General features: G+C 67.3%; 49 protein-coding genes (1 of these 49 running past the window's edge). 23 read left to right on the top strand and 26 right to left on the bottom strand.

The window, feature by feature from the left end; translation table 11 throughout:
• The 4 genes in view from MLP_RS02220 to MLP_RS25935 are tightly spaced (each overlapping or abutting the next) and all read left to right on the top strand, a layout consistent with a single transcriptional unit that may run on beyond the window.
• Positions 1–311: the 3' end of an aspartate aminotransferase family protein gene (locus MLP_RS02220; protein ID WP_041790946.1), read on the top strand. The gene continues 997 nt to the left of window position 1, outside the view; the window shows 311 of its 1308 coding nt (coding positions 998–1308); its start codon lies beyond the left edge, outside the window; it ends in the stop codon at positions 309–311.
• On the top strand, positions 308–787 hold the full coding sequence (locus MLP_RS02215) for an SRPBCC family protein (protein ID WP_013861368.1): 480 nt from the start codon (positions 308–310) through the stop codon (positions 785–787). Before MLP_RS02220 ends, MLP_RS02215 begins: the two co-directional genes overlap by 4 nt.
• Complete coding sequence (locus MLP_RS02210) at positions 784–1314, top strand: flavin reductase family protein (RefSeq protein WP_013861367.1); 531 nt, start codon at positions 784–786, stop codon at positions 1312–1314. Before MLP_RS02215 ends, MLP_RS02210 begins: the two co-directional genes overlap by 4 nt.
• On the top strand, positions 1307–1864 hold the full coding sequence (locus MLP_RS25935; protein WP_013861366.1) for an HD domain-containing protein: 558 nt from the start codon (positions 1307–1309) through the stop codon (positions 1862–1864). The genes MLP_RS02210 and MLP_RS25935 overlap by 8 nt, the downstream gene beginning before the upstream one ends.
• A 68-nt stretch (positions 1865–1932) precedes the next feature.
• Here the strand turns inward: MLP_RS25935 and MLP_RS02200 are convergent, their stop codons facing one another.
• Positions 1933–2472 (bottom strand): RNA polymerase sigma factor, encoded by a 540-nt coding sequence (locus MLP_RS02200; protein ID WP_013861365.1) that lies wholly within the window; start codon positions 2470–2472, stop codon positions 1933–1935.
• A gap of 133 nt (positions 2473–2605) precedes the next feature.
• On the opposite strand from MLP_RS02200, the gene MLP_RS02195 reads away from it, so the two are divergent.
• Together MLP_RS02195 and MLP_RS29170 are read left to right on the top strand one after the other, a co-directional pair.
• Positions 2606–3031: a hypothetical protein gene (locus MLP_RS02195; RefSeq protein ID WP_070100515.1), complete on the top strand. Its 426-nt coding sequence runs from the start codon at positions 2606–2608 to the stop codon at positions 3029–3031.
• Positions 3032–3034: 3 nt separating this feature from the next.
• On the top strand, positions 3035–3652 hold the full coding sequence (locus MLP_RS29170) for a TetR family transcriptional regulator (protein ID WP_013861363.1): 618 nt from the start codon (positions 3035–3037) through the stop codon (positions 3650–3652).
• A 131-nt stretch (positions 3653–3783) separates the two neighbouring features.
• Here MLP_RS29170 and MLP_RS02185 read toward each other — a convergent pair whose 3' ends face one another.
• A complete protein-coding gene (locus tag MLP_RS02185) occupies positions 3784–4788 on the bottom strand; it encodes a zinc-binding alcohol dehydrogenase family protein (RefSeq protein WP_013861362.1) in 1005 nt (334 codons plus the stop codon).
• A 147-nt stretch (positions 4789–4935) separates the two neighbouring features.
• Between MLP_RS02185 and MLP_RS02180 the strand changes: the two genes are divergently transcribed.
• From MLP_RS02180 to MLP_RS02170, 3 genes are read left to right on the top strand one after another with little or no spacing between them, the layout of a single operon-like run.
• A complete protein-coding gene (locus MLP_RS02180; protein WP_013861361.1) occupies positions 4936–6318 on the top strand; it encodes an MFS transporter in 1383 nt (460 codons plus the stop codon).
• On the top strand, positions 6315–8684 hold the full coding sequence (locus MLP_RS02175; protein ID WP_013861360.1) for a PEP/pyruvate-binding domain-containing protein: 2370 nt from the start codon (positions 6315–6317) through the stop codon (positions 8682–8684). The genes MLP_RS02180 and MLP_RS02175 overlap by 4 nt, the downstream gene beginning before the upstream one ends.
• Positions 8681–9304 carry a TetR/AcrR family transcriptional regulator gene (locus tag MLP_RS02170; protein ID WP_013861359.1) on the top strand — a complete coding sequence of 208 codons (624 nt, stop codon included), beginning with the start codon at positions 8681–8683 and terminating at the stop codon, positions 9302–9304. The genes MLP_RS02175 and MLP_RS02170 overlap by 4 nt, the downstream gene beginning before the upstream one ends.
• Here MLP_RS02170 and treS read toward each other — a convergent pair.
• Positions 9251–11437: a maltose alpha-D-glucosyltransferase gene (gene treS / locus MLP_RS02165; protein WP_041790933.1), complete on the bottom strand. Its 2187-nt coding sequence runs from the start codon at positions 11435–11437 to the stop codon at positions 9251–9253. The genes MLP_RS02170 and treS overlap by 54 nt on opposite strands.
• Positions 11438–11447: 10 nt before the next feature.
• Complete coding sequence (locus MLP_RS02160; protein ID WP_049804429.1) at positions 11448–13157, bottom strand: ATP-binding protein; 1710 nt, start codon at positions 13155–13157, stop codon at positions 11448–11450.
• Between the two features lie 361 nt (positions 13158–13518).
• On the opposite strand from MLP_RS02160, the gene MLP_RS02155 reads away from it, so the two are divergent.
• Both MLP_RS02155 and MLP_RS02150 read left to right on the top strand, forming a co-directional pair.
• The gene (locus MLP_RS02155; RefSeq protein WP_013861356.1) at positions 13519–14391 is read left to right on the top strand and encodes a hypothetical protein; all 873 of its coding nucleotides are present in this window, start codon (positions 13519–13521) and stop codon (positions 14389–14391) included.
• Positions 14382–15506 carry a hypothetical protein gene (locus tag MLP_RS02150; RefSeq protein WP_013861355.1) on the top strand — a complete coding sequence of 375 codons (1125 nt, stop codon included), beginning with the start codon at positions 14382–14384 and terminating at the stop codon, positions 15504–15506. Before MLP_RS02155 ends, MLP_RS02150 begins: the two co-directional genes overlap by 10 nt.
• Before the next feature lie 104 nt (positions 15507–15610).
• Here MLP_RS02150 and MLP_RS02145 read toward each other — a convergent pair whose 3' ends face one another.
• The 5 genes from MLP_RS02145 to MLP_RS02125 form a co-directional block, all read right to left on the bottom strand.
• Entirely contained in the window at positions 15611–16237 is a 627-nt protein-coding gene (locus MLP_RS02145) for a TetR/AcrR family transcriptional regulator (protein WP_013861354.1), read from the bottom strand.
• A gap of 5 nt (positions 16238–16242) precedes the next feature.
• Entirely contained in the window at positions 16243–18720 is a 2478-nt protein-coding gene (locus MLP_RS02140; protein WP_013861353.1) for a GcvT family protein, read from the bottom strand.
• Between the two features lie 79 nt (positions 18721–18799).
• On the bottom strand, positions 18800–19663 hold the full coding sequence (purU, locus tag MLP_RS02135) for a formyltetrahydrofolate deformylase (RefSeq protein WP_013861352.1): 864 nt from the start codon (positions 19661–19663) through the stop codon (positions 18800–18802).
• 36 nt (positions 19664–19699) lie between these two features.
• A complete protein-coding gene (locus MLP_RS02130) occupies positions 19700–20464 on the bottom strand; it encodes a class I SAM-dependent methyltransferase (RefSeq protein WP_013861351.1) in 765 nt (254 codons plus the stop codon).
• Complete coding sequence (locus tag MLP_RS02125; protein ID WP_013861350.1) at positions 20461–21009, bottom strand: mycothiol transferase; 549 nt, start codon at positions 21007–21009, stop codon at positions 20461–20463. The genes MLP_RS02130 and MLP_RS02125 overlap by 4 nt, the downstream gene beginning before the upstream one ends.
• Before the next feature lie 217 nt (positions 21010–21226).
• Here MLP_RS02125 and MLP_RS27205 point away from each other — a divergent pair, with 217 nt between their 5' ends.
• Complete coding sequence (locus MLP_RS27205; protein WP_013861349.1) at positions 21227–21901, top strand: pentapeptide repeat-containing protein; 675 nt, start codon at positions 21227–21229, stop codon at positions 21899–21901.
• 84 nt (positions 21902–21985) lie between these two features.
• Positions 21986–23875, top strand: coding sequence for an acyl-CoA dehydrogenase (locus MLP_RS02115; protein ID WP_041789619.1), 1890 nt, complete (start codon positions 21986–21988; stop codon positions 23873–23875).
• Positions 23876–23970: 95 nt separating this feature from the next.
• On the opposite strand, the gene MLP_RS02110 is transcribed toward MLP_RS02115, so the two are convergent.
• Positions 23971–25902: a sensor histidine kinase gene (locus MLP_RS02110; RefSeq protein WP_013861347.1), complete on the bottom strand. Its 1932-nt coding sequence runs from the start codon at positions 25900–25902 to the stop codon at positions 23971–23973.
• Positions 25899–26588 carry a response regulator transcription factor gene (locus MLP_RS02105; protein WP_013861346.1) on the bottom strand — a complete coding sequence of 230 codons (690 nt, stop codon included), beginning with the start codon at positions 26586–26588 and terminating at the stop codon, positions 25899–25901. Before MLP_RS02105 ends, MLP_RS02110 begins: the two co-directional genes overlap by 4 nt.
• 140 nt (positions 26589–26728) lie before the next feature.
• On the opposite strand from MLP_RS02105, the gene MLP_RS02100 reads away from it, so the two are divergent.
• Positions 26729–27415: a hypothetical protein gene (locus MLP_RS02100; RefSeq protein WP_013861345.1), complete on the top strand. Its 687-nt coding sequence runs from the start codon at positions 26729–26731 to the stop codon at positions 27413–27415.
• A gap of 42 nt (positions 27416–27457) precedes the next feature.
• On the opposite strand, the gene MLP_RS02095 is transcribed toward MLP_RS02100, so the two are convergent.
• The 8 genes from MLP_RS02095 to pdhA form a co-directional block, all read right to left on the bottom strand.
• A complete protein-coding gene (locus tag MLP_RS02095) occupies positions 27458–27889 on the bottom strand; it encodes a type II toxin-antitoxin system VapC family toxin (RefSeq protein ID WP_041789618.1) in 432 nt (143 codons plus the stop codon).
• Positions 27882–28115: a FitA-like ribbon-helix-helix domain-containing protein gene (locus tag MLP_RS02090; RefSeq protein ID WP_013861343.1), complete on the bottom strand. Its 234-nt coding sequence runs from the start codon at positions 28113–28115 to the stop codon at positions 27882–27884. The genes MLP_RS02095 and MLP_RS02090 overlap by 8 nt, the downstream gene beginning before the upstream one ends.
• A gap of 146 nt (positions 28116–28261) precedes the next feature.
• Positions 28262–29275, bottom strand: coding sequence for a Gfo/Idh/MocA family protein (locus MLP_RS02085; RefSeq protein ID WP_013861342.1), 1014 nt, complete (start codon positions 29273–29275; stop codon positions 28262–28264).
• Positions 29272–30258, bottom strand: coding sequence for a Gfo/Idh/MocA family protein (locus tag MLP_RS02080; RefSeq protein WP_013861341.1), 987 nt, complete (start codon positions 30256–30258; stop codon positions 29272–29274). The genes MLP_RS02085 and MLP_RS02080 overlap by 4 nt, the downstream gene beginning before the upstream one ends.
• 138 nt (positions 30259–30396) lie before the next feature.
• Positions 30397–30567 (bottom strand): hypothetical protein, encoded by a 171-nt coding sequence (locus MLP_RS27795; protein ID WP_013861340.1) that lies wholly within the window; start codon positions 30565–30567, stop codon positions 30397–30399.
• 184 nt (positions 30568–30751) lie between these two features.
• Positions 30752–32188, bottom strand: a complete 1437-nt coding sequence (locus MLP_RS02075) for a dihydrolipoamide acetyltransferase family protein (protein WP_013861339.1) — start codon at positions 32186–32188, stop codon at positions 30752–30754.
• Positions 32189–32205: 17 nt separating this feature from the next.
• Positions 32206–33198, bottom strand: a complete 993-nt coding sequence (locus MLP_RS02070) for an alpha-ketoacid dehydrogenase subunit beta (RefSeq protein WP_013861338.1) — start codon at positions 33196–33198, stop codon at positions 32206–32208.
• Positions 33198–34322 (bottom strand): pyruvate dehydrogenase (acetyl-transferring) E1 component subunit alpha, encoded by a 1125-nt coding sequence (pdhA, locus tag MLP_RS02065; protein WP_013861337.1) that lies wholly within the window; start codon positions 34320–34322, stop codon positions 33198–33200. Before pdhA ends, MLP_RS02070 begins: the two co-directional genes overlap by 1 nt.
• A 307-nt stretch (positions 34323–34629) precedes the next feature.
• Between pdhA and MLP_RS02060 the strand changes: the two genes are divergently transcribed.
• Entirely contained in the window at positions 34630–35511 is an 882-nt protein-coding gene (locus MLP_RS02060; RefSeq protein WP_013861336.1) for a serine protein kinase RIO, read from the top strand.
• A gap of 64 nt (positions 35512–35575) precedes the next feature.
• On the opposite strand, the gene MLP_RS02055 is transcribed toward MLP_RS02060, so the two are convergent.
• From MLP_RS02055 to MLP_RS02040, 4 genes are all read right to left on the bottom strand, one after another.
• Positions 35576–38140, bottom strand: a complete 2565-nt coding sequence (locus tag MLP_RS02055; RefSeq protein WP_013861335.1) for a LuxR C-terminal-related transcriptional regulator — start codon at positions 38138–38140, stop codon at positions 35576–35578.
• A gap of 294 nt (positions 38141–38434) precedes the next feature.
• A complete protein-coding gene (locus MLP_RS02050; RefSeq protein WP_013861333.1) occupies positions 38435–39610 on the bottom strand; it encodes an AI-2E family transporter in 1176 nt (391 codons plus the stop codon).
• A gap of 11 nt (positions 39611–39621) precedes the next feature.
• A complete protein-coding gene (locus MLP_RS02045; RefSeq protein ID WP_013861332.1) occupies positions 39622–41523 on the bottom strand; it encodes an alkyl/aryl-sulfatase in 1902 nt (633 codons plus the stop codon).
• A gap of 70 nt (positions 41524–41593) precedes the next feature.
• Positions 41594–42265, bottom strand: coding sequence for a GAP family protein (locus MLP_RS02040; RefSeq protein ID WP_013861331.1), 672 nt, complete (start codon positions 42263–42265; stop codon positions 41594–41596).
• A gap of 221 nt (positions 42266–42486) precedes the next feature.
• On the opposite strand from MLP_RS02040, the gene MLP_RS02035 reads away from it, so the two are divergent.
• Together MLP_RS02035 and MLP_RS02030 are read left to right on the top strand one after the other, a co-directional pair.
• Entirely contained in the window at positions 42487–44175 is a 1689-nt protein-coding gene (locus MLP_RS02035; RefSeq protein ID WP_013861330.1) for a SulP family inorganic anion transporter, read from the top strand.
• A 325-nt stretch (positions 44176–44500) separates the two neighbouring features.
• Complete coding sequence (locus tag MLP_RS02030) at positions 44501–46027, top strand: HNH endonuclease signature motif containing protein (RefSeq protein ID WP_156820992.1); 1527 nt, start codon at positions 44501–44503, stop codon at positions 46025–46027.
• A 152-nt stretch (positions 46028–46179) separates the two neighbouring features.
• On the opposite strand, the gene MLP_RS02025 is transcribed toward MLP_RS02030, so the two are convergent.
• Complete coding sequence (locus MLP_RS02025; protein ID WP_013861327.1) at positions 46180–48249, bottom strand: GMC oxidoreductase; 2070 nt, start codon at positions 48247–48249, stop codon at positions 46180–46182.
• A 121-nt stretch (positions 48250–48370) separates the two neighbouring features.
• Here MLP_RS02025 and MLP_RS02020 point away from each other — a divergent pair, with 121 nt between their 5' ends.
• The 6 genes from MLP_RS02020 (at position 48371) to MLP_RS01995 (ending at position 53680) form a co-directional block, all read left to right on the top strand.
• The gene (locus MLP_RS02020; protein ID WP_013861326.1) at positions 48371–49231 is read left to right on the top strand and encodes an LssY C-terminal domain-containing protein; all 861 of its coding nucleotides are present in this window, start codon (positions 48371–48373) and stop codon (positions 49229–49231) included.
• Positions 49228–49758, top strand: a complete 531-nt coding sequence (locus tag MLP_RS02015; protein ID WP_013861325.1) for a hypothetical protein — start codon at positions 49228–49230, stop codon at positions 49756–49758. Before MLP_RS02020 ends, MLP_RS02015 begins: the two co-directional genes overlap by 4 nt.
• Positions 49759–49807: 49 nt before the next feature.
• Positions 49808–50305: a beta-class carbonic anhydrase gene (locus tag MLP_RS02010; RefSeq protein WP_013861324.1), complete on the top strand. Its 498-nt coding sequence runs from the start codon at positions 49808–49810 to the stop codon at positions 50303–50305.
• A gap of 111 nt (positions 50306–50416) precedes the next feature.
• Positions 50417–51520 carry a glycoside hydrolase family 172 protein gene (locus tag MLP_RS02005; protein WP_013861323.1) on the top strand — a complete coding sequence of 368 codons (1104 nt, stop codon included), beginning with the start codon at positions 50417–50419 and terminating at the stop codon, positions 51518–51520.
• A 46-nt stretch (positions 51521–51566) separates the two neighbouring features.
• Positions 51567–52685, top strand: a complete 1119-nt coding sequence (locus tag MLP_RS02000) for a flavin-containing monooxygenase (RefSeq protein ID WP_013861322.1) — start codon at positions 51567–51569, stop codon at positions 52683–52685.
• Positions 52686–52807: 122 nt separating this feature from the next.
• A complete protein-coding gene (locus tag MLP_RS01995; RefSeq protein WP_013861321.1) occupies positions 52808–53680 on the top strand; it encodes a DNA-3-methyladenine glycosylase family protein in 873 nt (290 codons plus the stop codon).
• A 160-nt stretch (positions 53681–53840) separates the two neighbouring features.
• Here the strand turns inward: MLP_RS01995 and MLP_RS01990 are convergent, their stop codons facing one another.
• Both MLP_RS01990 and MLP_RS01985 read right to left on the bottom strand, forming a co-directional pair.
• Positions 53841–54989, bottom strand: coding sequence for an iron-containing alcohol dehydrogenase (locus MLP_RS01990; RefSeq protein ID WP_013861320.1), 1149 nt, complete (start codon positions 54987–54989; stop codon positions 53841–53843).
• Positions 54986–57574 (bottom strand): ATP-binding protein, encoded by a 2589-nt coding sequence (locus tag MLP_RS01985; protein ID WP_013861319.1) that lies wholly within the window; start codon positions 57572–57574, stop codon positions 54986–54988. The genes MLP_RS01990 and MLP_RS01985 overlap by 4 nt, the downstream gene beginning before the upstream one ends.
• Positions 57575–57671 lie beyond the last annotated feature (97 nt).

Below are 57671 nucleotides of genomic sequence, written 5' to 3'. Positions count from 1 at the left end.
TCGATCGGCTCGGCGAGTTGGTGATCGAGGTGCGCGGTCGCGGGCTGCTGATCGGCGTCGAGCTGGCCCAGCCCGGCGTCGTCGGCGAACTGGTGTTGGAGCTGCTGCACGAGGGAGTCGTGGTCAGCACATCCTTGAACGAGCACCGGGTGCTGCGCTTCACCCCGCCCGCGATCATGACCCCGGCCGAGGAGGCGTACGCGGTCGCGGCCGTCGACCGGGCGGCCCGGACCGTGGCGACACGGTTGCGGCCATCCACCAGCGCACCAGCAGAACCACCACAACTGGCAACCACAGGGGGACGTTCATGAGCATCAAGGTCCGTGTCGAGGGCTGGAGCCCGGTCGAGCCGATCGAGGCATTTCGCCGGCTGGCCGACTACGAGCGGTATCCGGAGCAGACGCCGAGCGTGCGCAGCGTGCAGACCGAACGCCGCGGCGAGGACTTGGTCTCGATCTGGCGCGTCGACTTCCGCGGTGGGATCCTGTGCTGGACGGAACGAGACTTCATCGACGAGGCGGCACTGCGGCTGGACTTCGAGCAGATCGATGGCGACCTCGAGCTGTTCGCCGGCGGCTGGCAGGTGCTCGGCGAGGTCGGTCCCGAGGATGTCGAGGGGTCGCTGATGATCTTCACCGCCGAGCTGGACCTCGGCATCCCGTCGTTGGCGCCGCTCGTCGATCCGATCGCGGAGTCGGCGCTGCGGGCCAACATGACCGCAGTGCTGACCGGGCTGTTCGACGACGTGGTCATCGCCGAACCATCGCTCTCCCGGGCACGGTCGTGACCAGCCCGGTGGCCGAAGACCCGTCGGCTGCCGAAGAGGCCCTGCTGGACTGCCGTCACCTCTATCGCGCGCTCGCCGCCTCGGTCACCGTGATCACCGCGCAGGGCGACAGCGGCCCCCAGGGTATGACGGCGAGCTCGGTCACGGCGGTGTCCCTGACGCCACCGCTGATGGCCGTCACCTTGGCCCCTCACTCACAGACGCTGGCCGCACTGCGAACGAGCGGCCGGTTCGTGATCAACGTGCTGGGCGAGGATCAGCAGGCACTGTCCGCGCGGTTCGCCGGCCCGCGTCCCGGCTGGGCCCGATTCGCCGGGATCACGATCCGGGACGGCGAGCTGCCGAAGCTGGTCGATGCCCTCGCCTCAGCGGTCTGCACGGTGGAATGGGAACGCGCCTGCGGTGACCGGGTGCTGGTGCTCGGCCGGGTGCAGGAGACCGAGGTGCAGGAAGGTTCGCCGCTGCTCTGGCACGGGTCTGGTTATCACGGTCTGCGTCCTGCTGCCGGGTGCAGCTCCCGTGGCTGAGGGTCGCGGCAGTGAACTGGGCGACGCGCTGCTCGACCCGGTACCGGTCGGCGACCGGCCGATCGCTCGAGCAGCTCTGACCCAGCTCGATCAGGCACCTGCGGAGATCCGTACGCACAGTCGGCGGATGGTCCTGCTCGCTCGCGGTCTAGCCGGCGATCGGCCGGTCGACCAGGCGCTGCTGGTGGCGGCCTGCGCCCTGCACGACCTCGGGCTGCTGGCCGATGCGTCGCATCGCTGGTCACGGCTGGGCTTTCCGGACCGGTCCGCTGCGCTGCTGGCCGAACTCGGCGACGAGTACGAGATCGGGAGGGACCGCGCCGATCCCTGGTGCTGGGCCGTCGCCCGTCATCTGCGTCCGCGCGGCGGCGCCGACGAGACCCTGGAGGCAGGACTGCTCCGGCGAGCCGCCTGGCTGGACGCCGTCGGAATAGGCAGTCGCACGGACCGTACGGTCGCGCGTGGTCTGCGCTTCCCTCACTCCGCACCCGAATCGCTTCGGCTGTTGCTGCGGGTCGGCGGCGGATGCCTGCGTGATCTCGTCCGCTAGACGGCTCAAGGGGTGCCGGCAGGGCAACTCAGGTGTCGATAGGGGCAACTCAGGTGTCGGCGGAGGGCTCAGGCGGCCTCGGCGAGGACCAGCATCTTCGCCCGGCCGCGGGTGAAGGCGCTCTCCGCCGCCTTGAGACTGATCTGCAGTCGCTCTGCGGTCTCGCGCACGCTGTAGCCCTCGGCCCGAGCACGCAGCACGTCTCGCTCGCGAGGAGACAGATCCGCCAGCTGGGCATGCAGTTGAGCACCGAGGACGCGATCGCAGACGCCTTCCTCGAACTCGTCATGACCGGCGACCCACAGTCGCGGGGCGGTCCGCCGATCTCGGGCGCGCGCTCGATGCCGGTCGGCGCACAGGCGGACCACCACCGTGGTGAGGAAGGCGCCCACTCGCTCCGACTCCAGGCCCGCGAATCCGAGCGCCCGGATCAGCGAGTCGTGCACGCAGTCCTCCGCCTCGTGCCCATCGGAGAGCTTGCCCCGCGCGATCCGGATCAGCCGATCACGGTGCGGCACCAGCAATGCCCAGCGCTCCGGACTATGCGGCCGGGTCACGGTGACGGCGATCGTGGTGGGGCCCGCCAGCCGCGGCAACTCCTGGTTCATCGCACTCCCTGCTCATTCAGATTCACACTGTATGTCAGATACGGATAGCATCTGAGTGCCAATCAGGAGGGCAGGGATCCGTCGACAGATACATCCGACGGATGTCCAAGTGGCGGAAGGATCGAAGATGATCATGAGCAGGAGTGCTGCGCTGATCGGGCTGAGCGAACCGCGTACGGCCGTCGTCGCCGCTGTGCTGTTGATCGTCGGCGCGCTCAACCTGATCCCCGGTGCCGGGCTCCTCGGGCCGGAGCGGCTGGCCGACCTGTACGGCGTCACCGGGTCGGACGAGAGCGTGCTCGTCCTGCTTCGTCATCGCGCCCTGCTGCTGGCGATGCTCGGGCTGTTCTTGGTGCTGGCTGCCTTCCGAGCCGACTGGCGCAGGCCGGCGCTGATCGCCGGACTGCTGAGTAACGTGGTGTTCGTGTTGTTGACCAAGGCCGAGCCCACGACTGCCGAGATCGCTCGGGTCGCGACGATCGACCTGGTCGCGTTGCCGCTGCTCATCGTCGGGCTGGTGCTGAGCCCTCGGCGCCGTCGAGACCGGGAGCCCCGATAGTCGATGCAGACCCCGCTGACGCCGGGCCTGACCCGCCGCGACCAGTACGCGCTGCAGACTCGCCGCGACCTGTTGCAGTCCGCGGCCGTCTGCTTCAGCACTCAGGGCTACCTGGCGACCTCACTCACCGACATCGGGCGCGAGGCCATGGTGACCCGCGGAGCGGTCTATCACCACTTCGAGAACAAGCAGGCGCTCTTCGAGGAGGTCATGCTCGACCAGCTCACCACCTGCGTGGCGGAGCTCCGCAGCGCGACCACCGGTGACGATCCGGTCGAGCGTGCGGCGACGGCGCTGACGACGTTCCTCCAGCTCTGCACTGCCGAGCCGTTTCGCAGCATCGTGATGGAGCAGGGCCCGATCGCCCTCGGCTGGCAGCGGTGGCGTGAGCTGGACCAGGCGAACACTCTGCAGGTGATCAAGGAGCACCTGCAGGCCCTGGCGGAGGCCGGGGTGATCGCCGTCGAGGTCACCGACATGCTGACCCAACTGCTGTACGCCTGCCTGCACGAGGCCGCCGACCTGGTTGCCCACGCGCCCTTGGAGCAGCGTGCCGAGACCCAACAGGAGGCCGTCGGCCTCGTGCTGCGGTTCCTGGCCGGGTTGGGCAGGCCCGAGTAATTCTCTCCATTCCACGCATCGTCATCGACAAGGAGCAGTCACATCCGAAATCGCCGAATTGACCTGCAACCGCTCCTTCTCGAGGTGGGCTGCTCCTTCTCGGCGACGGTCAGACTGTGCGGACGCGCCAACTAAGCCGGCCAGCCCACCAAGACGGTCTTGCCGATGGCGGTGCCGCTTTGCTGGAGCTCATGCGCCGCCCGAACGGTGTCCGCAGTGATCGGGCCAGCGGAGCGCTGGCGGGTGGTGCGCAGGACGCCTGCGTCGACGAGCACCGCCACCTCGGTGAGCAGGTCGTGCTGGGCGGTGATGTCGGCGGTGTCGAAGGTTGACCTGGTGAACATCGACTCCCAGTGCACCGACACCGACTTCCCCTTGAACGGCACGATGTCGAGGACGCCCGGGTCGTCGATCACCCCGATCCTGCCCTGCGGAGCGATGACGTCCACGTAGGTGGCCAGATGCCGCTTGGTCTGCGTGAGGGTGGCGATGTAGTCGACCGATGCGAAACCGGCAGCGGCGAGACTGGCCGCCAGGTCGTGGTGGTTCACCACGTGGTCGGCACCCATCGCCGTCACCCAATCCCGCGTCTCGGGCCGGGAGGCGGTGCCGATCACGGTAAGACCGGTGAGCTTTGCGGCCAACTGCACCAGGATCGAGCCGACACCGCCGGCGGCACCGACCACGAGCAGGGTCTGGCCCTCGCCGCCATCGCGTGGCACGCCGAGCCGGTCGAACAACAGTTCCCAGGCGGTGATCGTGGTCAGCGGCAACGCGGCGGCATCGCCGTCGTCGAGGCTGTCCGGCGCGCGAGCGACGATACGTTCGTCGACGACGTGCAGTTCGCTGTCGCAGCCTTGACGGGTGACGGCACCCGCGTACCAGACCCGATCACCCGGCTGGAACATCGTGACCTGCGACCCGACCGCCCGCACGATGCCGACCGCGTCCCAGCCGAGGACTCGTACGCCACCCGGCGGCGGGTTCTCTCGCACCCTGATCTTGGTGTCGACCGGATTGACCGACACGGCATGGACCTCAACCAGCAGATCCCGCGGACCCGGCGTGGGCTCCTCGATGGTCACATCGGTGAGCACCTCGGGGCCACCAGTCTTCGTGTATCCGACTGCGCGCATGGGTTGATCAAATCACCCAGAACAGGCCACCGTCCGGAGAGGGCTCCGGTACGGGTGAGGATTCCGAACATCGGATGCCCTCCCTTGACCGCCTACCGAGCAGACTCGATGATAGAGTACGTATCGTTCTCTATTAAGGACGTCGCCATGGCCTCAGCCCCTGTACGCAGGACACGGTCGGTCCGGGCCCAACTGCCGGGCCTGCTGCTCGCGATGTTCCTGGGTGCCGTCGACATGACCGCCCTCACCCCTGCGCTACCCGCCGTGGCGGATGACCTGGGCGGCCTGGATCGGATCCCGCTCGTCGTCACGGCGTACCTCCTGGCCGCCACCATGACGATGCCGATCCAGGGCAAACTGGGAGATCGATTCGGCCGCAAGCCGGCCCTGCTCGGCGCCATCACCCTGTTCGTCGTCGGGGCGATCGCCTGCGGATTCGCTCATTCGATGGTTCAACTCGCCGGTTTCCGTGCCGTGCAAGGGCTGGGTGGAGGCGGGCTCTCGGTCGGCGTTCAAGCGATCATCGGCGAAATCATCAGCCCCCGCGAGCGCGGCCGCTATCTGGGCTACATCGGTGCGGTGTACGTGGTCGCAGCCGTCGGCGGGCCACTGCTCGGTGGGCTCGTCATCGAGCTCTGGGGTTGGCGGGCGATCTTCGCCTGCTACGTCCCGCTCGGGCTGATGGCTGTGGTCACCGTCGGTCTCACGCTCCGATTGCCACGTCCGAAGAACCACCTCCGCATCGACTACGCGGGCGCGCTCGGCCTGGCTGTTGCCGTCGCCGGTCTGGTCCTGATCGGCGCGACACGACAACTGGTCTTCACCGCGCCGGCCGTCATCGGTCTGATCATCTGGTTGCTCGCCGCCCGCAGAGCAGCCGACCCCGTCCTGCCGCTGCGGCTGTTCCGACAGCGCGGCTTCACCATCCCCGTGGCGGTGAGCTTCCTGATCGGCTTTGCACTGTTCGGAGTGATCGGCTATCTGCCGACCTACCTTCAGGTCATTACCGGAGCCGGCGCCGCGAAGGCCGGCTTGCTGTTGACCGCGCTGCTGGCGGGCGTGCTGATCGGTACGGTCGGATCCGGACGCCTGATCACCCGCACCGGCCACTACAAGCTGTATCCGGTCGTTGGGACCGCGCTCGCAGCGCTCGGGATGGCCGCGCTTGCTCTGGTCCTCGCCCGAGGCTCCGTCCCAGCACTGCCGATCGTGCTGGTGATGATCGGCGTCGGCATCGGACTGGTGATGCAGGTGATGGTGCTTGTCGCCCAGAATGCCACCGACCACGCCGATCTGGGCGTCGCTACCTCGTCGGTGACCTTCCTGCGCCAGATCGGCGCCTCGCTCGGGGTGGCTGTGGTCGGCACCGCGGTGATTCCGACTGGCGCGGCAACGGCCGCGACCCTGGCCACTCGCATGCCGATCATGCTGGGCTCCATGGCACCAGTGCTGGCACTGGCCTTCGTTCTCACCCTCGCCCTCCCCGTCTTGCCGCTCCGCGAGACCGCGTACGTGAAGGAGACGCCATGACCACCCCGAGGTCTGCCCGACCCAGTCACTGCTGGGTGTTGCCGCTGTCGAAGGTCGGTGCCGCCGACCTTCCGCTGGTCGGCGGCAAGGCCGCCAACTTGGGCGAGCTGATCAAAGCCGCCATCGATGTCCCCGACGGGTTCGTGATCACCACCGATGCATACGGCGCCGCGTTGGAGGATGCCAGGCTGTCTGTGCCAGATGCCGCCGAGAACGACCCGGAGGAATTCCGCAACCGGGTGGCAGGCATCGACCTGCCACCCGGATTGGCAGAGCAGATCGCGACCGCGTACGCACGACTGGGGAGTGGCCCGGTGGCCGTTCGATCGAGCGCGACCGCGGAGGATCTGCCGGGGGCGACGTTCGCCGGGCAACAGGACAGCGAACTGGACGTGGTCGGCCTGCCCCAGGTCATCGACGCCACCCGCCGATGCTGGGCATCGCTGTGGTCCGAGCGCGCCGTCGCCTACCGGCGACGGCGCCGGATTGCGCCGGCTGAAGTGCGGATCGCCGTCGTCATGCAGGTGATGGTGCCCGCCGAGGTCGCGGGCGTGATGTTCACCGCCAACCCGGTGACCGGAGCTCGGGACCAGATCTCGATCGACGCCGGCCGCGGTCTCGGCGACGCGGTGGTCTCGGGCTCCGTCACACCGGACCACTATCTGCTGGATCTGGCCGGCCAGCTGTTGGAGGCCAGCACCGACTCCACCGGCCGGCTGCTGTCCGATGACCGCCTCCGGAAGCTGGCCTCCGTCGCTCGGGACGTGACCCGGCACTTCGGCGGTTCGCAGGACATCGAGTGGGCCATCGTGGGCGATCGTGTGTCGATCGTCCAGACGCGATCGATGACCGCCCTACCGCCCCCGCCAGTCCGGTTGGGCAGACTCCAGCGCAAGCTTGCCGCGGTGGTCCTGGAGATGCTGCCGGTCCGGCCGTACCCGATCGACATGACGACCTGGATTCCGCACGGACCGGTCGGCTGGATGGCCAGGCTCACCCGCTTCGTCGGTGTCCAGGATCTCTTCGACCGCCTGCTGATCGAGGAGGAGGGCGTGGTGACCCGCTTCGTCCCCCCGTCTCCACAGCTCACGCTCGGCATCCTGCGTGCCCCCTACCGATTGCTGCGGCGTGCGGCGCACTATGACCCGGCTCGGTGGCGGGAAGATCCGCGGTACGCCGAGTTCCGGGCCGCCGTTGACGACCTCGCCCGACGCGACCCGACGGTGCTGGACTGGCCGGAACTCGTCCGGCTGCCCCACGCGGCGATGAGTCGGATCGATCCCGTCTTCGAGCTCCGGATCGACTACCTGCCGGGCGCAGCCCTCGCGGTCGCCCGGCTCTACCTCGCGCTCATCGTGCTGCGCCACCGCAGCCTCCTCGGTCCGCTGATCGTTGGAGCCGACACGCTGACCGCCCAGGCCAATCGGGGGCTCGAGATGCTGGCCGCGCGGGTTCGTGACGATCCTGATCTGCGCGACGCACTGACCGGCGGACTGGACGGATTGGGCGAGTTTCCCGAGTTCGCGACCGCATTCGAGGACTACCTCAGCACGTACGGGCATCGGGAGACGGTGAGCCCCATCCTCGCGAGTCAGCCCACCTGGGCCGAGTGTCCGGAGATGGTCCTGCAGCTGGTGATCGCACAGGCCGCCGCAACCGCGCCGGCGCAGCCGACCAGATCCGAAGGGGAACGCCTGAGTGGCCGGGTCGGGCAGTGGGCTGCGGCCGCGCGAGCCGGGATGGGATTCCGGGAAGACAGCCACGCCGAGTTCATTCGGCCCCTGCCGATCCTCCGAGCAGCGCTGTTGGAGATCGGCCGTCGACTGGTCGGCGCGGGGGTGCTCGACGAGCCCGAGGACGTCTACCACCTGCGCTTGGCCGAGCTGGAGTCGATTCCCAACCTGAACGCGCTCGATCAGGATGCCCGGACAACGCTGCGCGACCTGATGCGGGCCCGCGCCGCCAAACGCGAGGAGATGACCGGCGTACCGCTGATCGATCCTGGCCTGGTCTCCGGGAAGCCATCAACGGAGGGGGCCCTGGTGCGCGGCACACCCGCTGGCGGCGGACGCGCCAGCGGACCGGTGCGTGTCATCCGCGGACCCGAAGAGTTCACGAGCCTGCTGCCAGGTGAGATCTTGGTCTGCCCCTACACAAATCCCGCGTGGACGCCGTTGTTCAGTCGCGCCGCAGCCGTCGTGGTGGATACCGGTGGGCCCGGATCGCACGCGGCGATCGTGGCCCGTGAGTACGGGCTACCGACGATCATGGGCACTGTGACCGGAACACGACAGCTCAGTGACGGCCAGCGAGTGGTGGTCGATGGTGGCGCCGGCCTCGTGCTGGACCAGGAGCCGCTGCGATGATCGACCACCGAAGCGGGCCGCGGCGACGGGGAATCGTCTTGGAAGAGGCGATCCGCGAGGCCGCCTTGGCAGAGCTGACCGAGGTCGGCTACGGGAACCTGAGCATGGAGCGCGTCGCGCAGCGAGCACGGGCCAGCAAGGCCTCTGTGTACAGCCGCTGGCCGAGCCGTGCCGAGTTGGTCGCCGACTTGGCCCATGCCCTGATGCCAGACGCCAGCGATGCGCCCGACACCGGCGACCTCCGCGGCGACCTGATCAGCCTGTTCCGGGCGATCGCCGAGGTCCTGGCCGGGCCCGCCGGCGAGGCTCTCCGCGGTCTGCTGGCGGAAGTGCTGCCCGATCCAGCTCGCACCTTGGAGATCCGGAGCCGCTCACAGCACAGCGCACGACGGGCGCTGGAGACGGTCGTGCAGCGTGCGGTGGACCGCGGCGAGGTCGACGCCAACGCCGTGACGCCTCGTCGGCTGGACGCCGGGCCGGCCATGCTGCGCCAACAATTCCTCTTCGCCGGCGCGCCGATCCCCGACGACATCATCGTCGGCATCGTCGACGAGGTGGCGCTGCCGCTACTCATCGGGCTCGCCGACCAGCAGCGTGAGCCCTTCGTGCGGGTCGAGTGAGATGGCGAAGCTGTACAGGTCATCGACCTCGCCCACCTGAATGCCGCTGACCATGTCCACCACAACGGACCCGGGCGGCAGATGCTTGGACCGTACCGTGCCCGAGATGGGCTCGGCAGAGAAGTTGAGCACCGTGATCTGCTTGCCGATGTCGAGCTGATGCACCATCACCAGCATCGAACGATGCGACACCCGAGGCACGTCCAGCTGGGTCCCGGTCGCCAGCCCGAACTGGCTGCGGACCCGCAGGATCGCGGCCAGTTTCGAGGCGAAGGAGTCGGGATCGGCCAGCTGGTCGGGCAGCGTGCCATACAGACTCCGACCGCGAGGCATCTTCGAGGTCGACTCGGTCGCATCGGGGCGATAGTCCATCAGGTCGTACGCCGACCGGTGGATCCAGCGGGTGTCGCCGGAGGCGACGAGCGCGGCGACCTGCTTGCGGTCGAGGGTCAAGGCACCGACCAGATCCCATCCGGACAAGGCGAAGACGCCCGGCTGCCAGGCATTGAACATGGCCAGCAGCAGGTGCGCGTTCTTGATCGACTCGACCTGGTCGACCGACAGATCGTCGATCTCGGTGATGCCCAGCGACGCAGCGATGATCGTCGCCGTGGTGGACGCGATGCCGTTCTGAGTGAAGGTCGCGTTGTACGGCCCGGCCTCCCCCGTCAGCCGCTCGATCAGCTCACTGCGGATGAGCTCGGCCAGCGCCGAACCGGTGATCTCCTCCCCCCGGAAGGTGAACAGCTCGGCTGAGTGCACCGCGGCGAAGTGCACCAGCTCATAGGTCATCTCGTCGTGGTTCTGCAGCGCATGCACCAGCGAAACGGGCTCCACCCCGAGGCCGGCCGCCAGGTGCATGGTCAACCGCAGGAACTCGGTGTCCCCCGTGGCCAGCGAGTGGTGATAGGCGGGCCGGGTGACGAAGTCGTACGACAGATCGGCCCCACGCGCAGATCCGCGAGCGATGTCGTCGATGGACAGGTTGAGCTCCTGGAAGGTAAAACCACCCACCTTGCGGACCATGCTGGCGATCAGCTGGTTGGCCGCTTCCGACAGCGGATGGCCCTCGGACCAGGCCGGCGAGTCGTCGGTGTTGCGCTCCACGCCGAGGAAACCGTTGGCATCCAACCGCAGTGCCCCGCTGCCGAGGTCCCCGAGCGAGTGCAGCGCATCGCCGATCACCAGCCGCATCCCGGCAAAGGATGGATCGAGCCAGTTGATGGACGGCTGGCCCTCCTTGAAGTAGTGCAGATAGACCCAGCGCCGCTCGACGCCATCCGGCCCGAGGACCGGAGCCGTGGCGCTCCAGTTGGTGTCCTTGATGCCGGGGTCGTAGAAGATCACCCGTTGCAGCCGACCGATGATGTAGCCGGCCTGCTGCAGCCGCCGCTCGGCGTCGGCGTCGAGGTTGACCGAGTCTCGACCGCGTGGCACGCGCGGCAACAGTTTCCAGTCGTCCTCGGGGATCTCGACCATGTGGAAGATGCCCGGATAATCGCCGACCTTCATCTCCGCCAACCGGAAGTCGGCGCCCTTGCCGGTGTGACCAGGGACGATGTCATCGATCACCGTGCCGTCGTGCACCGTGGCGACCTCGCACATCGCTCGGAACTCGTCCTCGGTGCCGAACAGGTCGTCGATCTGGGTGCTGATCCGGTCGAAGTGGCCGTCGACGCTGGGGGTCGCGTTCCAGCCGTCCAGCCCACCGGCCTTCTTCACCGGTCCGGTGTGCAGACCATCGATCCCGATGGCCTGGAAGGCACTCCACAGCTCGGGGTCACCGAGCGTGCCGAGAAAGGAAGTGCCCGGCTTGGTGATCATGGAAATCGGGTACGCGGTGAACCACACCGAGGTCTTCTCGATCGCGGCCCGTGGGTCCGGGTTGGCGAACGGGTTCTGCCACATGCTGCCCTGGCCGGCGAATTTGCGCGCGAACTCGGTCGCGTCGGCGAGCATCGACTGGTCGGTCAGCCAGGAGACGTAGTGCTCGTTGTCACCGACCGGCTTGCCGATCTGCTCCTTGGGCCGACGCGTGAACAGCCGGAGCCGAGCACGAGGACGCAGCCGGCGTGGTCGGGCCGGATAGAACTGCTCGTCGTAGCTAATCTCACTCGGCTCATGGTCGGTCACCTGGCCAACGCTAGCCGCGGGTTCGACGGTAGGTCGTGCCAGGTCGACCTTGTCCACCATCGACGGCGACGCGTCCGGACTCCACCAACGCCCCTAACGCGTACCGAACCTGACGGAGCGACAAGCCAGTCTCATCGGACAGCGCGACTGCCGTCCGTGGACCGCTTTCGAGCGCGACCCAGACGTCCGGTGCGTTGCGACTCAACTCGGCCAATGGTTGCGAGGTGTCAAAGAGCGAGTCTTGTTCACCCGACTGCGGGTCTCCTCCACTCGGGCTCTTGATGACAACCCGCGGCACCTGTTCGAGATCATCCACGCGGCCCTCTGCAAGAGCCCCGTACGAGGTCTGTCCTCGCTCACCACTAGCCACCGCGAGGCCACGCGTAACCAGATCCTGAAGGCTCGCACGCGCCTCCCGCGAGTCGATCGGAGCGAACTCCTCGCGCACTCGGCTGTTGGTCCACTGCTCGCCATGTCTCATCCCGACCAGGATCCGCCGTTGTACGTCAGTCAGATCTCCGTCAGGATCCACGCTGCCGAGCCACCTCACGTCGGGGGGAGGCAGAAGGGAATGTCGCGGCAACAGAACCGTGAATCTGACGCCCGCGTCTATGAAGGTCGGAGGTCGCATATTCGCGGCTCGAAGCTCGCGCTGCACTTCGCGGATTCCTCCGCCTTCGCCCTCGATGACCCGCGACCCACTGGGGGTACGAGTCAGCTTGCAGATGTCGTACAGGAACTCGTTGACCGCCGATTTGCCGCCGGGCTTGCCCAACTGCTCGCGACTGACCCCGTAGAGACCACCGGGATTCGTGATGATGAGAGTTTCGCCAGTCAGTCTGATCTCTACCCGTTTGCCCTGGGTATGTGCTCCCAAGTCCCGGTGCACGAGCGCATTGGCGATGAGCTCACGCACGGCGACCATCGGGATCTCGGCAACGTCACGCCCGTGCCCGTCCAGATCGAATCGGACCGTAGTCTGAGTGTTTCGGAGCACCCATTCCATCGCAGAATCAAGCAGTGCCGGCAAGGGCCCGTCAAGGTGCACGAGGTCCCGCGTACGCTCACCGTCCCGCGAGTCCAACTGAACAGCAGCCGTGATCGACAGACTTGGCTCAAACTCCTGCGGATAGCTACCCAATGCGTAGAGCCCGGCCAGAGTCAATCGAGTTCCATCCGGCGCGAGCACCCCTTTGCGCCGCAGGACCTCAGCATCCGGCTGATCGGCCAGCCGGCGCGAAGTGGCCCGAGCCTGGGTGAGGAAAGGACCCAAAAGATCGGATTCAAGGTCCGCGAGCGACGTCGCATCCACGACCACGGCATCATGGCGTGGACGCTCCCGCATCGCGAGAATCTGCTGAATCTCCTGCTCGCTCATCACGTAGTCACCATCGGCTTGGCGCAGGTACGCGCGACCCTGGTGACGGCAAGGACGGTGATTGGAGGGGATCGGGTAGACCGTGGCGATCACTAAAGTGACATCGTCGACGTCAGCTTCCTCAAAGGAGACCTGAACCGGTGGCACCACGGCAGTTCGGGCCTGGGCAGCGATGCCGGCCTCGATCAGGGATGGATCGGCTACGCCGACGACCGCAAAATCATGGTGTTCGTCCAAGCCCACGAGAACCGTCCCGCCATTAGGCATGTTGCCGAAAGCGCACAGCGTCGGCCCGAGTTGGGGACAGCCCCCAGACCCGAGCTTGACCTCAACCTCGGTCATGTCGCCGCCATGTTGACGGAGAGCCAAAATCAGATCTTGTAGTTCGTCGCCAGACCAAGCCATAGCTGCATGCTACACCGAAGTTACAGTGATACTGTAACTTTTTGTAGATTATCGTTCGAACCGCCGAGATTTACCCGTGCAGCCACCCACCTTCACCCGCCTGAAGTACAAAAGACAGCCGCCGCCCAGTCGAGATTGTCACATAAAGTGACACTTCTGTACCGTTCGGTGACACTTTGCGTACCGTGAGTAGACGCGAGCCGCCAGTTCGCTACCAGCTTCATCGGTATTCATCCAGTCCCGGCGAACCACTCCCCCGCCGGGCCGAGCGCCGCTACGCTCGGCGGCGGGAGGGATCATGGCTCGCGAGCAGAACCCGCCGGACCAGAAACCGTCCGAGCCGCCCGCATCGGCGTCGACATCACCGAGGGCCGCACGGTCGCTGGCACGCCGGCCGATCGTCTGGCTCACCGGCATCGTGGTCGCTGCTCTGGGAGCAACGCTCACCAATGCGCTGGTGCCGACCTTCAACCGCCTCCTCGACCCGATCGTCCAGCATGGTCCAGCGGTCGAGGTGCTCGATGCCAGCGCGTTCCACTCGGACGAAGTCGGAGATTCTGTCGTCTTCCCTGCCAGCACGTCGTTCGGCAAGGACGATCTGGCCACGCTGAACGACCAATCCGATCCGACGGCCTGGTTGGAGGCGAGAGGTGGGGTCCCGGTCGGCACCGTACTCGCCCAATTCGTCCTGGCCGGCAACCGCAAGGACCCGGTACGCATCATCGACATGGTTCCAGCGGCCACCTGCACCACGCCGTTGGCCGGCGCCTTGTTCAAGGACCCGCCCGCGGGAAGCGATGACTCGGTGCGGATCGACTTCGATCTCGACGGTGGCGGCGCCGGGACCTACCGCGGCTCTGACGGTTGGCCGACCGCGTTCTTCCCCGCCCGCACGATCTCGTTGGCTCAGGGTGAGCAGCAAGTTCTCATCGCGACCGCGTCGACAGCGCGCCAGTCCTGCGAGGTGCGGTTCCGGCTGACCGTCCTCGCCGACGGTGAACGTGAAGAGATCGAAATCCCGGCCCACGACCAGCCCGGCTATCGGGTGAGCGCCAAGCTGCCGGAGAAGGCCTACGACGCGGTCTACCTCGGCGGCGTGGTGTGCCCTGACGGATTCGTCAAAGCGAGCAAGGAGTACGTCGCCGGCCACGACCCCCAGCCATGCCGCTGAGGATGTGGCAGCTGCGGGCAACCGCCGTCCTGCTGGGCCTGACCATGGCGCTCTCGGCATGCTCGGCCCCTCCCGACACCCCGGAGAAGCTCGAGGGATGGCAGCAGCTCGCGCTGCCGGGCAGCATGGCGCCTACGACGGTGATCCATGACGGCGATGGTGCTCTGCTCATCGGCGGATCCCGGGTCACGAACGGGGCCAGGTCGCCGATGCTGGTGAGAATGCCGACCGATGGGAGCGATGCGGCCACCTCGGTGGTGCGGCTGACACCCACCACGTCGTACGGGGAGATCGCCGAGCTGACGTCGATCAGCACCGACGACGGGGCGATCACCGCCCTCGGCGCTGCCCGCGGCGGCGCTCACGCGAACATTCGCTGGACGGTCTGGACCGGCACCGCCGCTGGGTTGGTCGACCGGGAGCAGACGTTTTGGACCTTCGGCGGCTGGGATGTCGGCACGCTGCTCGGTGTCGTGGTCGACGCGCAAGGACCGCTGGTGGTCGGCACCTGGCAGGGCGCCCATGGGCTCGACGGCGCGGTGTGGCGCGCAGACGGCACCCGGTGGATACGCCAACCAAGTCCACCAGTGCTGCGGAACACGGCAACTCGCCAGGTCTCGCCGCGCTTCGTCGACCAGCAGGATGACGGGTCGGTGAGCGTCAGCGGATCGCTCCTCGACCTGACAAACGGCGTACACCAGTCGGCGGCCACCTGGCGCGAGGTCGACGGGACCTGGTCGCTGTCTCCACTGCCGGACCCTGGGCAGCGAAGTGAGGCGTGGTCGACGGCCTGCGCACAGACCTGCTGGTCGGCCGGGATCCGCGACGGGCGCCTGGCGGTGTGGTCCGCGGATGGACTCGCCGAGCTCCCCGACCTCCCCGCCGAGGACACCGATGCCGCCAAGGTGCTGCTGAGCGCCGACCGGGTGGTGGTCGTCGCCAGTCCAGAAGGGGCAGGGCGGCTCCTCGTTGGACACGACGGGACCTGGCGGTTCTACACCGCGCCCGACGGCGCGGTGCAGTCGGCCGCGCTCATCGGATCTCGGCTCTATCTGGTCGTCGGCAAGGAGGCAGCTCGAAAGCTGTGGGTACACGACCTGCCGGCCTCCCGATAGGAGCGTGCGTCAAACTCGCCCCGATTAGGCCGAATCGGCCCGGGCAGGCCGCTACATCGCCCGATCGGGGCCACTTTTCCGCACGTATGCAGCCAACACCGGCATCACCCAGGCATCCCCAGCAGCCGCTGCGCTGTCTCCCGCAGCACTCTGGTCCGTTCGGCCTGGCTGGTGTCGCCGTTGTCCTCGGTGACGGTGGCAAGCATCAGACCGTCGATCAGGCTGATGAGCAGCAGGACGAGATCGTCGGTTGGCACGACCGGTGCCAACTCGCCAGTCGCCAGGCCCTCCTCGATGGCCGCCTGGATCGCCTCCCGCCACGCCTGCTGAGTCAGCTGTACGTCAGACCGGAGCTCTGGATGACGGGTCGAGGCGGCGCAGGTCTCCAGCCAGATCACGCAGCGATGCGGATCGCTGATCGCCCCTTCCAGCAGACCGGTGATCTTCTCGCCCGCGTTGGCTGCACCGGTGGCCAGCCTGACCCACTGCTGGGCTCGGCGCCGGCTCGCCGTGCGCATCGTCTCGAAGAGCAGTTCGTCTCGGGTGTTGAAGTAGTGCTGGATGAGTCCGATCGAGACCCTGGCCTGCTGGGCCACGTCCCGCAGTCGCATGGCATCGAATCCGTGCACGGCGAGCAGTTGCTCAGCGGCGGCCATGATCGCGGCCCGGCGCTCCTCGACGAGATCGTCACGAGGACCGCCTGCACCAGCACCAACACTCGGGCTCACCATAGGCCTCAGCTCTTGAGCCGGATGTTCGTCGGGTCGTAGAACGGCGTCGCGGACACCTCGGCCGTGTACTCGATCCCACCGCAGTCGACAGTGAACTCACCGTCCGCCAGCACCTCGGCGCGGACGAAACCAATCCCGCAGGCCCGCCCGAGCGTGTAGCCGTAGCTGCCGCTGGTGAGTCGGCCGACGATCTCGCCATCCAGCAGAATCGACTCGTCGTGGACGAAAAGTCCCTCGGGATCGCGCAACGCGACATACACCGCACGACGCTCCCGGGGCTGCTCGGCCCGCTTCTCCAGCGCATCGCGGCCGATGAAGCGGTCCGGCTTCTTGGTCGACACCGCGAAGCCCAGACCTGCCTCGTACGGGTCGTCCGCCGGGCCGATGTCATGCCCGAGGTGGCGATATCCCTTCTCACTGCGCAGCGAGTCGAGTGCCAGGTAGCCGGCCCGGCGCACGCCGAGATCGGCGCCGGCCGCCAGCAATGCGTCGTAGACGTTCACCGCCTGGTCGGCCGGCGGATACAGCTCATAGCCGAGTTCGCCGACGAAGCCGATCCGCAACGCCCAGGCATACCCGTCGGCGATCTCGACCTCGCGCGCATGGGTGTAGGGCTGGGCCTCGTTCGACCAGTCGGCGGGTGAGATCCGACTCATCAGCTCACGGCTGCGCGGGCCCATCACCCCGATCGTGGCGTAGCCCGCGGTGGCGTCGAACACTCCGACGGCTCGGCCCTGGCTCAGTCGGCGCAGCATGCCCAGCGTCTTGTGCTGGGCGGCCGCTGCCGTGATCACCCAGAACCGGTGCTCGTCGAGTCGCACCACGGTGCCGTCGAGCTCGATTCCCCCAGCGGAGTTGAGCACCAGGGTGTAGCGAACCCGGCCGATCGCCAGATCGATGTTGGCGGTGCAAGACTGCTGCAACACGGCGAGCGCGTCGGGACCGGCAACCTCGATCTTGGTGAAACTGCTCAGGTCGAACAGTCCGACACTTTCGCGAACCGCCCGGTGCTCCTCGCCGACCACGTCGAACCAGTTCTGCCGGCCGTAGCTGTACTCATAGCGCGGTTCGGCGCCGGCCGGCGCGAACCAGTTCGCCCGCTCCCAGCCGGTGGTCTCGCCGAAGCAGGCATTCCCCTGCGCCACCCGATCGTGCAGCGGACTGCGCCGTACGTTGCGGGCGGTCACCGGCTGCAGGTGTGGCCAGTGCATGGCATAGAGCCGGCCGAGCCCCTCGACTGTGCGGGCATGCAGATAGCGTCGATTGCTCTGCTGCCGGGCGAAGCGCTGCACGTCGACCGATGAGACGTCGAACGTCGGGGCGCCGGTGATGATCCACTCGGCAACGGCCCGGCCGGCGCCTGGGCCGAAGATGATGCCCTGGGAGTTGAACCCGGCCGCGATGTAGAGATTGGCGACCTCGGCGGTCTCGCCCAGGCAGAAGTTGGCGTCCGGGGTGAACGACTCCGGCGCGTTCAGGAACCGCTCGTACGTGCTGTCCCGCAGGACCGGTACGCGCTGTTCCGCCAGCTTGCGCACCGGAGCAAAATGGTCCCACGCCGGTGGGAATCGAGCGAAGCCGCCGGGATCGATCTGGCCCACCGACCGGGAGATCCCCTCCGGCTCGAAGGCCCCGACCAGCAGCCGTCCGCTCTCCGGCCGGATGTAGAAATAGCCGTCCAGATCCCGCAGCACCGGCAAGCTCGGCACGGCCCCATCGATCGGCGCCGTGCGGACATGCACATGCTCGGCGGCATAGAGCGGCACACTCGCGCCGGCCAGCGCGGCCAGGTCGCGGGTCCACAACCCGGCAGCCAACAAAACGCGTTCGCACTCAACATCGCCGAGACTCGTGTGGACCCCGACGACAGCGCCGTCGAGTTGCCGGAAGCCGGTCACCTCGACGTCCTCGCGGATCGTCACACCCTGCTCGTACGCGAGCTTCGCCAGCGCCACCGCGGCCAGTCCCGGGTTGAGATAGCCGTCCATCGGATGGAGCAGACCGCCGAGCAGCCGCTCATTCGAGGCCAACGGCCAGCACTGGACCACCTCCGCCGGGCTCAGGAACTCGACCGGCACCCCCTTCTGCCGGGCGAGCGCCGCCGTGTAGCGGATCTCGTCCATCCGCCCCGGTGTACGCGCGAGCAGCAGCGACCCTGATTGAGTGAAGGAGACATCGATTCCGCTGTTGGCCTGCAGCCGTTCATAGGTCTGGACGCCGTACCCAGCCAGGTCGGTCAGCACCGGCGTGGCCCACAGTGCGGCGGTCAGCCCGGCGGCATGCCAGGTCGTCCCACTGCCGAGAATGTGACGGTCGAGCAGCAGGACGTCGCTGTCGCCCGCGGCAGCGAGGTGATAGGCCGCGCTGGCCCCGATGATGCCGCCGCCAATGATCACCGTCCGCGCCCGGGTCGGCAGGATCCGGTCCTGGGCATCGGCCGCGAAGGAGGTGGCGGAGAGGTTGGTGTCGACGAGACGGTCCATGAGCTTCTTTCAGTAGCGACACTGCGGCCGGTGATATTCGCCGCTAAACGGCTCTGACAAGGTGCGACGCTGGCCGCGATCAGCGGAAGATGACCGTGCGACTACCGTTGAGCAGGACCCGCCGTTCGGCGTGCCACTGGACCGCGCGCGCCAGGGCGATGCACTCCGCGTCCCGACCGGCCACCACGAGCTCATCGGCCGACAGCGCATGGCTGACCCGGTGGACCTCCTGCTCGATGATCGGGCCCTCGTCCAAGTCAGCGGTGACGTAGTGGGCAGTCGCGCCAACCAGCTTGACGCCCCGCTCGTACGCCTGGTGGTAGGGCTTCGCGCCCTTGAAGCCAGGCAGGAACGAGTGGTGGATGTTGATCGCCCGGCCGGCAAGCTGCCGGCAGAGATCATCGGACAGGATCTGCATATAGCGGGCCAGCACGACCAGCTCGACGCCGTTCTCCTCGATCAGGCTCAGCAGCCGAGCCTCAGCCTCCGGCTTGGTGGCCCGGGTGATCGGGAGATGGACGAAGGGAATGCCGTACGTCTTGGCCAGCGGCTCCAGATCGGTGTGGTTGGACACGATCAGGGGGATGTCGATGTGCAGTTGCCCCGAGTGCCAACGAAACAGCAGATCATTCAGGCAGTGCCCGAACCGGGACACCATCAGCATGACTCGGGGCCGATGATCGACGCTGGTCAGCGACCACTCCATCGCCAGGCGTTCGGCAACTGCGGTGAAGCTCTCCCGCAAACCGCCGAGGTCGGCAAGCTCGGCGAACCGCATGTGCACCCGCATGAAGAAGCGACCACTGGCGCGATCGCCGAACTGCTGGCTGTCCACGATGTCGCCGCCGCGCTCCATGATGTAGCCCGTGACGGCGTGCACGATCCCCGGACGGTCGGGGCAGCTCAACGACAGGATGACCTCTTCGACCACATCTGGCGACATAGGGGCGACAATAATAGCTTATTATTGTCGCGTCAATCAGGCTGGTCGGCGCCCCACGAACCAGGTCCGAGGATGGTCGTTCCCGGTGGGCAACTCGTTGTGGGCGCTGGCCTTGAACCCAGCCTCGGTCAGCAGCCGCAGCCAGGTGTCGCGCGGAAAGAGCCCGAGCCGATGGGTCTCGTGGGCGGTCTCCACCACACCATCGGCATCGCGCAGCACGAACGTGTAGGTGGTGATCGTCCAGGAGTCGCTCGGATCCGGATCCCAGGACCACTCCAGGTAGCGGACAGCCCGGCCATCGGCAGCATCGGAGCCGCCGTGCGCGGTGCGTTGCTCGAAGCTCTCCGCCACGTCATCGGGCACCAGGACCGCGATGCCACCTGGCCGGACATGCGCGTACGCGGTCTCGATCGCCGCCCGCAGGTCGTCCTCGGTGGTCATGTAGTCGATCGCGTCATGGATCAGCACCGCGTCGAACTGCTCGTCGAGCCGTACTGTCCGCATGTCGCCTTGATGATGAGTGGCCGTCGGGTTGAGTGCCCGGGATACCGCCAGCATCGGCTCGGACAAGTCGACCAGGGTGAGGCCGAACCGATCAGCCAGGTGACTCGCCAGGTGGCCCCCACCGCTGCCGAGTTCGAGCACGGTCCGCGTCTGACCACCGGCCGACAACAGGTCAGCGGCGAACCCGGCCTCTTCCGCGTACTCCCCCGGCGGGGAGATGAGCGGCCACCAGGGCGCGAGATCGCCGTAGAACCGATGCTCGACCCGGCTCGCCAGGTCTTGGGTCGGATTGGTCATCGTTGTGCTGCCTCCGGATCGGTCCATGCCTTGTTACGCCGGTCGGCGAGTCCTCGGACGTACTCGGCCTGACCCACGTGCCGGGCGCAGTCGTCCAGCACGCTGACCAACCGTACGGCTGCGGTGACCGGTGGGTCCCACCGATGGTCGACGATCCGTTGCAGCTCAGCCTCGGTGAGCGCTCCCAGATAGTCGAGAACGGCCAGGTGCACGGCCGCATGGTAGCGATCGAGCAGATCGGCGGACACCCGAACAGCCGCGACCTGCTCCGCGGTGTGCCCATAGCCGGTGTCGTCGGGTTCCAGCGGCAGCCCAGCCTCATCGCGGAACTGCGGCCAGCTCTGCGGTGCACCCGCGAGATCGCTGATGTGGTCGTCCTCCACCCTGATCAGGTGCCAGAGCAGCCAGGCGATCGAGTTGGCCCCCTCATCAGGCCGCCACCAGGCGGTCTCGTCGGTCAAGCCGGTCGTCAGATCCGCCACGCTCTCTCGGATCCGGCCGAAACCGTCGACCAGCAGGGCCCGGGCAGCTTCGATGTCACTCACATATCGGACGCTACTCCCCGCCCCGCCAGGTGGTTCCGCCAAGCCCCGGCACGACTTCGCACCATTTGCTGCGACTGCGCACCGGGTACGCGTGGTGCGCAGTTGCAGCAGTTGGTGCGGAGTCGGAATCGGGCAGGCACGAAATGGTGCGGAGTTGATGCAGCTGGTGCGGAGTCGGGATCCGCCGCGGCCACATCGAACGTCTACCCTCGGTCGGGTGCCGAACCCCCTCGAGCCGGTTCAGCCGGTCCCACCGAAGATCGCGACCCGGAAGCAGGTCGCACGAACGCCATGGGACGGCGAACGACTGTTGGACGGCGACAGTCATGCCACGGTGAGCTACGAGCAGGTCGAGCTGACCGATCTGGACCTTCGCCACTCCACGTTCTCCGAGTGCGGCTTCACCGGTGTCGACCTGACCGGCAGCGATCTCACCGGTGCCCACCTGGTGGAGACGGAGCTGACCGAGATCGAGGCGGCCCATCTCAAAGCTCCGCGCAGTCTGTGGCGACACAACACGTTGACCCGATCGAGGCTGGGCGCGGTGGAGGCGTACGAGGCGACGCTCGACCAGCTGGTCGTCTCCGACAGCAAGATCTCCTATCTGAACGGCCGCGGCAGCATCTGGTCAGACGTGCTGATGCAGCGTTGCGTGATCGACGAGCTCGATCTGCTGGGCGCAAAGCTCACCCGGGTGCGCTTCGAGGACTGCCAGATCCGCTCACTCGGCCTGGATCGGGCCAGTTGCCGGTCCGTCGATCTGAGGAGCGCCGAATTGCGGGAGGTGACCGGACTAGCTGGGCTGGCCGGCTGCACGATCACCCCGGAGCAGCTGTACGACCTATCCGGCGCCCTCGCCGCCCATCTGGGCATCCACGTCGCCCAGCATTGAGTTTGCGGCGATCGCTTGAGGAAGTTACCGACCAGTAGCATACTGGAAGTTACTGGGGAGTAACTTGGCATCTGGAGGTCCGTGATGAGCCACTACAAGTCGAATTTGCGCGACATCTTCTTCAACCTGTTCGAGGTCCTGGGCCGCGACGAGGTGCTGGGACAGGGTCCGTACGAGGACATGGACCACGAGACCGCGGTGGCGATCCTGACCGAGATCGAGCATCTGGCGTCGACGAAGCTCGCTGCCTCCTACGTCGACGGGGACCGCAATCCGCCGGTTTACGACCCGGCGACCAAGTCCGTCGTCTTGCCCGAGTCGTTCAAGCAGTCATTCGCGGAGCTGATGAAGGCCGGCTTCTACAGCCTCGAGCTGCCGGCCGAGCTGGGTGGACAGCCCACTCCTCCGTCTTTGCAGTGGGCGGCCAACGAGTTGAACCTGGGCGCCAACCCGGCGCTGTTCATGTACTCCGCGGGTCCGAAGTTCGCGACCGTGCTCTGGTACAACGGCACCGAGCGCGACAGGCGGATCGCCGAGATCATGGTCGAGCGCCAGTGGGGCGCGACGATGGTGCTCACCGAGCCGGAGGCGGGCTCCGACGTCGGCGCCGGAGTGACCCGGGCCATCCCGCAACCCGACGGCTCCTGGCACATCGAAGGCGTCAAGCGGTTCATCACCTCGGGCGAGCAGGACATGACCGAGAACATCATCCATCTGGTGCTGGCCCGGCCGGTCGGCGTCGAGGGGGTGGGCGGGCCCGGCACGAAGGGACTGTCGCTGTTCATCGTGCCCAAGTACGACTTCGACCTGCAGACCGGGGAGTTGACCGGGGAACGCAACGGGGTCTATGCCACCAATGTGGAGAAGAAGATGGGCATCAAGGTGTCCACCACCTGTGAGCTCACCTTCGGCGACGGCGCACCGGCGAAGGGCTGGCTGCTGGGCGAGGTGCACAACGGCATCGCGCAGATGTTCCAGGTGATCGAGCACGCTCGGATGCTGGTCGGCACCAAGGCCATCGCTACCCTGTCCACCGGCTATCTGAATGCTCTGGAGTACGCCAAGACCCGCGTCCAGGGCGCCGATCTGGCCGCGGGCGGTGACCGAACCGCGCCGCGAGTGACCATCACCCATCATCCCGATGTCCGCCGTTCATTGATGACGCAGAAGGCGTACGCGGAAGGGCTGCGGGCGCTGGTGCTCTACACCGCGAGCGTGCAGGACCGCACCTGGTCGGCCCGGCTTTCCGGCGGCACCGATGAGGCGGCCGAGCGGCTGAACGATCTGCTGCTGCCGATCGTCAAGGGCTACGGCTCGGAGCGGTCCTGGGTGACGCTGGGCACCGAGTCGCTGCAGACGTTCGGCGGCTCCGGGTTCCTGCAGGACTATCCGCTGGAGCAATATGTCCGCGACGCCAAGATCGACACCCTGTATGAGGGCACCACCGCGATCCAGGGTCAGGACCTGTTCTTCCGCAAGATCGTCAAGGACCAGGGTCAGGCGCTGACCGACCTGTCGATGCAGATCGGCGCCTGGCTCTCACCGCAGGCCGACACTGTGGGTTCGCGTGCCTCCGACGAGGACGGGCAGCTGAAGGAGGAGCGGGATCTGCTGGAGCAAGGCTTGGAGCACGTCGGCGAGATCGTCTCGACCATGATCGACACGTTGGAGTCGGCGCATCCCAAGGCACCTGAGGGCGATGTCCGCAACATCTACAAGGTCGGGCTCAACACCACCCGGCTGTTGATGGCGATGGGCGATGTCATCTGCGCCTGGCTGCTGCTGCGCGGCGCCGAGGTCGCACTGGAGCGGCTGAACGGCGAGTTGCCCCCTGCGGACAAGGCGTTCTACGAGGGCAAGGTCGCCTCGGCCCGCTGGTTCGCCCGTACCGTGCTGCCCCGACTGGCCGCCGAAGCACAGATCGCCGAGCACACCGATCTGGCCATCATGGATCTGCCGGAAGAGTCGTTCTGACAGACGCGATCCCGGGTCTTCCCCTTCGCCCAACAGTCCGTCACAGACCATGCAATTCCGTCTCCCAGAGAGGGAATTGCATGGTCTGGGGATAATTATGTGGACTCGCACGGAATCCAGGCGCTGACCCGCCAGCCATCGTCGCCGGCGACGATCTCGGCACGGCCCCCCAGTTCCTCGGCGCGTTCCAGCACGGACCGCAGCCCGACGCCGGGCGTCCAGCCCTCCGACGGAGCGCCGTCGTCTTGGACCACCACGAGCAGGTGGCTGTCCTCGACCGTCAGCCAGACACCGACCTCGGTGCCCGTCGAGTGGCGTTGGGCGTTGGTGATCGCCTCGCACACAATGCGGTACGCCGCCAACTCGACCGCGGGACCGACCGATCCCAGCGCTGGATCCGCGGAGACCTGCACCGGCAGCCGGCCGGCCCTGGCCGCCTGCTCCTCGATGGCCCCAAGCAGGCCGAGCTCCTCCAGAGCCAGCGGTCGCAGCCCGTAGACCACCCGCCGTACGTCGCCCAGGGCCTCGCGAATCCCGATCCTGGTCTCGCTCAGCAGAGCCGCCGCACCCGCCGGGTCGTTCTCGAGCCGGTTGGCTGCGGCATCGGCCCGGAACGCCGCATTGGTCAGCGTCGGCCCGAGCCCGTCGTGCAGGTCTCGGTGCAACAGCGAGCGCTCGCTCTCCCTGGCCTGCACCACCTGAGCCCGCGAACGGCGCAATGCCTCGGCCAACGCCCGTTCCCGCAGCAGCAAGGCCAGCGGCCCGGCCAACACGGCAATCGCGGCGGCGTCCTTGGGATGCAGCCGGGTCTCCCCGGTGCGCAGGCTCACTTCCAGCGACCCGAGGTCTTCGCCGCGGCTGGTCAGTGGGATCAGCTCGCGACTGCCGACCTCCGGTGCCGTACCGGTCTCGGCGACGACATCGCCGGCAAGATCACGGATGGTCAAGGCCGGGAACCGGAGACTCCCCCGCGCCGTCTCCAACACCTCGGTGAGGTCGTCGGCATCCCCGAGCCGCTCCCCGATGAGCACGGCCGCGGCCTGCGGCTCGGCCCGTCTCCCGTAGAACGCGCGGGTGACGACCCGCTGCAAGCCGACCCGGACCGGGTTGAGGGCCAGGGCCACCACGATGGCCGAGGCCACCGGACCCCAGCGGGACAGATCGACCGGCAACAGCACCGCGGTCAGCGCGACGAGACCGACATAGCCGGCCAGGACGATCGCGATCAACGTTCCGTAAAGGACCGCCCGTGACACCACGAGTCGGATGTCGAGCAGCTGGTAGCGCAGGATCGCGATGGTGATGGCGACCGGGATACAGACGAAACTCAGCAACAGGAGCTCGGGCCCTCGTCCGGTGAAGGCCCGCTGGATGTTCAGGACCAAGATCACCAAGACGGCCAGCACCAGCCAGAGGATCTGCCCTCGCACCTGCTCGGTGCCGCCTCGGTAGCGCTGCACCAGCGACACGACGGCGGCCACCGTGACCGTCAGATCGGCCAGTTGGATGACCGTGTTGACGGCGTACGAGTCGGGCGCGGCATACCAGCCGACCACACCGATGAGCAGCGCCCCGAGGGTTGCCCAGACCAGCCACCACCAGCGCGGCGACGGCAGCCGACCGTCGGGAAAGAGCAGCAACAGGAGGGCAAACGGCGGTCCGAGTCCCAGCTTCCACGCGATGCCCATGAGTTGCAGGCAGGTGCCCACCAGCCACGGCGGCCAGCCCACCGCTGATCCCCAGATGTAGCCGCCGAGTCCGATCCCGGCGAGCAGATGCCCGATGGCCCCGACGGCGAGCACCAGCACCAGTGCATTGCGCGGCCGGTGCCAGCCGATCAGCACCGCCGGCACCAGGTAGCCGACACCGATGAATGGGTTGGTGACCGCGTACGCGTTCAGCGGCTCGCCGGCCGACCAGGCCAGCCAGGTCAAGCCGAGGCAGCAGACCAGCAGCAGCCCACCGACCACGGCAATGATCAGGGCGACCCGGTGACTGGATGTCCTGCGACTGGGTGTCTCGCTCATCGCAGCGGACCATCGTTCGACCGCAACGTCGACGGTTCGACGCGGCCCAGACCTGCATCCCGCGCTCGGACGATCGCCTCGGCGCGGGTCGCGACACCGAGTTTGGTGAAGATCGCGGAGATGTGGTTGCCGACCGTCTTGGGTGCCAGATGCAGCTTCGCGGCGATGGTGGCATTCCCCAGCCCTTGAGCGATCAGGTCGAGCACCTCGTGCTCGCGCGGAGTCAGACCGGGCAGATTGGCGGTTGGCTCAGCACCCGCCCGACCCAACACCCGTTCGGCGACCTGCCGGCCAAGGATCGCCTCACCGGCGGCCACGGCCCGCAGCGCTCGCTCGATCTCGGCACCTTCAGCCCCCTTCAACAGATAGCCGCGCGCCCCGGCCGCGAGTGCTCGGCTGACCAGCGCATCCTCGTCGAACATGGTGAGGACCAGCACTGCGACCTGAGGTACGGCAGTACGGATCTGCCGAGTGGCCTCCACGCCGTCGAGATCAGGCATCCGCAGGTCCATCACCACGACCTCGGGACGGTGGGCGACCGCCAGCCGGACGGCCTCCCGACCGGTGCCGGCCTGGCCGATCACCCGGACACCCTCCAAGGTGTCCAGCAGGGCGATCAGCCCGCCTCGGACCATCGGATGGTCGTCGGCGACGAGCACCCGGATCGGTCCTGCGCCGATGGCCATGCGGTCATTATCAGGGTGTGCGCGACCCGACGCCTGGGGGCGAGACCCCAGATTCGGGTGGGATTCCTCCCGCCTGGTTTGGGCAGCCGGAGGCGGTTTACCTCATGCGGGGTGGGGCCGTCTCATCGAACACTCGAACCATGACAACCTCACCACTTACCACCCATACCGCCACGGCCTCAGCCGGCGGCGTCGACCCAGGTCCGGCCGACCGAGTCGGACGGCCAGCCGCCCTGCGATGGCTCACCGCCATCCTGATGCCGATCGGGCCGGCCTGCGTCGCTGTCATCCGCCTGGTGTATCCGCCGGATGCGGCGACGGCGCTGGCGAACCCGGCCATCATGGAAGCCGTGCTGTGGCTCGGCTTCGTCGCCACCTTTACCCTGATCCCCGGGGCGTACGCAGCCCTCGGCCTGCTCCGTCGGCCGACGCCACGGCTGTATCTGTGGACGGGCGGGTTCCTGCTGCCCGGCTATCTGGCGATGGTGACGCTCGGCTTCTTCGACATGCTGTGGGCAGCGGCACCCGCCGCCGGAATGACCGTGTCCCAAGTCGAGGCCCTGAGCGCAGCCACCGAAACCGTCGGACCAGGCCCGATCACCCTGCTCATCTTCGTCATCGGCCACATCGTCGGCACCACCCTCCTCGGCGTCGCCACCCTGAAGGGGAAGCTGGTGCCGACCGTGGTCGCGATCGCCTTGATCGTCTCCCAACCACTGCACCTGGTCTCGGTCATCGTCGGCCTGCCAGTCCTCGACCTCTTCGCCTGGGGCATGACCGCCCTCGGCATGGCCTTCCTCGCCGCCCGCCTCGTACGAAACGTGTGAGATTTGGTGCGAGGTCGCACCATCGCTCTCACTCACAAGAGATCAGAACAGTTCCTCGACCTCAATGAACTCCGCGAATCGCTCAAAGTGACACCGGTTCGCGGTGATCAGGGTCGTCGCGCCATGCTCTACGGCAACCGCGACCAGATTGGCATCGTGGACCTGCTTTCCGGTGGCCTTGCCGTCGCTCACGAATGACGTGAGCAACTGACGCGACCCGGGAGTCTCATCCATGAACTCCATCGTGCTGGTGATCTCGGCCCAATCAGCCACCGCGCGATCACCGGGAGCGCCATAGCCGTTGGCAGACGTCGGACGAGTAAGGGCTGAAAGGAACTCACGCAGGTTCTGTCCCGTCACCGAGAGCGCACGCGGATCCGACTCGATCAGACTCCGCGCCAGCAGATGCCCCTGCCTCGACGAATCGATCGCTGCGATCAAGACATTGCTGTCCAGCAGAACGCGGTCAGTCATCTGCGTCCTCATCAGGGTAGAAGTCAGCGCGATCGAAGGGCTCTACAACGCCGCTGCGATAGGTCGGCCAGTTGATCTTGCGGCGCCTCCTGGCGAGAGGGGCAAGCGCCGCCTCATCGAGCACGATCCGCAACTCTGCTTCTAACGAATGTCCCCGAGCCGCAGCGCGCTGCTTGAGCCTCGCGACCGTCTCCTCGGGCACATTGCGGATGTGGACTGCTGTCATGTGATGAATGCTAGCACCAGTGCTTGCATTCATGGCCGGCTGCACCTTTGGCCATCGAGAAGGAGCAATTACACCCAAATCGGCCCGTTTCACCTGTAACTGCGCCTTTTCGATGGAAAAGACCCAAGTCAGCGACGCGCGCCGCCTCAATGGCAGGCGGACTCGATCGCGTCCAGGACGTCGAGGGTGGCTATCGAGTCGGCCAGGGGGCGCAGTGGGGAACCCATCTCGCCGGCGGTGATGCGGCGGGCGACCTCGGCGGCCTGGAAGTGCAGACCCTCGTGGGCGATCGGCTCCTCGTCGTAGCGCAGCGAACCCAGGCCCAGCGCCGAGGTCAAGGTGAAGCCGCCGGGTTGGTAGAACGGTCCGTCGACCACCAGCGACGCTTCGGTGCCGGCGATCACGGCGGTGGTCGGGGTGTTGCCACGCAACGTCGTGTGCAGCACGGACTGAGTGCCGCCGGTGTGGGTCAGCAGCGCGCCTACCTGGCCGAGCACCCCGCTCGGCGCCGACTGGCCACGCGCCGCCACATCGGTGACCGGACCGAGCGCTCCCAGCGCAAAGGTGACCAGATAGGTCGCCAGGTCGAGCAGCGGCCCGCCGGCCAACTCCGGCCGCATGATCCGGTGATCGTCGGCGAACCACTCACCGAAGTCGGCAACCACGCTCAGCGGTCCCCCGAGCGCCTTATCTGCCAGCAGCTGCCGCAGAACGTCGTATTTGGGCAGGAATGCCGTCCACATCGCCTCCATGCAGAACACCCCGGCCTCTTCGGCTGCGGCGGCGATCTGCCGGGCCTCGACCGCCGTGGTACCGAGCGGCTTCTCGATCAGAGTGTGCTTGCCGGCCTCGAGTGACAGCAGCGCGTTCGGCAGATGCGCATTGTGCGGGGTCGCGATGTAGACCACGTCGACGTCGGCAGCACCCACCACCGCTTCGTACGACCCGTACGCGGCCGTGATCCCGTGCCGGTCGGCGAAGGCCTGGGCCGAGGACTGGGTACGCGATCCCACCGCGACCACCTGCTGACTGGAGTGCTTGCGCAGCGAGGCGACGAACCGGTCGGCGATCCAGCCGGTGCCGAGCACGCCCCAGCGCAGCGTCGGCGCAGCCTTCGGGTCAAGGGTCCGAGCCCGCGGCAACGAGGTCGGGAAGCTCATCGGGCCACCGTCACCCAGCGACCACTCTCGTGCATGGAAGTGAGCACCGCGTCCGCGACCCGGCTGGCGGCCAGTCCATCGACAGCAGTAGCCAATGGCGTTGGCGCGCCAGCAGCGACCGCGCTCACCCAGGCTCCGAGTTCCAACCGGTACGCGGCAGCGAATCGCGGCCGCCAGTCCAACGGATAGCTGGTCGATCGCTTCAGGCCGAGGTCGACCGCAACCAACGCCGGATCAGTGAGTGAGAGGGTTCCCTTCTCCCCGAGCACCTCGCAGCGCAGGTCATAGCCGTACTCGGCGTTGGCATACATGTCGACCGAGGTGAGCACCCCATCGGCGGTCCGCAGCAGGGTGAGCGACGGATCGGCCACCCCGGCCGGCACCTTGCTGCTGGCCCGACCCGCCAGCCAGGCGGCCTCCACCACGGGCGAGCCGAGCAGCCATGGGATCGAGTCCAACTCGTGGATCACCGAGTTGGTGATCATCGACTCCGAGGTCGTGCCGGGATAGCTGACCACGTTGCGGCTGGCCCCAGTGATCCGTAGCACCGGGCCGATGACACCGGCATCGATCGCCGCCTTCAGCTCGGTGTGTCCCGGATCGAACCGCCGCATGAAACCCAACGACAACAAGTTTCCGCCGGCCGCGGCCTCCGCGGCGACGATCTCCTCGCACTCGGCCAGCGTCGGCGCCAGCGGCTTCTCGCACAAAGTCGGCTTGCCTGCGGCGATTGCCGACATCGCGTACTCGTAGTGGGTGGAGTCGTGCGACGCGATGATGATCGCGTCCACATCGGGATCAGCGATCAGCGCGTGCCCGTTCTCGGCCACTCGGGCTCCCGACTCAGCGGCGACCGCTTCAGCGGTGGCTTGGTCGTAGTCCGCGACCACCGTGACTGCAGCGCCGGCCACGAAACGTTGCAGATTGCGGATGTGATCGGCACCCATGTTGCCCGTGCCGATGACTCCGATACGTACGACCACGCTCGCCCTCCTCAGGTCCGAGGGCTCATGCTAACTCTTGTCCAAATGTCCAAACAATGAGGCGGCCCCGACCGGCACCCGCAAGGGGGCCAGTCGGGGCCGTCGGTCAGCTAACAGTCAGCTCCGATTCAGTTCTGATCAGTAGGTGAAGGTCTGCACGCGGAGCATGCCGCGCAGCGCCTTGGTGTTGTCGTCCACCTGACCGCGTACCGGCTTTACGCCGTGACGGGAGTTGGTGCGCCGCGTCCGGCCGTCCCGGAACAACGACTTCGCCGATTGGAACGGCGGAGTGGCGATCGATTCCATCATGTTTATCTCCTCCATAGAGATGTCGTATGGAGGCGCCATTGCCTGACAGCCACTTCTACTGGGCTGTCGATAACTAGTCTAGAACGTTGCAGATATCTGGCAATAGTTTCGACGGTGTGCTTCATCACGGGTTTCCGACGCCCACCAGCACGATTGGTCCGACCCACCAGCCGAACTGGTCTGCTCAGGACAAGACCAGTGCCATGCCTGGGTCGGCCAGGATCGCCGCAACGTCGGCCAGGAAGGTCGAGCCCTGCTGGCCATCGGCGAGGCGGTGGTCGAAGGACAGTCCGATCGTGGTCACCCAACGCGGTTCGATCCGCTCGTCGTCGCCGGAACCGACCACCCACGGCTTGCGGACGATCTGACCGACGGCCAGGATCCCGGCCTCGCCCGGGTTGAGGATCGGCAGGCCACCATCGACCCCGAACACGCCGATGTTGGTGATCGTGAAGCTGCCGCGGGCCATCTCCTCGGGCGTGGTCTTGCCAGATCGAGCCGAACTGATCAAGGCCGCGAACGCCTGCGCCAACTCCAGCAAGCTCAGCCGATCGGCGTTCTTGATGTTGGGCACGATCAGCCCGCGCGGCGTGGCGGCGGCGATCCCCAGGTTCACCCCGGCCTTGAGGACAATCTCCTGGGCAACCTCGTCCCACGATGAGTTGAGCGCGGGATTGCGCTTCAGCGCGATCAGCACCGCCTTGGCGACGATCAGCAGCGGCGAGACCTTGACCTCGGCGAAGTCACGACGGGCCCGGATGGCCTGCACCAGGTCCATGGTGGCGGTGACATCGGTCTCCACCCAGACCGTGACATGCGGTGCGGTGAACGCCGACTGCACCATCGCGGCCGCCATCGCCTTGCGGACACCCTTGATCGGAATCCGCTGGTCCTCGGCGGCCGCGGAGACCGGCGGTGCCGCGAACGATGGCCCAGCAACGACCTCGGCGGCCGGAGCAGCAGCCGCCGCCTCGACGTCGGCGCGAGTGATCACGCCGCCCGAACCGGTTCCGGCGACGGCGGCCAGATCGATGCCCAGGTCGCGGGCCAGCTTGCGTACCGGCGGTTTGGCGAGCACCGGACCGGTCGACGGCGGAGACGTCTCGGCGGCAGCCGGACCTGGCTGCGGCAGCGGACCACCGTGCGACTGCGCGGCCGTCGACTGCAGCGGCTCCCGCTCATCCGCACGCCTGGAGACCGGCGCGCTGACTGCGAACGTGCTGTTGACCTGCTCGTGTGTCTCGGCTTCCGGGCCACCGGCAGCACCCTTGCGCGGTCGGCGCCTGCTGTCGGTCTGCTTCGGCCCGTAGCCGACCAGGTTCGCGACCCGGTCACCATCCGCTGCCTCCGCCGGAGCAGCCGGAGCGCTGGGCGCCGCCACGCCGTCGTCGATGGCGATGATCGGTACGCCGACGTCGACCGTGTCGCCTTCGCTCACCAGCAGACCGGTGACTGTGCCCTCGTACGGACTCGGCAGCTCGACCAGCGACTTGCTGGTCTCGATCTCCACCAGGATGTCGTTGATCTTGACCTGGTCACCGACGGCGACCCGCCAGGTGACGATGTCGGCCTCGACCAGCCCTTCGCCCGGATCGGGCAGCCGGAACTCCTTGATCGCCATGCCTCTCCCTCCGAGCCTCAGTAAGCCAGGGACCGGTCGACGGCGTCGAGCACCCGGTCCAGATCTGGCAGATAGTCTTCCTCGACCCTGCTCGGTGGATACGGGATGTCGAACCCGCCGACCCGCAGCACCGGCGCCTCCAACGAATAGAAGCACTGCTCGGTGACCCGAGCCGCGACCTCGGCTCCCAGCCCGAGGTTGACCGGCGCCTCGTGCACGACCACGGCATGTCCGGTCTTGCGTACCGACGCGACGATCGTGGCGGTGTCGATCGGCGACAGCGTGCGCAGGTCGATCACCTCGAGCGAGCGTCCCTCGCTCGCCGCAGCCCCGGCGGCATCGAGACAGGTCTTCACCATCGGGCCCCAGCAGAGCAGCGTGGCATCCTCGCCCGACCGGACGACTCGCGCACTGTGCAAAGGGATCGGCGGGATGGAAACGTCCAGTTCCGCCTTCTCGTGATAGCGACGCTTGGGCTCGAAGAAGATCACTGGATCGTCGGAGGCAATGGCCTGCTGAATCATCCAGTACGCATCCACCGGATTCGAGCAGATCACCACTTTGAGCCCGGGGGTATGTGCGAAATAGGTCTCCGGCGACTCGCTGTGATGCTCGACCGCGCCGATTCCACCGCCGGACGGAATGCGGATCACTATCGGCATCTTCAGCCGACCGGCCGACCGATTGTGCATCTTCGCGACCTGACTGACGATCTGGTCGAAGGCCGGATAGACGAAACCGTCGAACTGGATCTCACACACTGGCCGATAGCCGCGCAGCGCCAGACCGACCGCGGTGCCGATGATGCCGGACTCGGCCAATGGCGAGTCGATGACCCGATGCTCCCCGAAATCCTTCTGCAGCCCTTCGGTCACCCGGAAGACCCCGCCCAGCTTGCCGATGTCCTCGCCGGCCAGCAACACCTTCGGATCGGCCTCCAGCGCCCGCCGCAGCCCAGCGTTGAGCGCCCTGGCCAGGGTGATCTTGCTGGTCTTGCCCTCGGCCGCCATCACTGCCTCCCCGTCGCGACATCGTCGTCACTGTTCTCGAAGCTCGCCAGGTAGTCGGCATACCAGCGCTGCTGCTCGGCCACGTACGGGGTCTGCTCGACATACACGTTGTCGAACAGCTGCACCAGATCCGGGTCCGGCAGCGTCAACAAGCCGGTACGGATCCGCTTGGCCAACTCGTCGGCTTCGGCCTCCACGTCGGCGAAGAAAGCATCGTCGGCGGCGCCAGTACGGGTCAGGTGGGCGCGGACCCGAGCGATCGGATCCTTCAGCCGCCAGTGCTCCAGCTCATCGGCGAGCCGATACTTCGACGGATCATCGGAGGTTGTGTGGGCACCCATCCGATAGGTGTAGGCCTCGATGAAGGTCGGGCCGTTGCCGGACCGGGCTCGCTCCAACGCCCGACTGGTGACCGCGTGCACGGCGAGCACGTCATTGCCGTCGACCCGCACCCCCGGAAAGCCGAATCCCGACGCTCGGCGATAGAGCGGAATGCGGGATTGCCGCTCGATCGGCTCGGAAATGGCCCACTGGTTGTTCTGACAGAAGAACACGATCGGCGCGTTGTAGGAGGAGGCGAAGATGAACGCCTCGTTGACGTCGCCCTGGCTGGTCGCACCATCGCCGAAATAGCCGATCACTGCAGCATCGCGATCGGGATCTCCGGTGCCGACCTGGCCATCGCGTTCGATGCCCATCGCATATCCGGTCGCATGCAACGCCTGCGCGCCGATCACGATCGTGTAGAGATGGAAGCGGGTCGCCAGGGAGTCCCAGCCACCCAGGTCGACACCACGGAACAGACCGAGCAGCTTCAACGGGTCGACGCCCAGTGTCCAGGCCACACCATGTTCCCGGTAGGTCGGGAACACGTAGTCCTGGCCGTTCATCGCACGTCCGGAGCCGATCTGAGCGCCTTCCTGCCCCAGACAGGAAGCCCACAGACCGAGCTCGCCTTGCCGTTGCAGTGCGGTCGCCTCCGCGTCCAGTCTGCGGGTCATCACCATGTCGCGGTAGAAACCCTTGATCTGCTCGTCGTCTCCGGTGAAGGCATAGTCCGGATGATCGACCCGGACCCCCTCAGGAGTCAGCAGCTGAACGAGTTCGGGGTCCTCATTGCCCACGCATCCGTCCTCTCATCGTGGGACGCAGGAGTTGCGTCCACCCATGTCTGGCGGTCGGCGCCGCCGCCTCCATTCGCGGGATCGCCGCCTTTGTGGAGTCATGCCGAGCGAAGTGAGTTCAACGTACCGCCACCCTTGTGGTGAACGGAAAACAACTTGCATGTCCTAGTTGTGTTTCTGCACAGTTGTGATTCACCTGGTCGGATGAGCCGACCCCCAGGGAGCAGAGGAGGCGTTGAGGTGTCCACCACTGTCCGGGCGTGCCACGCGCCCTCGTCCACCCTCTCCTTGGGAGTCATCACCACTCATGTCTGCACTCTTTCCTTCGACGTCGGACGACGTCGCCGCTAGTTTCACCCCGCCACCCACCGCCGCTAGTTTCACCCCGCCACCCGTCCCCTTCGTACCCGTCGCTGACGAACTGCCAGCGGGGCAGCGCTGGTCGACCTGGGATGCCATCGGCATCTCCGCGGGACCCGAACCGTGGCCCGATTGGGTGATCACCGCCGATGCGGCCATCGACACCGAGCTCGGCATCCTCAAGACCGGCAAGGAAGCCGATGTCGCGCTGGTCGAACGGGCCACCGACGACCAATCGGTGATCATGGCCGCCAAGCGTTATCGGTCGACCGACCATCGGCTGTTCCACCGCGACAGCGGCTACACCGAGGGCCGCAAGATCCGCAACAGCCGTGACCGGCGAGCCGTCGCCAAAGGCAGCCACTGGGGCCGTCAGGTCGAGGCCGGTCACTGGGCGCAGGCCGAGTTCTCCTACCTGTGTGATCTCTGGTCGGCCGGACTGCCGGTGCCCTATCCCGTGCAGTTGGACGGGACCGAGATCTTGATGGAGTTCATCACCGACGCCGAAGGAGCGGGCGCGCCTCGGCTGGCCCAATGCCGACCGTCGCGCAACCTGCTCGAGGTCTACTTCGATCAGCTACGGGCCGCCATGTGCACGATGGCCTCAATGAGACTGGCTCACGGCGACCTGTCCGCGTTCAACGTGCTGGCCACCGGGGACCGGGTGGTGATCATCGATCTGCCGCAAGCCGTCGACCTCATCGGCAATCCTCAGGGCATGGACTTCTTGGCCCGCGACTGCCGCAACATCGCGACCTGGTTCACCTCGCGCGGTCTGGAGGTCGACAGCGAGGCGCTGTTGGGAGAGGTCGCCGCGTACGCCTGGTAGTCGGATCTCGGCACTGCGTTCGCCCGACGCACCTGACGCGCCGGCCGGCAAACGATCCCAGCCGTTACAGCAGGCCGAGGGCCCGAGCTCGAGCCACGGCCTCGCGGCCATCGTTGGCGCCGAGCTTGCGATGGATCGACCGCTGATGGGTCTTGACGGTGTTGATCGAGACATAGAGCGTCTGGGCGATCTCCTGGCCAGTCATCGTCGTCGCCAGGTAGCGCAGGATGTTCAGCTCGCGGGCCGTCAGCGGCACGAAGATGGCATTGGGCTTCATGCTGGCTCGCGGGCCCTGTTCGGCCGTCCGGTCGAGGAGATCGGCGGCAAAGCTCGGCTCGCGGGTGCCCAGTTCCAGCCGAGTGCCGAGGAGCCCCGCAACCATGGACCGACGAGCCAGGAAGGGCTGCCTGAGCAGCTGGGGGGCAGCCACGACCAGCGCCTCCTCCAGTTCCTCCAGCGCAGCCTCGGTCGAGTCGTTCGAAAGGGCACGCCGAGCTGCCGCGAGATGCTTGTCCACCCGTGCCCGGACCGTGTCCCCACCCGGGAGCAGTGTGCTGATCGGTACGGTGATCGCAGCGGCGACCTCCCTGGCAGTCTGATGATTGCCCGCTTGGCTGAGCAACTCGGCCTCCAGGAGTTGCGACTGAGCGACCAGCACGGTCGGCAGTCGGGCCGCACAGTTCCGCTGGCGGGCGTCCCGGATCGTGGCGACCGCCTGGAAGATGTCACCTCTGGCTGCCGCCACGCGGGAGGCCAGCAGGTCGGCAGGGAACTCGGTGTGCGGCTCACCCGCCGATCGGCGGGCGATCTTGAGCCACGTCTCGGCGGAGTCAGGATCGTCGCGGTCGATGGCGACCCCCGCAAGGGCCAGATAGGCGCTCCTGGCCTGGATGGCTTGGGAGACTCCCATCCTGACGAAGCCGTCCAGCGCCAATCGGCCGATCGTGTCGGCCTCGTTCAGCTCGCCACGCAACCAGTGCAGGTACGCCAGATGCGCCTGGGCGTTGAGGGTCGGCAGCGCGACCACGCGAAGCGGGCCCGTCCGAGAGGCATCGGTGAGGTGTTCCAGGGCGCCGGCGTAGTCACCGGTCCACAGCTCGGCGGTTCCCTCGTTGTTGATCAACAAGGTCGGGACGGCCAGCCAATCGACCAGACCCAGGGCGGCGAGGAAGCCCGGCTCCCGTGGTATCCGGCGACAGCTGGCCAGCAAGGCCTCGAGGTCTCCCGTCCAACGCGACTTGCCGAGTGTGATGAGCTCGAGCAGGAACTCACAACGGCGCCGCTGCACCTTGGTGAGCCCGCCGAACCTGGCCCGCGCGGCCTCGAGGAGTTCGTCGATGTCCGCGAGCTCACCGCGCATGACGAGTGCTGCCGCCAACCCGACGGACAGTCCGGCGTGGGTGAGGATCTCCTCCCGCGGCACCTGCGCGAGCAGCGTCTTGAACTCGCCAGGAGGGCGCCGAACGGTCCAGCTCACCACGTGAGTTCCCGCCAGGTCAGCCGCAAGCTCCCAGTCCTGAGCGGCCAAGGCGTGGACGATCGCCAGCCGGGGCTCACCCTGCTCCTCGAACCATCGGGCGGCCCGACCATGCAACGTCCGCCGTTGGGACTCGTCGGTGGCTCGAGAACGGAGAAAGTCGAGCAGCAACGGATGCAGCCGATACCAACCGAGACGGTCGCCGATCTGGTGGGTGAACGCGTTGCGTCTGGCCAGCTCGGCGAGTCGAGCCCCGCTGTCGGCACCGCAGCCGAGGGCGATAGCCAACTCTGGAGAGATCTCATCGACGACGCCGATCCGACCGAGGAAGTCCTGCCACTCGGCGCCGAGCCGCTCGAAGACCTCCCGCAGCAGATAGTCGGCGATATATCGGTTGCGACCGGAGATGGTTGCCAGGTACGCGTCCGGGTCATCCGTTGCCGTGGCGCCGATCGCAGCCAGCCGGAGCCCGGCTGCCCACCCTTGCGTGGTGACCACCACCTGGTGGATCCGCTCGGCGCTCACCGCAAGCCCGAGGGAACTGAACAGCTCCGCCGCCTCAACGTCGTCGAAGGCGAGATCCTCGGCGCGGAGGTCACACAGCAGCCCATCCAGCCTCATCCGGTGCAGCGGCCAGAGTGGATCGTGACGAGTGATCGCCACCAGCCGTAAGCGGGCGGCGGCAGCGGCGATCAACTCGACCAACTGCTCATGCACCCCGATCCCGGTGACCGTGTGCAGCTCGTCCACCACCAGATAGGTGTCATGGTCCTGCTGCGTGAGCCAGCTGCCCAGCCTGGCGGGCAGATCCTGCGGGGCCGTGAAGGCGAGCGCCTCCAAGGAGTCCAGCTCGGCATCCGGGACGGCGACCGTCGTCCGGATCGCCGAAACCAGAGCAGCCCAGGTCTGACCGGGGCTGGATCGGGTGAAAGAGAGGTTCACCCAGGCCGCGTACGGGAACGCGCGCTCGCGCCACCACGACGCCACCAGCAGCGACTTGCCGTAGCCCGCCGGTCCACACACCAGCAGACCAGGCGTCGTCTGCACCCGATCCAAGGCAGCGAACAAGCGCGTCCGTCGCACGATGTTCCGTACGACCGGTGCCGACACCTGGCGGGCGGCATCGTCTGATCGCGCCGAATCTGCTGCCACCCGGTTCCCTCTGTCTCGACCAGCCGGTGTCCTCGAAGACCACATCTCACCCGACCGGGATGACGACATGGTGCCAGTTGGGCATGACGCTATCCGAAGACAGATCCACCGCCGGGAGGTGACCACGTGCCTGACACGTATGAGTTCAGGATCAGTGGCCAACTGAGCCACGACCTGCTGGCGAGCTTCGAACCGCAGATGAGCTCGTGCGAGGCGGACGAGACGGTGTTCGTTCGCCTCATCGAGGACAGCGGTGAGCTGTTCGGCGTCATCGCTCGTTGTGAACTCCTCGGGCTACGGCTGGTCGGCCTGCGGCAGCTCTCCGCCGGAGTCTCGGCCGGCCTCGGTCAAGGTGGCACGCGCAGCCCGGACCCGGCGTGAGATCGCAATGCCCAAGGCGAGAGCCGGTGCAGACAACACGGCACCTAGCAGGCCGGCGACAGCGACGCCGAACACGCTCGACGCGATGCTCGGCAGCGGCCGTAGCGCAAGCCGTCCGCTGGCCACCACATTGCCGACCAGAGTGCGAATGACCACCTCGACCAGCAGAATCACCACGAACATGATCGCGGCATCGGTCGGCCCACCACCGCCGAGGGCGATCAGCACCGCGAACAGTCCGGCGATCAAGCTCCCCAGATAGGGCACGTAGCAGCCGAGGAAGAACACCACGGCAACGCCGAGCACGAACGGCAGATCGAGCAGCAGCATGGTCACCGCTATCAGCGCCGCGTCCGTGGCCCCGAGAATGGTCAGTACACCGATCGCGCGGCGCACCACGGTCGTCGCGTCATCGAGGATCTGCGAACCCAGCTCGGGCGCCACTCCCAGATGACCGGCACACCAGCTCCGCAACGGATCCCACTCGACGAGCACGTAGTAGAGCATGAAGACGGCCAGGAAGGCGCCGACCGCCAGCGTCATCGTCGTCGACACGAACGCCGTCGCCCAGCTCGCGGCACCCGTCAGCAGCGGCGAGGCGCTGCCGATCACGGCATCGACCCAGGCAGCACTCGAGGCCTCGTCACCACGGTCCAACCAGACAGCTGCGGTGGTCACGCCACGGATGACCGTGGCACGGATCGCCTCACCCTCCGCAGCCAGTCCACGCAGCAGCACGACGGCGCCGGCCACGAGGATGCCGCCCAAGGCCACGATCAGCACCAGAGCCCCGAGCCGCCGTGGGACTCGCCGTGCTTCGAGCCCGTCGAGCACCGGCACCAGACAGGTGCCGGCGAACACGGCGAACAGCGACGGGATCACCAACCCGCTCAGCGCCGATGCGAACGAATATCCGATGAACGCGAACGTGGCGATCCCGACCAGAGCCCAGCTGGTCCTTCCCCAGCGCTGGATCCGTCGCAGGACCAGAGCACGTGTCGGATGCCGCTGCGCGTAGTCGGCGCGCGCTCCCGGGCCTACTACCGACGGTGGGCCCTCCGGGATCGACGACTCTGGCGGCTCGGTCACTTCCTTGCCGGCTATTCCTTCTCGGCTGTGACGATGGCGAAGTCCGGGTCGGGAGCGTCCAGCACCGCCGTCAGCCGCTGCAGCACCGAGGCGTCACCGCTGAGCTGGATGCCGGCTTCAGCCAGCACCTCCGGTGTCACCGCGCCCAGCGCCAGGGTCGGCAGCGCGGCCCGGGAGGCGGTGATGATCAAGTCGGCAGCGTCAGACTGGTCGGCAGTCGTGTAGGTGAGGACACCGTTCCGGAGCGCGACCCGATAACGCTCCGGGGCATCGGTCAGCTCGATGTCGAAGGTCAGCTGCTCATCCCAGGCGCGGGGGCCGTCGACCTGGGTGGCCAGCGCATCCAGCAGCATCGGAGGGCTGAGTTGGGCGACCATATCCGGCGACGACGAGGCGACCGGCGTACCGAACGAGCCGTCCCGCAGTTCCGTGGCGCCGGACAGATAGAAGTTCCGCCAGGTCCCGTTCTCCGCGCCGTAGCCCAGCTGCTCATAGGTGTCGGCGAGCAGCGCCCGGGCCGCGGCGTGCGAGGGGTCGGCGAACACCACGTGATTGACCACCTCGGCCACCCAGCGCAGATCGCCCGCCTCGTACGACGCCCGGGCCCTTTCTACGACGGCGTCGGCACCGCCCATGAACTCGACGTAGCGGCGCGCCGCCTCGACCGGTGGATGCTGCCACAGATGAGCGGGGTTGCCGTCGAACCAGCCCATGTAGCGCTGATAGATCGCCTTCACGTTGTGGCTGACCGACCCGTAGTAGCCGTGCGTGCTCCACGCCTGCTCCAGGGCCGGCGGCAGCTGGATCGCCTCCGCGATCTCGGGGCCGACCATGCCCTTGTTGAGCATCCGCAGGGTTTGATCGTGGATGTAGCCGTAGAGATCGCGCTGCACCGCCAGGAACTCAACCACTCGGTCGGCGCCCCAGGTCGGCCAGTGGTGTGAGGCAAACGCGACCTCGGCCTCGCCGCCGAAGAGGCCGATGGCCTCGGTCAAGTAGTTCGACCAGGCATGCGGATCCCGGACGACCGCACCGCGGAGGGTCAAGATGTTGTGCAGGGTGTGGGTGGCGTTCTCCGCCAGGCACAGTGCCTTGTAGTCGGGGAAGTAGAAGTGCATCTCGGCCGGCGCCTCGGTGCCCGGAGCCATCTGGAACACGATCCGGACGCCGTCGACGACCTCTTCCTGGCCGGTGCGGGCGATGTCCACGGTCGGTGGGATGAGGGTGGCCAGTCCGGTCGAGGTGGTCTGCCCGAGCCCCGCACCGACCTGTCCCTGCGGTCCGCGGGCGAGTGCGGCCCCGTACATGTAGCCCGCCCGACGCGCCATCGCGACGCCGGCGTAGATGTTCTCGGCCACGGCGTGCTCGACGAACCCCTCCGGAGCCAGCACCGGCACCCGGCCGGAGGCGACGTCCTCGTCGGTGATCATGCCCCGGACCCCGCCGAAGTGGTCGACGTGCGAATGGGTGTAGATCATGCCGGTGACCGGGCGGTCACCGCGGTGCTTGCGATAGAGCGCAAGCGCGGCGGCGCCGGTCTCCATGGTCAGCAACGGGTCGATGACGATCACCCCGGTGTCGCCCTCGACGAAGGTGGTGTTCGACAGGTCGATGCCACGGACCTGATAGATCCCCTCGACGACCTCGTACAGACCATGCTTGGCGGCCAGGGTGGACTGCCGCCACAGGCTCGGGTTGACACTGTCCGGCGCCTCGCCGGCGAGGAAGTCGTAGGTGTCGCTGTCCCACACCACCCGGCCATCGTCGGCGTGAACCGCCCCGGGCATGAGCTTGTCGATGAACCCCCGATCGGCGTCCTCGAAGTCTTGGGTGTCGGAGAACGGCATCGTCTCGCGCAAGGCATGTTGCTGTTCGACGATGAACGAGGCGGGGGGCTTCGGTGTAGTGGCCATGGCCCTTAGTCTGTCGTCCGTCGCAGCACGCTTCCTCATCCTGGGGGTGTGAACATGCTGGTTACGAGCCTCAGAAGCTGCCGATGCCCTTGCCGATCATCATGACGCCGATGACCAGCAGCAGCACCGCCATCACGGTGGCGTTGTTGCTCGTCAGCCAGCATCGCAACTCTTCCAGCGGGCCGGACATCGCCTCCGCCGCGGCCAGATAGCCGATCACCGGCACCGCGACGGAAGCGGCAGCGATCGCCGTGAAGAGCGCCACGGTGACCACCGTCGAGCCGAAGGGCAGCCCGGCCGAGCCGATGGTCACGCCGGCACTGGCCCCCATCAGCAGGTTCTTCGGGTTCACGGCCGAGAGCAGCAGTCCCAAGCCGAGCCCTTTGGCAGCGGTCAATTGGTCGATCGCCGACATCCAGGCCGGCATGCTGGGCTCGGCCCCATCCCGCGGTCGTCCCCGCCATTGTTTGATCGCCAGCACCAGCATCAGGGCTCCGAGCAGCAGCTTGATCGCCCCGGAGATGGGTTGCGGCTGATCGGGATCGGCTGGTGTGATCACCGAGGCCAGCAGGATGAACACTGCCAGGACGATCAGGATGCCGAGGATCCAGCCCACGAGGAACCCGACGCTGGTGCCTTTCGCCTTGGGTGAGAGCAGCAGCAAGATCGCCGCGATGATCGGGATCGGGCTGATCGTGATGCCCAGCGCCAACGGCAGGATGTCGCCGATCACTTCTCCCACCGTCGCACCTCGCCTTCCACACCGTCAGCCCAGCATTGATCAACGCAGCATTGGTCGCGGCGTTGATGCCGCCAGCCAACCCGCGTCGATGCGGTGCGTCATCACCCCTTCTGGATGATCCCGGAAGGATCGCTGCCCGCGAGACTGGGCACGTCGTGCGGGCTGTCATTCGTGCGATCTGTCACTCGAGCGGTCTGTCATCCGAACGGAAGAGCCCCACGTTGCCCACTCCACATCGCGCCGGCCGGCAATCGAGGTTCGGCCGGCCGACGGGCAAGGATGTCGTCTCCGGCTTTGTCACCGGGCTGTTCAGCATTCCGGAGGGCATGGCGTACGCGAGCATCGGCGGGTTCAACCCGGTGCTCGGACTGTATTCGGGGATGGCGCCAACCGTGGTCGGCGCGCTGTTCGCGCGGACGGTGCTGATGACCACCACGCTGACCAGCGCGATCGCGTTGTCCAGCCGCAGTGTGCTCGCCGAGGCCGGGCTGGACCCGAGCGACCCGGGCAACATTGCGACCCTGACGCTACTGGTGGGTCTGGTGATGGTCCTGTTCGGGCTGTTCAAGCTCGGCTCGGCGATGAGCTTCGTCTCCACCGCCGTCATGACGGGCTTCACCACCGGCATCGCCCTGCAGATCGTCGCCGGTGTGCTGAAGGACGCCACCGCGTACGCCAGTCAGCAGTCCAACACCCTGCTCAAGATCGCCGACTGGGCAGTGCACATCAGCCAGTGGCAACTCGCCCCGACCCTGGTGACTGTGGCGACCATCGCGGTCTGGGCACTGGCCCGGCTGGTGCGACCGCTCAAGGCGATGGCCACCTTGATCTCGTTGGCAGTCGTCACTGTCGCTGTCGCGGTGCTCGGGGTCCAGGTCGAGACCGTTGCCGACATCGCCAGCATCCCGAACGCGCTCCCTCATCCGGTGCTGCCGAACCTCGAGGCGGCGCCACACCTGATCACCGGGGCCATCGCGGTGGCGTTGGTGGCCCTCGCCCAGGCAGCCGGGATCGGTGCGGCGGTGCCCAACCCCGATGGCAGCCGCACCAACGTCTCCCGGGACTTCGTCGCCCAGGGACTGGCCAACCTGGCCGGCGGTGTCAGCCAGGCGCTGCCGACCGGCGGCTCACTGTCGCGTACCGGGGTCGCGACCAGTGCCGGCGCCCGGACCCGGTGGAGCAATGTGTTCGCGGGTCTGTGGCTCGCCCTGATCGTGGTTCTGGTCGGCAAGCAGGCCGAGCTGATCCCGATGCCGGTCATCGGTGGTCTGGTGATGGTGATCGGCATCGAGCTCGTCACCGGCCGCCGCAAGGACATCGCCCTGGTGCTGCGTACCGCGCCGCTGTCCGCGGTGGCCATGATCGTCACCTTCGTGGCCACCACCGCGCTGCCGCTGCAGCAGGCGATCTTCCTCGGAGCCGGGCTGTCACTGGTGCTGTTCTGTGTTCAGGTTCAACGCCAGGCCCGGTTGGTCGCGCTGGTCCGGCGACCCGACGGCCGGTGGCAGTCCGCGAAGCTCCCCGAGCAGATTCCCAGCCACCAGGTCACTGTGCTGGGCTATCTCGGCGCCGGCATCTTCGCCGAGCTGGAACGCATCGACCAGCATTGGCCGAGCATCGACCAGACCCGGCATGCGGTCGTGGTTCTGGAGGTGCGGACCATCCCCGATGTCCCTTCCGCGACTCTGGTCGAGGCCTTCGGCCGGTGGGCCGATCGACTCGCCGAGCGCGACTCCCGGCTCATCCTCGCCGGTGTCGACCCGGCCCTTGTCGAGACCCTGAAGCACTCCGGACTGGCTGACCGGATCGGCGAGCACAACATCGTGCCGGCCACCGGCGTCCTGCTGGAGGCTCTGGAGACCGCCTACGCCTCCGGGCGCTCCTGGCTGGCCAGCCGGGACACTCCTTAGCTGGTTTGGTGTTGCTCGGGTTCGTCGATGTTGCTCGGGATTGTCGGTTCTGCTCGATCTGCAGATAGAGCAACACCTACAAGATCGAGCAACTTCGTGAATGGGTCGGACGCTGGAACCCCATTCGTCACATCCGCATCTCCCTTACCAGGTTGAAGAATCAGCGACTCCCTATCCACGCCTCCCTGGTTCGCCGAGAAGGAGAAGCGGTCCCCGAGAAGGCGCAATTGCAGGCCAATCGGGCGAATTGACCTGCAACTGCTCCTTCTCGATAAACCCGACCCAAAGGCTTGTGATCGAACAGGTACACGATTAGAATATGAACATGTATTCGACCAGCGAGGAGCGCGTGGACGGTCATCCCGTGCATGCCGCGGTCGATACCGTCCGCACCTCACTCGAACACCTGGTCAAACTGATCGACGACGGCGCCCACACCGACCTCGGCGCGTTCGGCCTGGTCGAGACCCTGCAACAGTGGGAAAACCTGCGCAACACGATGCCCGTGATCGACCGGGCCCTGATCCAACACGGCGTCGATCAAGGCCACCCCGGCGTCCTGTCCGAACGCACCATGATCGGGGTGTTGAAGAACGGCTTGCGGATCTCCGCCGGTGAAGCGATACGACGGGTTCGCGCCGCGGAGCATCTGGCCGAGCGGACCTCGATGGTCGGGGAACCACTGCCGCCGATCCGGGAACACCTGGCGGCGGCGCAACGCGACGGCACGGTGACACCGGAACAGGTCAGCCTGATCGATCAGACGTTACGGAAAGTCTCCCACTGCGACCCGGAGCGGATCGCCATGGGCGAAGAACTGCTGGTCGAACAAGCCGGCAAGCTCGGGTACCAGGAACTCACCGTGTTCGCGGCTCGGTTGGCGGAGGCGATCGACCCCGACGGGATCCTGCCGTGTGATGAGAAGGCACAACAAGACCGACGGTATCTCCGGTTGCGGCGACGCGGTGACGGGTGCTGGGCCGGCGAATTCGTCCTCACCGGTACCGCCGGACAGAAACTCGCCAACCTCCTCAGCCCGTTGACCAAACCACAGTCAAACACCGTGCAACCCGACAACGAGGACGGCACACCCGGCAAGAAGCACCTGCTGGAAGACGAGCGGTCCCCGGCCCAACGCAAACATGACGCCTTCGAAACCCTGCTCGACGCGTTACTCCGCGGCCAGGACGTCCCGGCGTCCGGTGGCACACCGGCGACGGTGTTGATCAACATCAGCTGGGAAGAGTTCTGCCGCGAGTTCGGCATGGGCACCTACGCGGATGGCACGCCGGTGTCGGCGCGGACAGCGCGGGACCTGGCGGATCAGGCCGAGATCGCGTGGTGTGTGAAAGCGCCGAAAGGGGCGGTCCTCGATCTGTACCGCGACCGACGGATCGCCTCCTACGCCCAAACGCTGGCGTTGTACGCCCGCGACCTCGGCTGTTCGTTCCCCGGGTGCGACGTGCAACCCCAATGGTGTGAACGACACCATATTGTCGCTTGGCAGGACGGCGGCAACACCAACATCGGAAACCTCACCCTGGTGTGCAGCTTTCATCATCACCAGTTCGCCAAACACGGCTGGCAATGCCGGATCAACGCCGACGGACTCCCCGAGTGGATCCCACCCACATGGATCGACCCGCTACAAAGGCCGATCCTGAACCACCGGATCACCATCAACAACTGGCATCCCCAAGACACCCTCGATCTCGACGGCGCGGATGAGCCCGACCCACCGGATCTGCCAGAACCCCCAGATCCACTGGGACCACCAGGACCGTCGGACCCGCCGAGCTCGTCAGGCGGGCCGCGCCCCGAACGTGCGCCTCGAACCACCGAGGCGCCATGAACACGGACACGCAGCCAAACATGCCAGCCGCCACAGCACCCTCCGCTGCGGCGGCTACAGGCACACCTGGATGGTTCCGGCGGCGGCCAAGCCGCACGGGGTGGCGTGCCATGCCGCACTCGGGCGAGGCAGACTGGCGCCGGCGCCGCAGCTCAGGTCCCGGCCAGTCTGCTCATGGCGCGGTAGGAGTTGGCGAAGACAGTGAGGACGGGGTTGGCCGCGCCGTTGGTCACATGCACGGAGGCATCGGTGACCCAGAGGTTGTCGTGGCCCCATACGCGGCACCACGGGTCGACGACCGATCGGCGTGGGTCGTCTCCCATTCGGCAGGTGCCTGCCTGGTGCTGCCCGGCGCTCGGCCCCGGTGCAGCACCCTCCAACAGCGCGGTCCTGGTAGCACCGGCGGTGACCAGCCACTCGTACGCCTTCGCCGCGATCACGGACTGAGCGGCCAAGTCGTTGGCGTGCACGGTCCCGCTCAACCGGGCCACCGGAACACCCAAGGCGTCGTACGTGTGCGGATCGACGCGAACGCGCGATTCGGCGCTCGTTACTTCCTGAATGGGTCCCATCACCCGGAGGACGCGACGCAGCAGCCGACGCATGCCCTGCTTGCTCGCCAGTCCCCAGCGAGGGATCAGGCCCGCCTCGGTCAGCATCCGGTAGACGTTGGCCGGCAGTGGCACGAACTCGTCGACCAGGATGCCGCCGCCCACGATCCCGGGCATCTGATGCCGGAAGTCGTGGGTGGCGAGGCTGGGTCCTGGTCCGACGAGATCTTCCACCTCGTCGTCGAAGATGCCGACCGCTCCGCCGTACACATGGCCCTGAAGATGGCGGCCGACCTGATCGGCGCCGTTCCCGATGCCAGCAGGCTCGCCGTCATGAGCGCTGTTCAGGAGCAATCGGGCGGACTCGATCGCGCCACCGGCAACAACGAACTCCTTGGCGGCGACGCTGCGCCGCCAGACGCGACCGTCAGCCAGCCGGCCGACCAGCGCCACCTCCGACACCCGACCGCGATAGTCGACCACCAGTCGCTCGGCTCGGGTGTCGAGCAGGATCTCGGCTCGCCCGGTCGCGAACGCCCGTCGCAAGACCGTGTTTTGCGATCCGGCCTTGGCGTCGACGGGACAGGCGAATCCGACGCACATCCGGCAACCTGGGCAGCCCGCACGGCCATCCCGCTCCCGCGAGTTCACCAGCAGCGGAACCCGTACGGTGGTCCAGCCCAGCTTCTCGGCCGCCGCCCGCAGCAACTCGTGTCGAGGCCCGCTGCGGACCGGCGGCATCGGAAAGTGGCTCCGGCGAAACCGCTCCCCCAAGCGAGACCCGGAGACCCCCAGCTCCTGCTCGGCCTGGCTGTAGTACGGCTCCAGGTCGTCGTAGCTGATCGGCCAATCCGCCAGTGCGGAGCCGTCGGGCACCCCATAGATGCTGGCCATAGCAAAGTCGCGAGGCTCGAAACGCCACGCCTGAGCACCGTAGACCCGGGAGCCGCCGCCCGCAGTGACGGCATTGTTGTTCCAACCCGGCTCGTACGACCGCAGCCGGCGCTGGTCAGGCCCAACCTCGAGAACCCGCAGGTCGGCACCGTTCGTTGGTCCGGTCAGCGGAAGCAGACCCCAGTCCGAACGGGGGTTGCGGAGCTGGTCGATCGCAAGCTCGGCGGTCGCCGGCCAGCCGCCGGCCTCGACAACCAGGACGCGCCGGCCCGATCCGGCCAACAGGCAGGCAGCCACACCGCCGCCGGGACCCGAACCGATGACGATCGCGTCATAGCGATCGCGCAACTGCCCGACCTGCACCGTACGCGGCGGCGGCTCCGGCACGGGGATCTCCTGAGGCCAGCCGCCGGCGGGAGCCGGCGACCAGTCGACCATCCGCCAAGAAGCCGCATCGGCATTGCCGCCCTGGGCCGGGTCGCTGTAGTAGCCCGCACTGACGAGTTCGGCGAACCAGCGCCAGTCTTCACTGTCGACGATCGTGCTGTCGACGATCACCGCGGACAGCTCCGACCCCACTTCGAGCGCCGTCGTAGCGCAAGAGCTGATCAGCCGGTCGAGTCTCGACCGGAGATCGGGGCGTTCGCCCAGATAGCTCGCCAGGAACGCGAGCGCACCGGCCCTGCTAGCGGACGGGAAGTCGTCCGCCGGGATCACCAAATCGACCATCGCCTCCAACCACACAGTCTGGTCGCCGAAGCCATCGATGGTCGCCACTCTTCCTCTCTAGCATCAGGTCTGGCCGGATGGAAGTCACCCCTCGGCGCAGGGACTTTGGACCCAATCCACGGCGGCGAACACGTGCTGCGTCCGGCGCAGCCGGTGAGAGGGGCGAACTGTGGGCAGTGCTCGGGCGTCACGTCGGCGATACTCGATCGGTATCGCGATGGACTGGCTGTTCTTCGTCTTCGCGGGTCTGGCCGCCATCTGGCTGGCGTACCTGAGTCTGACCGAGACGTTCGACCTCGGCTGGTGGGGCCTGCTGTTCGCGCTGGTCTTCTGGGGTCTCCTGGCCTACCTGGTGCTACCGCGATTGCACAGCATCTTGACCACCATCTACGTCCCCGACTATTTCATCGGACGAGCCCGCACCAGTGACGGCCTGCTGGGCGATCCGGTCAATCTGGCCCTGATGGGCACCGGCGAGCAGATCACCCAGGCGCTGGAGCAGGCGGGCTGGACCAAGGCCGACCCGATCACAGCGGCCTCGGCCTGGCGGATCGCCACCTCGACGGTACGTCGGCAAAGCTACCGTGAAGCTCCGGTGAGCCCGTTGCTGTTGTTCGGGCGGCAGCAGGACTTCGCGTACCAGCAGGAGGTCGACGGCAATCCGGCGCAGCGTCACCATGTGCGGTTCTGGGAGTGCCCGGAGGGCTGGCTGCTACCCGGCGGTCACCGCGTCGACTGGCTCGCCGCCGGCACCTTCGACACTGCGGTCGGCCTGTCGCTGTTCACTTTCCAGGTCACGCACCGCATCGACGCGAACACCGACATCGAGCGCGACTACATCGTGGAGACCGTGGTGGACGCCGATCCACGGGTGGTGGTCGATGTCATCAAGGGCTTCTCCAGCGGCTACCACGCACGTAACGGCGGCGGCGACACGATCCACACCGATGGCGATCTCCCGATCATCGACGTGCGCGCCCTCCCCCTCCGGGAAGAAGATGCACCGGTCCGGGAAGGGACGCCGCGATGACCGCGACACAAGGCAAGGTGCCCGAGAAGCGACCCGCCTTCGAGCCGGCTGCCGGCCTACTCAAGCCGACCGGCTACGACCCCCGGATGCCGCGGCCGGCCGCGACCGTCGCCGGCGCTGCCCTGGTGCTGTTGCGCACTCTCGGCGGGGTCATCGTGCTCGCCGGTATCGCGGCGGGCTGGGACGGGCTGCTGGCAGCCGTCGATTCCGCGGTGGAGGTGCTCACCCCTGGGCCCGACGATCGACGCACCGGTCTGGTCCTGGTCGTCGCCGTAGGGTCCGCTGTGCTGCTGTTCGAAGCGATGCTGGCGGTGTTGATCTTCAAGGGCTACAACTGGCCACGGGTCCTCGTGATGCTGGTCGCCACCTTCGACATCAGCACCACGTTCTTTGCTTGGTCGGCGCGAGGACAGGACATCTCGGTCCAGAACGCTCTGTTCTCGGTGGCGCTGGACATCCTGGTGCTGCTGGCGCTGTCCAGCCGCAGCGCCGCCGCATACGCCCGGCGCAACGAGCAACGCTCCTGATCGATGCGGGGATGGCCATTCTGTTCGGGGCTGTCGCTACCGTGCCGCGATGGGCGCCTTCGATGACCTCCTAGCCAACAACCGGGCCTACGCCGAGACCTTCGACCATCCAGGACTCGACAGTGCTGCGCACTCCGGCGTACTCATGATCACCTGCATGGACACCCGCATCCTGACCCACGAGATTCTCGGATTGACCTTCGGTGACGCCAACATCATCCGTACCCCAGGTGGCCGGGTCGCCAGGTCAACCGTCGCCGGGTGCATCGTGGCAGTCCAACTGCTGGGTGTACGTCGCATCATGGTCACCCAGCACAGCCGCTGCGCGATGGCCAGCGGCGATGACGCGGCGATCATCCAGCGGATCCGCGACACCAGCGGCGCCGATGCCTCCAAGATCCGCTTCGGCGCCTGCCCCGACCAACTCCGCACCATGCAGACCGATGTGGACCGGCTCCGCAAGAACCCGCTGGTCGCCGACCAAGCCACCATCGGCGGCTTCTTCTATGACGTCGACACCGGCCGGCTGACTCAGTGGATCAAATAGACGCTGGGATCAGGTGAGCGCGAGCTCCTTGTGAAGGATCTGGCGCGACCACGCACCACATCCTTCACAACCGGCAGTCGCGCTCGATCTCACGACCGCTCGCGACAGAATATGGTCGTGTTCAGCACCTGGAGTGTCCCCAAGCCGATGCCTGGCGTCCGCAGTCGATCGATCAATGCCGAGAACCCCACCGGTGCGATCGGTGCGGCGGCCCGTGCCGCCTCCCATCTCGGACCGGGCCGCAAAGGATCGGCGTACCTGCCGCTGCCTGCCGGGGAGACCCTGACATTGGCCCAGATCGACGGTCCGGGCGTCATCCGGCACATCTGGCTGACCGTTGCCGACAAGACCGAGGCCGGGCCGTTCGTGCTCCGCGATCTGGTGCTGCGGGCGTACTGGGACGGATCCGACTCGCCCTCGGTCGAGGTGCCGCTGGGCGACTTCTTCTGCAACGGCTTCGCCACTCGGACCCTGGTCACCTCAGCGCCGATCGTGGTCGCGCCCACCGGCGGCATGAACTGCTACTTCCCGATGCCCTTCCGGCATTCAGCGCTGATCACACTGGAGAATCAGCATGCCGGCGATCTGCCGCATGTCTTCTTCCAGATCGACTACACCACCGGGGACGAGCTGGCCGATGATGTCGGCTACTTCCACGCGCAGTGGCGCCGCTCCAATGCGACCACGGCACCCGGGGTCGACCACGTCATTCTGGACGACGTCGAAGGCTCGGGAACGTACGTCGGCAGCTACGTCGCCCTAGCCGCGCTACAGCGCTACTGGTGGGGTGAGGGCGAGGTCAAGTTCTTCGTCGATGACGACGAGGATCTGCCGACGTTGTGCAGCACCGGGCTGGAGGACTACGCGGGTGGCGCGTGGGCTTTCCAGGACGAGCTCCGCGCCGACCCCGAGCCGCAGGTGCTGACCTTCAGCGCGCCGTACTGCGGCTATCCGTTCTACTCGGCGCGGGACACCACCAAGGCCTCGCCGTTCGCCACCGCGACGCCGCCCATGCACGGCCTCTATCGCTGGCACCTACCCGATCCGATCTTCTTCCAGCGCCGGCTCAAGGTGACCGTGCAACAGATCGGCGCCTGGGATCACGACCTGTTCGAGCGGGTGGACGATATCTCCACGACCGCCTACTGGTATCAGACGCTTCCCCATCGACCCTTCCCCGCGCTGCCGGCAGCCCAGCAACGCTGGCCCCGCTGAGCGGCCTTCTCGGGACTCGATTGCCGGCCACGGCTACAGTCCGAGCATGCCCCAGACGGTGATCATCGGTGCCGGTGCGGCGGGACTGGCGACGGCTGCTCAGCTTCGGAAGCACGAACTGCCCTTCCGGCTGCTCGACGCCGGGCAGGAGATCGGCGAGTCCTGGCGAACTCGCTACGACAGCCTCACCCTGCACACCGTCCGGTCCTTGTCCGGTTTGCCGGGCATGGCCATCCCGAAGCAGTACGGCGACTGGGTGCGACGGGACGACCTGGTCGCCTACCTGCGGGCCTATGCAGCCGAGTTCGAACTGTTCCCCGAGTTCGGCGTCACGGCGACGGGGGTCGGGCGTGACTCGCGGGGCTGGCGGGTGACGACCTCCGCCGGTGAGATCGACGCTTCGGCGGTCGTGTTCGCGAGCGGCTACAGCCGCACCCCGTGGGTTCCCGACTGGCCGGAGCGCGACCTGTTCTCCGGAGCCGTCATGCATACCTCGGACTATCGCGAGCCGTCGCCCTACCGCGGGCAGCGCGTCCTGGTGGTCGGTTCGGGCAATTCCGCCGCCGATCTGGTCGTCGATCTTGCCGGCGTGGCTGACGAGGTGATCATGTCGGTGCGAACGCCGCCCACCATCGTCCGGCGCGCGTCGTTCGGCGTGCCCAGTCAACTGATCGGCATCAGCACCGCCAAGCTGCCGACGGTGGTGCTGAACCCGTTGCTGGGACTGACGCGCAGGCTCACCGTGCCGGACCTAGCGGGCCACGGGCTTCCCGCCCCGCGCGGCACAAGCTACAGCCAGTTCGTCCGCTCGCGGACCGTGCCGATCCTCGACACCGGATTCGTCGATGTCGTCCGCTCCGGCGGCGTCCGGATCGTCCCCGCCATGGCGGGATTCACCGATATCGGCGCCCGACTGGCCGACGGCAGCACGGTGGCGGTCGACACGATCATCGCTGCCACTGGATATCGGCCGGCACTGGAACCGCTGGTCGGCCACCTCGATGTCTTGGACGAACACGGTCTGCCACGGGCACGCGGCGGGCGGGCACTCCCCCATGCGCCGGGGTTGCACTTCGTCGGGATCACCGTCGAGCTGACCGGGCTGCTCCGCGAGATCGGAATCGAAGCACGCCGCGTCGCCCGCACCATCTCCGGTTCCAGCTAACGCACCTGGCGGGATTAATACGTGATGGGAATTTGTCTCTCAATCGAGCCGCCCCGGCGTGTCCCGGGCTCACAGGGCTGCGAGAGGCCGGTTTCCGTCACTTCCCCGGGTAGAACATCCACATGGTGATGCTCCGGCTGCCCGTCGTGGAGCCGTTCGACTGGCCGTTGACGCTGCGAATGATCGGGGCGCATGCGGTGCCTGGCGGTGAACGGCTGGATCCGGAGTCCCATACCTACACTCGGGTGCTGAACGGCACCTTCGGACCACTGGTGGTGACCATCCGGGCCTATCCCGGCCACCTGTCGGTCTGGCTCGACGGGGGTCTGGTCCCGGTCACAGATGACGACACAGTGGCGGTGACCGCCCAGGTCAGGCACTGGCTGGACCTCGATCTCGATCCCATGGACGCCATCACCAGATTCGCCGCCGACCCGATACTGGGTCCGCTCGTCCACATGCGGCCCGGTCTGCGCCGGATCCGCTACCCAGCCTCCTTCGAGGCAGTGGTGACCACGGTGCTCGGACAACAGGTCTCGCTCGCCGCAGCCCGCACCTTTGCCGGTCGGTTCGTGGCCGCGTACGGTCCTGCCGCTCCTCAGGAACTGAACGCCTTCCCGGGGCCGGAGCGGCTGTCCGATGCACCGGTCGCGCAGTTGCAGAGTGCCGTCGGGATCACCGGCGCCCGGGCACGCACCGTACGGGCCGTTGCGGAACTGTTCGCCGCGACCGGCGACTGGCCGGTTCCGCTGCCGGAGGCGGAATGGGACGACCGTGCCGCCCAGCTGCTCGCGGTGCCGGGCATCGGCCCATGGACGGTCAACTACCTGCGAATGCGCCTGTTCGGCGATCCGGATGCGATACCGATCGGCGACCTGGTGCTCCGCCGAGCGCTCGGCCTGGCCAAGGATCGTGATGTCCCGGCAGCGATGGAGTCCTGGCGTCCCGAGCGCGCGTACGCCACTTTCCAACTCTGGTCGTCCCAGAGCTGGTGAGTGCGTGATGGGTTCACAGTCATCGACTGCAGCTTGATCGGGTCAGCATCATCTGCCCAGGGACAACGGGTTACCGGCTCAATGACAAGGTGACCGTTGTTCCGTTGAGTGACCTGCTCCGCGTGGCGGAGATCGCCGAGTGAGTCCGGACGGATGAGCCTCAGGTGGCCCGAGCCAGGATCTCCGCGACCTCGTCGTCGGTCAACTCGATCGGGTTGCCCTTCATGCTGCTGGCCCGCTGGGCTGCGGCCACCACCTCGGCAGTGTCGGCGTCGGTCAATCCGTACGTCCGCAGTCCCGGGATCTGCAGGGCCGTGGTCAGCTCGGTCAGCCAGCCGGCCGCCGCCTCCGGCCGTGCGGTGGGATTGCCGGTCAGCAAGACGGCCAGGTCGGCGAACCAAGTGACAGCCGATCGGTCGCGCACTCGGCGGGCCGCGCGCAGATTGACCTTGATCGCCGGCGCCAGCACCGCCGCGCATACCGCGCCGTGCGGTGCGCCCAGCCGAGCACCAAGGGCGGCCGCGAATCCATGCACCGCGCCCAGGCCCGCGTTCGCCAGGCACAGCCCGCCGAACAGGCTGGCGATCGCCAGATCCTCACGCACCGATGGATCGACCATGCCGTCTCTACGAGCCCGACGTAGGGAGCGGGCGGAGCGGACGATGCCGTCCCGGGCGAGCGCATCGGTGACCGGATTGGCTTTGCGGGACAGGAAAGGCTCGATCAGCTGAGCGAGCGCGTCCATACCGCTGGCGGCGATGGTCGCCACCGGCACACCGAGCAACAGATCCGGATCGACCACCGCGAGTCGCGGCAGCATCAGCGGGCTGCGCAGGCTGGCCTTCACCCCGTCGCCGGACAGCACGGAGTTGCGGGTGACCTCCGACCCGGTGCCGGCCGTGGTCGGGATCGCCACACATGGCAGGCCGGCCGCAGTGATCGGCCGGCCCGCACCGATGACCTCCAAGTGCTCCAGCGGATCCGCCCCGCGGACAGCCAGCACGGCCACCGCCTTGGCCACGTCGATCGCACTACCGCCGCCGAACCCCACGACCGCGTCGCACCCCGCAGCTGCAGCGACCCCGTCTCGGACGACCTGGATGCTGGGCTCGCCGGACACTGCATATCGAGTGACAACCAGTCCGCGCGTCTGGAGCCCCTCGACCAGGGCAGCGGCACGATCAGGCGAGCGGCCGGTGACCAGCAGCACTCGGCGGGCGCCCCAGCCGGCGAGGGCATCGGGCACCTCGGACAGCCGCCCACCACCGAATCGGACGTCGCCAGGGATCGCCAGCTCGAAACGGGTCACAACGCGACGATAACCCCAGCGGTACGCAGATCGCGGGTGTCATGGCCTTCGTCGAACCACTCGAGGACACCGGCCAACAGCTCTGCCGCCTCCGCGGTCCGGCCCTGCTGTCGCCACAACCGCGCCAGGCTGGTAGCCGCACGCAACTGCCACCCGCGCGCCGACCGCTGCCTGGTGAGAACGAGGGCTCGGTTCAGCTCGCGTTCCGCGCTGTCCGGTTCACCCGACACCAGAAGCAGTTCGCCGTGCAGCCGCAGCAACTCGGGCTCGCTCTGCCGCTCTCCGTCGCTTGCCACTGCGGCCAGTCCCGCAGCGACGGCCGACCGTGCCTCCTCGACGTGGCCGATGCTGAGGAAGGCGTCCGCCGCCACGCAGGCATGGAAGGTGCTGCCCAACCGGGCGAACCGCGCCCAGCCGGCAACTCCCGTACGCAGCCGCGCAAGCCCCGCCTCGACGTCGCCCAGCGTCGCGGCGGCCCAGCCACCGAGCACGGAACCGCCCGCCCGCCACAGCTGGAGGTCATGCTCGACGCTGAGGTCTTCCAACTCGATCGCCAGCTCCGCCACCCGCGGGGCGTCTCCGCAGAGGGTGTGGATGACCGCCGCGTACCACAGTGCCCGCGCGACGTCGACGGGGATCGCAAGCGTACGAGCGTCCGTCAGGGCCGCCGCGACATGGCGACGGGCCTGGTCGGGATGGCCGAGTTGCCAAAGCGCGATCGCGCCGAGCTGGTGGGCGGCGACAGCCGGCTGCTCACCGAGGACCAGCGCGAGCTCCGGGTCCGTCCGGCCAGGCGCAAGCTCGAGGATGCGCCGGGCGTGTTCCCACATGGCCGCGCAGTCACCGACTCGACTGCCGATATAGCACTGCAGAAGATGGGCGATGAGTCCCGCGGTGGGATCACGGGTCCGCTGAGCCAGACTCAGCACCTCGGCTGCGGCGTCCTCCCGTGCCTTGCCGTCGCCACGCACCATGGCGATGTTGTGCAGACCCAGCAAGGCCGTGACCTGCGCCGACACGTCTTCGTGGGCGACCGCCAGCTCCGACAGCCGGAGGCAGTCGACGATTGCGTCCGGCTCCCGCCATCCCCACACCGACGCCACTGCCACCACCGACGCGCGGCGCAGCTGCAATTCGAGCCGCTCCCGTCCGGGTCCACCAGGAACCTGCTCCAGCAGCGACAGTGCACGCCGGACAAGGTCATGCGCCTCGGGGTACGCGGCGCGGCTCATGGCGACCCGAGCCGCGGTGGTCAGCTCGGCCACCGCTTGCGGGTAGTCCCGGCCACGCTCATGATGGCCGGCCAACTCGGACGCGATCTCCTCGCTGCCGCCGCCATAGCCAGCAGTCAGACGGGCTCCGATGGCTCGATGCACCTGGACCCGGCGGGCCGGGCCGAGCAGGTCGTACAGCGCTTCCCGATACATCTGGTGGGTGAAGCGGCACCGACCGGTCACTGTGCCGTCCGGCCACTCAACGGGCTCCGAGGAGCGCAGCAGGGAGCCCTGGCGGGCGAGTGCCGCGCACCGCTCCTCCACCTCCACCACCGTCAGCTGTCCGGTCAGGCCAGCACCCACCGACTCGATCGCGAACTCCTCCCCCACCGCTGCCGCGACGGCAAGGATCGCGCGATCAGCCTGATCGAGATCGTCGATCTGCCGCTGCAGCATCAGCCGCACCTCGTCAGGGACGCCGAGCGCGCCGAGCCGGCCAGCTGCTCGCACCACCTGGTCGTCCAGCACCAGCCGACCTTCGTCGTCAAGATGGCGGCCCTCCAGATGACGACAGAGAGCCACGACGAACAAGGGATTCCCCTCGGTCCGCTCGGCGATCTCGATGGCCAGTTCGGGGGTCACGGTCCGCGGGGAGTGCCAGTCGGCAAGGAAGGTGGCGACGTCCACCGCCGACCAGGGCTCCAGCCTGAGACGCTGGCACAGACCTCGGGTCCCCAGATCCTGGATCACCGAGCGGAGCCGGTGAGCCTTCGTCAACACCTCCGCCGGCCGGCAGCTACCGAGGAGCAGGACGTTTACTCGGCTCCGGCGTCGAGCCAGATAGCTGACCAGCTCGACGGTCGGTCGGTCGGCAAGGTGCAGATCCTCCAGCACCAGCAGCAGCGGGTACGCGGAACTCAGCTCGGTCAGCGCGATGTCGAGCTCGGCAAACATGCCTGGGCGTGAGAAGGAGCGCGGTAGTGCCTGCCATAGCTCGGCGCGAGATGCCTCGTCAAGCACTCCCGGCAGCTGCACCAGCCAACTCGAGGCGCAACGACGCAGCACCGCTATGACCTCGTCCCTGTGCGGACCGTGGCACATCGAGCTCAGTGCTTCGAGGATCGGCAGGTAGGGCTCATCCGCGTCAAACAGTTCGACGCACTGACCCCACCCGATCACCGGCGCCGGCCCTTGGTGACGCGTTTGGAGCCGAGTCACCCATTCCTCGAGGAGGGCGGTCTTGCCGCCGCCCGCCTCGGCCGTGACGATGCCCAGCTGCGCGCCGCCACCGCTGCGGGCCTGTTCCCACCAGTCGGTCAGGGCCGCCAGCTCGGCTGTCCGCCCGATGAACAATCGGCTGGCGGGGGTCACCCGATGCAGGGTATCCGGGAGCAAGTGACTGGATTTTGCACCTCGCGCCCGTCGGAAGGCCCGACACGCCGTGAGCAGCCGCGTTGAAAGTCAAATT

Origin of the sequence: Microlunatus phosphovorus NM-1 (assembly GCF_000270245.1) — a bacterium.
Taxonomy (GTDB): Bacteria; Actinomycetota; Actinomycetes; order Propionibacteriales; family Propionibacteriaceae; genus Microlunatus; species Microlunatus phosphovorus.
This window is presented reverse-complemented; position numbering and strand designations above follow the sequence as displayed.

Coding starts and splice junctions, on each gene's coding strand:
- MLP_RS02095 (WP_041789618.1), bottom strand. CDS start 27,889: ATGACTGACCGCGTTCTGCTGGACAGCAATGTCTTGATCGCAGCGATC.
- MLP_RS02060 (WP_013861336.1), top strand. CDS start 34,630: ATGTCTGCACTCTTTCCTTCGACGTCGGACGACGTCGCCGCTAGTTTC.
- MLP_RS02140 (WP_013861353.1), bottom strand. CDS start 18,720: ATGGACCGTCTCGTCGACACCAACCTCTCCGCCACCTCCTTCGCGGCC.
- MLP_RS02150 (WP_013861355.1), top strand. CDS start 14,382: ATGCCGCTGAGGATGTGGCAGCTGCGGGCAACCGCCGTCCTGCTGGGC.
- MLP_RS29170 (WP_013861363.1), top strand. CDS start 3,035: ATGCAGACCCCGCTGACGCCGGGCCTGACCCGCCGCGACCAGTACGCG.
- MLP_RS02215 (WP_013861368.1), top strand. CDS start 308: ATGAGCATCAAGGTCCGTGTCGAGGGCTGGAGCCCGGTCGAGCCGATC.
- MLP_RS02005 (WP_013861323.1), top strand. CDS start 50,417: ATGGTCGTGTTCAGCACCTGGAGTGTCCCCAAGCCGATGCCTGGCGTC.
- MLP_RS02115 (WP_041789619.1), top strand. CDS start 21,986: ATGAGCCACTACAAGTCGAATTTGCGCGACATCTTCTTCAACCTGTTC.
- MLP_RS02145 (WP_013861354.1), bottom strand. CDS start 16,237: ATGGTGAGCCCGAGTGTTGGTGCTGGTGCAGGCGGTCCTCGTGACGAT.
- MLP_RS02110 (WP_013861347.1), bottom strand. CDS start 25,902: ATGAGCGAGACACCCAGTCGCAGGACATCCAGTCACCGGGTCGCCCTG.
- MLP_RS02090 (WP_013861343.1), bottom strand. CDS start 28,115: ATGACAGCAGTCCACATCCGCAATGTGCCCGAGGAGACGGTCGCGAGG.
- MLP_RS02015 (WP_013861325.1), top strand. CDS start 49,228: ATGACCGCGACACAAGGCAAGGTGCCCGAGAAGCGACCCGCCTTCGAG.
- MLP_RS02160 (WP_049804429.1), bottom strand. CDS start 13,157: ATGACCGAGGTTGAGGTCAAGCTCGGGTCTGGGGGCTGTCCCCAACTC.
- MLP_RS02195 (WP_070100515.1), top strand. CDS start 2,606: ATGAGCAGGAGTGCTGCGCTGATCGGGCTGAGCGAACCGCGTACGGCC.
- MLP_RS02185 (WP_013861362.1), bottom strand. CDS start 4,788: ATGCGCGCAGTCGGATACACGAAGACTGGTGGCCCCGAGGTGCTCACC.
- MLP_RS02000 (WP_013861322.1), top strand. CDS start 51,567: ATGCCCCAGACGGTGATCATCGGTGCCGGTGCGGCGGGACTGGCGACG.
- purU (WP_013861352.1), bottom strand. CDS start 19,663: ATGTCGCCAGATGTGGTCGAAGAGGTCATCCTGTCGTTGAGCTGCCCC.
- MLP_RS01995 (WP_013861321.1), top strand. CDS start 52,808: ATGGTGATGCTCCGGCTGCCCGTCGTGGAGCCGTTCGACTGGCCGTTG.
- MLP_RS02085 (WP_013861342.1), bottom strand. CDS start 29,275: ATGAGCTTCCCGACCTCGTTGCCGCGGGCTCGGACCCTTGACCCGAAG.
- MLP_RS02100 (WP_013861345.1), top strand. CDS start 26,729: ATGACAACCTCACCACTTACCACCCATACCGCCACGGCCTCAGCCGGC.
- MLP_RS02175 (WP_013861360.1), top strand. CDS start 6,315: ATGACCACCCCGAGGTCTGCCCGACCCAGTCACTGCTGGGTGTTGCCG.
- MLP_RS02070 (WP_013861338.1), bottom strand. CDS start 33,198: ATGGCGGCCGAGGGCAAGACCAGCAAGATCACCCTGGCCAGGGCGCTC.
- MLP_RS02105 (WP_013861346.1), bottom strand. CDS start 26,588: ATGGCCATCGGCGCAGGACCGATCCGGGTGCTCGTCGCCGACGACCAT.
- MLP_RS02180 (WP_013861361.1), top strand. CDS start 4,936: ATGGCCTCAGCCCCTGTACGCAGGACACGGTCGGTCCGGGCCCAACTG.
- MLP_RS02045 (WP_013861332.1), bottom strand. CDS start 41,523: ATGGCCACTACACCGAAGCCCCCCGCCTCGTTCATCGTCGAACAGCAA.
- MLP_RS27795 (WP_013861340.1), bottom strand. CDS start 30,567: ATGATGGAATCGATCGCCACTCCGCCGTTCCAATCGGCGAAGTCGTTG.
- MLP_RS02155 (WP_013861356.1), top strand. CDS start 13,519: ATGGCTCGCGAGCAGAACCCGCCGGACCAGAAACCGTCCGAGCCGCCC.
- MLP_RS02170 (WP_013861359.1), top strand. CDS start 8,681: ATGATCGACCACCGAAGCGGGCCGCGGCGACGGGGAATCGTCTTGGAA.
- MLP_RS02030 (WP_156820992.1), top strand. CDS start 44,501: ATGTATTCGACCAGCGAGGAGCGCGTGGACGGTCATCCCGTGCATGCC.
- MLP_RS02010 (WP_013861324.1), top strand. CDS start 49,808: ATGGGCGCCTTCGATGACCTCCTAGCCAACAACCGGGCCTACGCCGAG.
- MLP_RS02075 (WP_013861339.1), bottom strand. CDS start 32,188: ATGGCGATCAAGGAGTTCCGGCTGCCCGATCCGGGCGAAGGGCTGGTC.
- MLP_RS02200 (WP_013861365.1), bottom strand. CDS start 2,472: ATGAACCAGGAGTTGCCGCGGCTGGCGGGCCCCACCACGATCGCCGTC.
- MLP_RS02130 (WP_013861351.1), bottom strand. CDS start 20,464: ATGACCAATCCGACCCAAGACCTGGCGAGCCGGGTCGAGCATCGGTTC.